The 57,671-nt window shown below is 74.6% G+C and carries 20 protein-coding genes and 1 pseudogene (1 of these 21 running past the window's edge); 2 read left to right on the top strand and 19 right to left on the bottom strand.

The features are described from left to right. Positions 1 to 74: 74 nt before the first annotated feature. Together ACFC1T_RS32430 and ACFC1T_RS32435 are read right to left on the bottom strand one after the other, a co-directional pair. On the bottom strand, positions 75 to 1,544 hold the full coding sequence (locus ACFC1T_RS32430; RefSeq protein ID WP_375894619.1) for a hypothetical protein: 1,470 nt from the start codon (positions 1,542 to 1,544) through the stop codon (positions 75 to 77). Between the two features lie 11 nt (positions 1,545 to 1,555). After that, positions 1,556 to 3,064, bottom strand: coding sequence for a peptidoglycan DD-metalloendopeptidase family protein (locus ACFC1T_RS32435; protein WP_375894621.1), 1,509 nt, complete (start codon positions 3,062 to 3,064; stop codon positions 1,556 to 1,558). 437 nt (positions 3,065 to 3,501) lie between these two features. Between ACFC1T_RS32435 and ACFC1T_RS32440 the strand changes: the two genes are divergently transcribed. Then, positions 3,502 to 3,858 carry a beta/gamma crystallin domain-containing protein gene (locus ACFC1T_RS32440; RefSeq protein ID WP_375894624.1) on the top strand — a complete coding sequence of 119 codons (357 nt, stop codon included), beginning with the start codon at positions 3,502 to 3,504 and terminating at the stop codon, positions 3,856 to 3,858. A gap of 200 nt (positions 3,859 to 4,058) precedes the next feature. Here the strand turns inward: ACFC1T_RS32440 and ACFC1T_RS32445 are convergent, their stop codons facing one another. The 7 genes from ACFC1T_RS32445 to ACFC1T_RS32475 are packed head-to-tail and all read right to left on the bottom strand — an operon-like array spanning position 4,059 to position 20,169. Continuing rightward, positions 4,059 to 5,687, bottom strand: coding sequence for a hypothetical protein (locus tag ACFC1T_RS32445; RefSeq protein WP_375894626.1), 1,629 nt, complete (start codon positions 5,685 to 5,687; stop codon positions 4,059 to 4,061). Positions 5,688 to 5,709: 22 nt separating this feature from the next. After that, positions 5,710 to 6,636: a hypothetical protein gene (locus ACFC1T_RS32450; protein WP_375894629.1), complete on the bottom strand. Its 927-nt coding sequence runs from the start codon at positions 6,634 to 6,636 to the stop codon at positions 5,710 to 5,712. Positions 6,637 to 6,644: 8 nt separating this feature from the next. Next, the gene (locus ACFC1T_RS32455; protein ID WP_375894632.1) at positions 6,645 to 7,136 is read right to left on the bottom strand and encodes a hypothetical protein; all 492 of its coding nucleotides are present in this window, start codon (positions 7,134 to 7,136) and stop codon (positions 6,645 to 6,647) included. Positions 7,137 to 7,181: 45 nt separating this feature from the next. Beyond that, positions 7,182 to 11,612 carry a discoidin domain-containing protein gene (locus ACFC1T_RS32460; RefSeq protein ID WP_375894633.1) on the bottom strand — a complete coding sequence of 1,477 codons (4,431 nt, stop codon included), beginning with the start codon at positions 11,610 to 11,612 and terminating at the stop codon, positions 7,182 to 7,184. Then, a complete protein-coding gene (locus ACFC1T_RS32465; protein ID WP_375894636.1) occupies positions 11,609 to 14,314 on the bottom strand; it encodes a DNRLRE domain-containing protein in 2,706 nt (901 codons plus the stop codon). Before ACFC1T_RS32465 ends, ACFC1T_RS32460 begins: the two co-directional genes overlap by 4 nt. 5 nt (positions 14,315 to 14,319) lie before the next feature. Further along, complete coding sequence (locus tag ACFC1T_RS32470) at positions 14,320 to 18,849, bottom strand: DUF6603 domain-containing protein (RefSeq protein ID WP_375894638.1); 4,530 nt, start codon at positions 18,847 to 18,849, stop codon at positions 14,320 to 14,322. 12 nt (positions 18,850 to 18,861) lie between these two features. Next, positions 18,862 to 20,169 (bottom strand): ComEC/Rec2 family competence protein, encoded by a 1,308-nt coding sequence (locus ACFC1T_RS32475; protein ID WP_375894640.1) that lies wholly within the window; start codon positions 20,167 to 20,169, stop codon positions 18,862 to 18,864. A 230-nt stretch (positions 20,170 to 20,399) separates the two neighbouring features. Here ACFC1T_RS32475 and ACFC1T_RS32480 point away from each other — a divergent pair, with 230 nt between their 5' ends. Beyond that, positions 20,400 to 22,103: a hypothetical protein gene (locus ACFC1T_RS32480; RefSeq protein ID WP_375894643.1), complete on the top strand. Its 1,704-nt coding sequence runs from the start codon at positions 20,400 to 20,402 to the stop codon at positions 22,101 to 22,103. Between the two features lie 94 nt (positions 22,104 to 22,197). On the opposite strand, the gene ACFC1T_RS32485 is transcribed toward ACFC1T_RS32480, so the two are convergent. The 10 genes and pseudogenes from ACFC1T_RS32485 to ACFC1T_RS32530 all read right to left on the bottom strand — a co-directional run. Further along, positions 22,198 to 23,967: an FAD-dependent monooxygenase gene (locus ACFC1T_RS32485; protein WP_375894646.1), complete on the bottom strand. Its 1,770-nt coding sequence runs from the start codon at positions 23,965 to 23,967 to the stop codon at positions 22,198 to 22,200. After that, positions 23,964 to 24,737, bottom strand: coding sequence for a bifunctional 2-polyprenyl-6-hydroxyphenol methylase/3-demethylubiquinol 3-O-methyltransferase UbiG (ubiG, locus tag ACFC1T_RS32490; protein ID WP_375894649.1), 774 nt, complete (start codon positions 24,735 to 24,737; stop codon positions 23,964 to 23,966). Before ubiG ends, ACFC1T_RS32485 begins: the two co-directional genes overlap by 4 nt. Before the next feature lie 11 nt (positions 24,738 to 24,748). Beyond that, positions 24,749 to 26,590: an asparagine synthase (glutamine-hydrolyzing) gene (asnB, locus tag ACFC1T_RS32495; RefSeq protein ID WP_375894651.1), complete on the bottom strand. Its 1,842-nt coding sequence runs from the start codon at positions 26,588 to 26,590 to the stop codon at positions 24,749 to 24,751. Between the two features lie 43 nt (positions 26,591 to 26,633). After that, positions 26,634 to 27,146, bottom strand: a complete 513-nt coding sequence (locus ACFC1T_RS32500) for an SRPBCC family protein (RefSeq protein ID WP_375894654.1) — start codon at positions 27,144 to 27,146, stop codon at positions 26,634 to 26,636. Between the two features lie 72 nt (positions 27,147 to 27,218). Continuing rightward, positions 27,219 to 27,905 (bottom strand): class I SAM-dependent methyltransferase, encoded by a 687-nt coding sequence (locus ACFC1T_RS32505; protein WP_375894657.1) that lies wholly within the window; start codon positions 27,903 to 27,905, stop codon positions 27,219 to 27,221. A gap of 66 nt (positions 27,906 to 27,971) precedes the next feature. Continuing rightward, positions 27,972 to 35,048: a type I polyketide synthase gene (locus ACFC1T_RS32510; protein WP_375894658.1), complete on the bottom strand. Its 7,077-nt coding sequence runs from the start codon at positions 35,046 to 35,048 to the stop codon at positions 27,972 to 27,974. Positions 35,049 to 35,116: 68 nt separating this feature from the next. Next, on the bottom strand, positions 35,117 to 40,804 hold the full coding sequence (locus tag ACFC1T_RS32515; RefSeq protein WP_375894667.1) for an SDR family NAD(P)-dependent oxidoreductase: 5,688 nt from the start codon (positions 40,802 to 40,804) through the stop codon (positions 35,117 to 35,119). Positions 40,805 to 40,867: 63 nt separating this feature from the next. Then, a pseudogene (locus tag ACFC1T_RS32520) lies at positions 40,868 to 47,326 on the bottom strand (type I polyketide synthase); the annotation flags it as partial. Positions 47,327 to 47,424: 98 nt separating this feature from the next. After that, positions 47,425 to 52,641, bottom strand: coding sequence for a type I polyketide synthase (locus ACFC1T_RS32525; RefSeq protein WP_375894660.1), 5,217 nt, complete (start codon positions 52,639 to 52,641; stop codon positions 47,425 to 47,427). A 77-nt stretch (positions 52,642 to 52,718) separates the two neighbouring features. Next, a protein-coding gene (locus ACFC1T_RS32530; protein WP_375894663.1) for a type I polyketide synthase crosses the window boundary here: on the bottom strand, positions 52,719 to 57,671 show its end. The gene runs 5,268 nt beyond the window's last position; 4,953 of the gene's 10,221 nt are visible here — the last part of the coding sequence; its start codon lies off the right edge, out of view; it ends in the stop codon at positions 52,719 to 52,721.

A 57,671-nucleotide genomic window follows, 5' to 3' on the forward strand; every position in this document is an offset into this window, starting at 1 on the left:
CGGCCCCGGTGGGGCGGGGCCCGGGCGGCGTGGCCGGCCCCGCCCCCCCCGGCCGCCGGGGACTGCCGGGGGTGTCAGCCCACGGCGGGGCCGGCGGTGGTGTTGAGCCAGGCCCAGTCGGACCAGGTGGAGAAGCCGGTCTGCCACTTGTGGTAGACGCCGGCGCTGCTGGCGCCGAAGACCTCGATCCGGCCGTCGGCGTTCGCGGCGGCGAAGATCTCGGTGCCGCCGCCGCCGAAGCCGTCCCACTGGCCGTAGGGCGCGTTCACGCCGGTCTGCCAGATGTGCTGCGCGGTGGTGCCGTTGATGGCGAAGGCCTCCACCCGGCCGTCCGGGGAGCGCTCACTGGTGATCCGGGAGTCGGCCGGTCCGCCCGTGGGCTCCCAGTCGGACCAGGTGGTGGGGTTGGTCTGGTACTTGTGGAAGACGCCGGTGGGGCCGGAGGCGAGGACTTCGAGGCGGCCGTCCTCGTTGTGGTCGACGGTGAGGGCGCGTCCGCCGCCGCCGAAGGTCTCCCAGGGGGACCAGCCGCCGCTGGGGGCGGTCTGCCACTGGTGCTGGAAGGTGGTGCTGTTGAGCGCGAAGACCTCCAGTCGGCCGTCGGGGGCCTTGCCGAGGCGGACCTCGCTGTCGGCCGGTCCGCCGCCGGCCGATTCCCAGTCGGACCAGCCGCTGTTGGGTGCGGTCTGGTACTTGTGGAAGAGGCCCGCCGGGCCTGAGGCGAAGACCTCCAGGCGTCCGTCCTGGTTGGCACCCACCGCGAGGCCGTGGCCGCCTCCGCCGAAGGTCTCCCAACCCGACCAGGCGCCGGACGGAGCGAGCTGGTAACGGTGTTGGAGGGTGCTGCCGTTGAGGGCGAACATCTCCAGGCGTCCGTCCGCGTTCGGGCCGATGGCCAACTCGGCGCCGCCCGGGCCGCCGAGGGACTCCCAGTCCGACCAGGCGCCGTTCACCGCCGTCTGCCAGGCGTGCGAGACACCGTTGGCCCCGGCCGCGAAGACCTCCAGGCGGCCGTCCGCGCCGCGCGCCGACACCACCTTCCCGGACTTCGCCGGGTAGACCAACGGTGCCGGGCCCGGGTCGTGGTGGCCGAGCCGGTCCACCGCGGCCTGCGCCGCACCGAGGTAGCGCTCGTGCGCGCGCTGGTTGTAGGTCGACCAGGGCTGCCAGTTGGTGCCGCCGTTGGAGATGCGGTACGCCGCGTTGGCGTTGCACTGGGCGTCGAAGGCGCAGGCGTCGCTGACCTCGGGGTGCCAGTAGTCGTTGATCTCCCACAGGCCGCGGTCGCGGGACGGCGGGGTGTTGTTCTGGACGTTGGACGCCGAGGGGTTGCAGCTGGACTCGGCCATGCCGACGGCGATCGCGGTGACCAGGGCGTCGCCCCGGAAGCCCGCGTTGTAGCCGACCTCGGCGCACAGGTCGATGCCGGTGGCGGCCGGCGCGGGCGTGGCGCCCGCCGTCAGGCCCGCCGCCACGCCCAGCGCGGTGAGCGCGGACAGCAGGACGCGGCGGGGCGCCCGACGGGCGCGTGGTGTGCTGGTCACGTGAGCTCTCCTCAGTTGACGGCGGGGCCGGCGGTGGTGTTGAGCCAGGCCCAGTCGGACCAGGTGGAGAAGCCGGTCTGCCACTTGTGGTAGACGCCGGCGCTGCTGGTCCCGAAGACCTCGATCCGGCCGTCGGCGTTGGTCGCGGCGGTGATCCCGGTGCCGCCGCCTCCGAAGGTGTCCCACTGGCCGTACGGGGCGTTCAGTCCGGTCTGCCAGATGTGCTGCGCTGCGCTGCCGTTGATGCCGAAGACCTCGACGCGGCCGTCCGCCGTCGGCTGGCTGGTCAGCCGGGAGTCGGCCGGTCCGCCCGTGGGCTCCCAGTCGGACCAGGTGGTGGGGTTGGTCTGGTACTTGTGGAAGACGCCGGTGGGGCCGGAGGCGAGGACTTCGAGGCGGCCGTCCTCGTTGTGGTCGACGGTGAGGGCGCGTCCGCCGCCGCCGAAGGTCTCCCAGGCGGACCAGCCGCCGCTGGGGGCGGTCTGCCACTGGTGCTGGAAGGTGGTGCTGTTGAGCGCGAAGACTTCGAGTCGGCCGTCGGGTGCCTTGCCGAGGCGGACTTCGCTGTCGGCGGGGCCGCCGCCGGCCGATTCCCAGTCGGACCAGCCGCTGTTGGGTGCCGTCTGGTACTTGTGGAAGAGGCCCGCGGGGCCGGAGGCGAAGACCTCCAGGCGTCCGTCCTGGTTGGCGCCCACGGCGAGGCCGTGCCCACCGCCGCCGAAGGTCTCCCAGTTCGACCAGGCGCCGGAGGGTGCGAGCTGGTAGCGGTGCTGGAGGGTGCTGCCGTTGAGGGCGAACATCTCCAGGCGTCCGTCCGCGTCCGGTCCGATGGCCAACTCGGCGCCGCCCGGGCCGCCGAGGGACTCCCAGTCCGACCAGGCGCCGTTCGCCACCGTCTGCCAGGCGTGCGAGACGCCGTTCGTGCCGGCCGCGAAGACCTCCAGGCGGCCGTCCGCGCCGCGCGCCGACACCACCTTCCCGGACTGCGCCGGATACACCAGCGGTGCCGGACGCGGACCGGTCCCCGGTCGGCAGGGCATGGTGATGCCGCGGTCCGCGAGGTAGGGGACGGGGTCGGTGCGCACGGTCGCGTTGGCGTCGGCCCAGACCCGCAGGTGCAGGTGCGGTCCGCTGGCCTGGCCCTCGCTGCCCATCAGCGCGATCTGCTGACCGGCCGTCACGTGCTCGCCGACGGCCACGTCCCGCTCGCGCATGTGCCCGTACTCGGTGATGGTCCCGTCCGGGTGCAGGATGCGGATCCACTGGCCGTAGCCCTGTGCCGGGCCGGAGGCCGTCACCTCGCCGTCGCCCACCGCGTAGATCGGGGTGCCGTAGTCGTTGGCGATGTCGATGCCGTTGTGCTCCTGGCTGTAGCCCTGGGAGATCTGGCCGCGGGCCGGGCAGGACGCCGCGAACCCGGCCACCGCCGTCGGCGCGGCCCCGGCGGGCGCGGCCGGTACGGCCACCGGCAGCAGCAGCGCGGCCGCCACCAGCGCCAGCCGGGGAAGGGAGCCCGGCACCGCTCGGCCCCTCACGCCGTACACCGGCGGCGAGCCCTACGACCGGGGTGGTGCGCGGTCATCCTGACCTCCTGAAGACGCGTGGCAGCGGCCCCTCCGGACCACCCGGGGCACGCTAACCACCCGCTACCCACCCCGGAACCCGGAACCATCCGGACTGACACCACCGCCCCGCCCCACCGACACTGCCCCCGGGCGGGAGGACGCCGCCCCGTCTCCTCCCGGCAGGCCGCGACACGTCATCGGGTGAACCCACCGGAACGACACGCCCCACGCCTTGCCGAAATTCCGGAGGGAAATGACCGAGAACGCCGTGCGCCAAGGTCTGTTCGATTGACCCTCATAAAGGCGTTCCGGATACTGATCGAGCACGACGCAACGGAAACTCGTTGTGGAGCGGACTCCGATTATTCATGTGATCCGACTGGGGAGAATCCATGTTCTCGAATGTCAAGAAGGTCGTGGGCTCGATGGCCATGGCCTTCGCCGCGGCGGCCACCCTCACGGTGGCGGTGCCGTCCGGCAGCGCCTTCGCCATCGACCACATCCCGTGCGACGGGAGCCGTAATGACTTCCTGAAGATCTGGTCGCACCTGGACGGCCGCGACAGCGTGGACTGCTACGCGAACGGCGGGGAGATCGGCTTCGGCGGGTGGTGGGTCGACCGGATCTCCACCGGGAACAACGACCTGGTCTACTCCGACGCCAACGGCGACTCGGTGCGGGTCAACCGCTGGACGGACATCTCGTACCCGAACCACCCGCCGAAGGTGAACTCCATCAAGATCCTCTGACGAACCGGCGGAGCGGGCCCCCGAACGGCAATTCTCCGACCGTAGTACCGCCACTCCCGGAAGGACCCGGGACTTGGGTCGCCGTCGAACTCTCCGTAACGTGAATTCGCTTCCCCCGGCTCACCGGTGCCGGCCACGCCCTCCGGGCGCGGCCGGCACCGGCCTGTGCTGCCGTGCTCTTCCGGGGCCGGTGGCTGCTCCTACGTCAGCGCGTGGCTGCCGCCGAGCGGGGTCCAGGTGAGCGCCAACCACGCGCCCGTGCTCCCCTTCTGCGCGGTGACCCGGATCGTCTGCCCCTTCTTGACGGGGACGACCACGCTGTCGCCCGGGAACGTGCCGTTGTCCTTCCACCCCGACTGGGCGGTCGAGGACTGGTAGTCCACGCCGCCGACGTTGACGGTGATGCGGTGGTGGGCGTGCAACTGCCAGGCGCTGGACGACGTGTCCGTCCGCAGGCTCTGGAGCCGGACGTGGACGAATCCGTCGCCGCCCGCGGCCGTGTAGGTGCGGTCGGCGAAGCCTGACAGGTAGTTCGAGAACAGTGTCTGGGCGGCGCCGATGGCCGTCACGGCCTGTTCCACGGCCAGCTTGCTCTTGACGGTGACGGTGCTGGTCGTGGCGCCGTCGGCGGCGTAGATCTTCGCCGCCTTGAGGGAGTAGCCGGAGTCGATGGTGACGTCCCGGTTCGCGGTGACCGTGTTGCTGGCGGTGACGGGCTGCTTGAAGTCGACCTTGCTCTGGAGGTTGACGGTGCCGGTCGCGCTCTTGCCGGAGGACCAGATGGTGTCGGTCCGCAGGGCGTACGCGGACTCGATGACCACATCGGCCTTCGCGGTGACGGTGCCGTTGGCGTTGAGGGCGCCGCTGGTCGTGAGGGTGGTGGCGTTGACGCCGCCGTTGGCGTTGATCTGCCCGGCGACGGTCAGGGTGTTGCCGGTGGTGACGGTGACGTTGCCGTCGAAGGTGGTGGCGCCGATCGTGGTCTTCTTCCCGGCCTTGTTGTCGGCGGTGAAGGTCTCCGTCACCGTCACCTTGTCGCTCGCCGTCACCGTCCTGGCGACGATGTCCGGGTCCTTCACCGTGACCGTCGTGGACAGGTAGTGGTGGACGTCCTGGCCGTCGGCGCCCTTGGTGCGGGCGTCCAGGACGAACGTGGTGGTGTCGGTGAGTTCGTGGCTCTGGTGGCTGAGGCCGGTGACCTTCACCGGTGCGCCCTCGTCCCAGGACAGCCAGTACTCGGTGCCCGCCTCGCTGCCCTCCCACCGCAGCGTCGCCTTGCCCTTGTTCGCCACCCGCGGCTGCACGCTGGAGAAGGCGCGGAAGAAGAACGCGGAGGCGTCCTCACGGTGTTTCCCGACCTCGGGCGTGTCCACGGGGCGGTCCTCCCAGTCGTTGTCGGTGGCGGTGTGGGCGGTGACGGTGAGCCGGACGTCGCCGGGGGTGCGGGCGACGGGGATGGCGGAGACCTTGAGCGTGAAGCGGCGGGTCGCGTCGAAGGTGACCTGGTTGCCGGGGGCCTCGGGGGTGCAGACGAAGGTGAGGGAGCTCTCCTTCGAGGGGCGTTGGACGATCAGCCAGGTGCCCTGCCCGCCGTCCTGGTTGCCGTCAATCGGCACGGGGTTGTCCGTGAGGTCGGTCGGCGCCGTCCCGATGGGCAGGGACACGGTGATGGAGCGGCACTTGACGTCGGGGCTGCCGTCGGGCTTGGAGAAGGTCAGGCGCAGGACGCCGTTCTTGGTCTTGCTCGGCGTCGAGACCGGAAGGGGGTTCGGGCTGGGCACGCACTCGGCCTGGAGGCGGCCGTCGGGCGCGAGCGGACTGGTTGCCATGGGATGGGGGCGCCTCGGGTCGTCAGCTGATGGTCACGTCGCCGGTGAAGTCCGTCGTACGGGCCCACGTCCTGCGGGCGTCGGTCCGGTCGGCGGTGAAGGTGTCGTGGACGGCGAGCTTGTCGGCGGCGGTGAGGGTCCTGGCCAGGACGTCCGGGTCCTTCACGGTGACGGTGGTCGAACGGTAGTGGTGCACCGTCTGGTTGGCGGCGTTCCGCGTCTGCGCGTCGAGCACGAAGGTCGTCGTCCGGGTGAGCGCGTGGGTGGTGTAGGTGAGCGGGCCGGTGGAGGGGAGCCGCTTCGCGGGCTCGTCGTCCCAGTAGAGGTAGTACTCGCTGTTCTGCGGGGTGCCCTCCCACTCCAGGACGGCGGCCTGCCCGTGGGCGACCCGGCCGACCCGGCTGGAGAAGTTCCGCACGTAGAACTCGTTCGCGAGCTTCTCGACCACCGGCACCCCGGTCGGCCGGTCTGCCCAGTCGGTGCTCCCCGAGCCGGGCCGCGTCGTCTCCGTCACGGTCAGCCGGGCGGCCCCGACCGTGCGGTTGACCGGGATGTTCGACAGCAGCAGCGTGAACTCCCGCCCGGCGCCGAAGGTGGTCTCGCCGGTCGGCGGGGTGCAGGTGAAGGTGATCGAGGTGACCTGCCCCGGTGCCGTCGGCTCGGGCGGCACGGTGGTGCGCTCGATGTCCCACTCCGGCCCGCCGCTGTCGCGCGGGTAGTCGTCGATGTCGTCGGCGTGGGCCGCGTCGGTGTTGAGGGACAGGTCGCCGGCCGCGGTGCCCACCGGAACGGTGACCCTGAGCGCGCGGCACTTGACGTCTGCGCTCCCGGCCGGCCTGCGGAAGGTCAGGAAGACCGTCGCCCGCTTGGTCTCGGTGGCGGTGGAGACGGTGACCGGGTCGGGGTTGGTGTCGCAGACCAGGTCGAGCAGGGCCCCCGTGGCGGCCATGACCTCGATCACTCGCACACCACCGCCACCGGCAGCACGGTGCTGCGCCGCGCGTAGGCGCCGGAGCCGGTCGCCGTCTCGTCGCTGATGCGCAGCTGGACAGTGCCGGGCGGGCCGGTGAGCGGGATGCGTTCCAGGACGAGGGTGAAGTCCTCCCGGTCGTCGAACCCGGCCTTGCCGCGCGGGCCTTCGGGGGTGCAGGTGAACACCGTGCGGCCGGGCTCCGGGGTGGTCGCGCGGATGTGCCAGCTGCGGCCGTGCGGGGCCCGGTAGGCGGTGTCGATGCGCTCGGCACGGGCGGTGAGGGCGTCGGCCCCGTCCCCGGTCGGCACCTCGACGGTGATGCTGCGGCAGTCGGGGACGCCGTCCGCGGCCGGGTTGCGGGTGACGGCGATCTCCAGCCGGGCCTGCCGGGGGTGGCCCGCGGTGGCCCGGACGAGGTCGGGCGGGGAGGTGGTGAGGGTGTAGCGGAGCAGGTCGGTCGTGGCGGTCACGGCCATGCGGCGCGGTCCTTCCGGTGGTGGGTGGCGGGCGGGGTCGGCGGGTCAGCGGGCCGGGGGGTTCGGCGCGGCCGGGTGGAGCTGGAGGTAGCCGGCCCGGGCGGTGGGCGCCGGGTCGTCCGGGTGGCTGAGGTGGTCGGCGGGGAACAGCGGCCGCTCGTCCCAGTCCAGGTCGTCCGTGGCGGTCGCCTGCGGCTGGGCCCAGCTCCAGGTGCCGTAGCGGGCGGACAGCGGCGGCAGGAGGAGAGCGGCGTCGTCCGGGTCGCAGGTGACGGCGAAGCGCCGCATGCCGAAGACGCCGTCGGCGCCGGTGGTGAGCCGCAGGCGGACGTACCGCGCGGGGACGGCCTCGTCGAGGGTGTGCTCGTTCACCGCCTGCTCGGCGTCGTAGGGCAGGTGCCGCCAGCCGTTCGGCTCGCCGCGCTCCGAGTACTCCAGCACCGGGTTCCCCGGCCGGTGGGAGCCGTCGGCCGTGCCGGTGAGCAGGGAGTACCCGGCGAGCCGCTGGACCGACCCGAGGTCGAGCACGACGGTGCTCCCGGCGGCCGGTGCGCCGAGGCTGCGGAACTCGGCCGCCGCCGGGGCGCGTCCGGCGATGTTGCCGAGCGGGTGCGCCGGGTCGACGGCCATGGTGGTGTCGAGGCGGCGCAGGTCGCGCGTGGTGGCGAGCAGCGGGTTGAGCCGGAACGAGGCCCGGATGGCGCCGAGCGCGCGGTGCACCTGCTCGGCGTCCAGCCGCAGGGCGTGCACGGGCAGGATGTCGGTGGTGGCGTGCACCGGCAGGTGCGGGTGGGCGATCATGGTGACGCGCCGGAAGCGGCGCCGGACGGGCGGGCGCGCGGGCAGCGCGAGGTCGCCGCCGTCGGTGACCGGGTCCAGGTAGTCGCTGTCGGCGGCCGGGTCGAGCGCGCGCAGCAGGCCGTAGTCTACCCGCTCGCCGGCGGCTCCGGCGAAGTAGCCGATCAGGCCGTCGTCGAGGCGCTCCGGATCGCCGAGCCGGATGTTCCAGTCCTCGTCCTCGTGGGCGCCGGTGACCGGTTCGAGGACGGTGTCCCAGGACGGATCGGTCGGCAACTGGTGGTGGAGTTCGAGGTCGAGGGTGGCGTGGACCAGGGCGACCGGCCGCCCGATCAGCCGGGCGGGCAGCGGCCCGGACTCGGGCGCGGTGTCGACGATGCCCGCGACGCTGCGGTCGACGGTGGCGACGAGCGCGCGGAACGCCCCGGCAGAGTCCGGCCGGTCGATCAACCCGGCCAGGAAACCGCCGAGTTCGGGATGGTCGGCGAGGAGCCGGGGGTCGGTGTGCCCGGTGTACGGGGAGTGCGGCAGCGGGACGCACCTGGCGGCCTCGCCGGAGTCCGGGGTGAGCACGATCCGTACGTCCCCCACGGCGGCGCCGTCCGGTGCGTACACGCCGAGGGCCTGGTCGAGGTGGTTGACCAGCAGCCAGCCGGCCAGTCCGTCGCTGCGCCCGGACGGCTCCTGGGTGAAGGCCAGCCGGGCGTCCTGGAGCAGCCGGGGCGGCAGCTGGACGAACCGCTCGGGGTTTTCCATCCTGGGCTCGGTGTAGAGCGGGTGGCTCGGGGTGACGGAGGCGGTGAGCACCGGGTACTGGCCGTACCAGTTGCCCTCGTCGCCCGAGGTGACCAGGTCGACGCAGCGGCCGAAGCGGTCGAGCAGGCGCAGGTCGGTGAGGAACAACTGCCCTGCGCGGATGGGCTGGTGGCGGCCGGTGAACGCGCCGGTCGCCGGGTCGGGGACATGGTTCTGCGGCCCGGCGAGCCTGGCGACCGCGCCCTCGACGGGCACCTGCGCGCCGCCGTCGAGCTGCAGCAGCCAGTCGTTGAACCCGTCGAGCGTCTGCGACAGCACGTCCAGCGGCTCCAGCTCCCGGCGCAGTCCGGCCAGCGCGGCGCGGTCGGCGCCCGGGTGGGTGGCCCGGTAGCGGGCGAGCTGTTCGCGCAGCACGTACACCGTGGTGGGCGCGAGGTAGGCGCGGGAGCGGAAGAGGCGGTTGAGGACGTCGCCCTCGCTCTCGAAGTCCGCCGCCAGGGTGCCGGTGCCGTCCCAGGTGTAGTGGTGGGCGTCGATGCCGTCATCGGGCGGGCTGAACGTCCAGTGCGTGGTGCCGTCGCTGCGGTAGGGGGTGGGGAACCAGCTGAGCTTCCACATCAGCGTCATCGGCAGCCAGGGCTGCTGCCAGGGCGCGGTGTACTCGGCGAGCGGACCGCGCGCGCGGGTGGCCGGGCTCTCCACGACGGCGTGCAGCGCGGTGCGGGCGCCGTCGGCGGTGCGGGCGGCGCGCTCCAGGAGGGCGAACTCCTTGAGCAGTGCCGCGCAGGCGGCGGGCAGGCCGGTGAGGCCGGGGTCGGGCGGACTCGCCTCGACCGGGCTCCAGGAGGAGCCGATCATCACCTCGCGCAGCAGGTCGGTGCCGAGTCGGCAGGGCAGCGGGTTGTCGCGGTCGCGGGTGAGCGGGACGGTGCCGCCGCCGCTGCCGTTGATCAGCAGGACCGGGTCGGCGGGCTTGTAGAAGGCGTCACCGGGCTGCCGCCGGAGCTGCAGGCCCGGGTCGAGGCCCCGCTCGGCGGCCCAGGTGTCGGCGACGTCCTGGAGGTCCTGGCCGGGCTCGGGCCACGGGATCAGGCCGCGGAGTTCCTCGATGCGTCGCAGGGCGTCGTCGGCGTCCTTGGCCGGGCCCTCGTTGGCGGGCTCCAGCAGCCGGTCGCACTCGTCGTCGAACCCCTCGGGCAGCTGCGAGGGCCGCTCGCCCTCCGGCAGGTGGCGCAGCCAGTGCAGGGCCCACACCCGCCACTGGTGCTCGGTCAGTTCACGCAGCCGGGTGTCGTGTTCGGCCTGGTCCGCGTTGAGCCGGGCCAGCCACTCCGGCGCGACGGCCGGCGCCCGGCGACTCCCGGCCCCGGGGTCCTGATCGGGACGGGCGAGGATCTGCCAGCGGTGACCGCCCTCGCTGCCGGAGAACCAGCTGCGCCGGGTGGTCTCGGCGAGGTCGCGGTCGCCGTCCGGGCCGTCGAAGGTGTCCAGGGTGCCGTGGTAGAGCGCGTTCAGCAGCTGCGCGGTGCCCGGCGAGTCGTGCTGCGGGTCGCTCTGCCGGTCGAACAGCTCGGCCGCGGCCTCGCCGGTGCTGTGGCCGAACGCGACGTCGGTGCGGTTGGGGTCGGGCCGACTGTCCTCGGGGGCGTCGCCGTCGTGCCGCCACTCCAGGCCGAGCGCGGTGCCGTGGTAGACGCTGCGCCCGAGGGCCGGTGCGGCGGTCACCTCGAAGGTCCGGACGGCGACCGGCTCCGGTCCGGCCTCCAGCAGCCACAGTTGGACGTACCGGGCCCGGACGGGCGCGGCGGGGGAGTACTCGAGGACGGGCGTGCCGGCGTCGTAGTCCTGGTGGTGCGCGGCGGGCCAGTCGGTGCCGTCCACCGAGGTCTGGATCCGGACGGCGGGCAGCAGGTGGGCGTCGTCGGGGTCGCCGGCCAGGACGCGCAGCGAGCTCACGTCCTGGACGGTGCCCAGGTCGACGGTGATCCGGTCCGAGCGCACGGGGGCGTTCGCGCTCAGGTAGTAGGTGTCGTCCTGGTGGTCGAGGAGGTGCTCGACGCCGTGCCCGGCCGCCGTACCCAGGCCCCCGGCGACGGCGGCGCCGCGCCCGGCCAGGGTCCAGCCCAGCGCCGCGACGACCTCGGCGGCGGAGTCGGGGGAGGCGTCCGGCGGCAGCAGCCCGGGGATGGCGGCCGCCGCCCGGAGGAAGTCGTGGTCGGTGTTGCTGTACCACCCGGCGACCAGGTAGGAGAGTTCGGCGTCCGGCGGGTAACTGTCGCCGTGTGCCGGGTCCCTGAGGTCCTGGAGGTCGTCGTGGAGGGCGAACACGTTCTCGTGGTACGGCTCGAAGGCGGCGAAGTTGGGCAGTCCGGCGCCGGCGGCGTTCAGGAACAGCGACCGCTTGGCCTCCGGCTCCCGCCAGGGGGTGCCGGGCGTCAGCACGTGGCGGCGGCCGAGCCAGTCGACCTCCGGCTCCTCGCGGCGCGGGTCGACGAAGCTGTTGATCGCCTCCTTGTCGTCCCAGGAGGCGCCCTCGTCGTCCGAGTACAGGTAGTCGCTGTGCACCACCCAGCCGCGGACCTTGCGCGCGCCGCGCACCCACGCGTAGCGCACCACCAGCCAGCGGTTGGGCACCAGCGGGAAGTGGGTGTCCTGGCCGTCGTCCGGTACGAAGCCGTCGGTGAGCGCCTCGGGCAGCTGCCACTGGAGGTGCACGCCCTCGAAGCCCGCGTCCCCGCCGACCTCCTTGCCTCCGGTGAAGGCCTCGGGTTCGGCGGCGCCCCGGCCCTTGGTCTTCGGCTGGGTGCCGAGCATCCGGTCGAAGCTCGGCTGGGGGCGGTGGAAGGGGTGCAGGGTGCGCACCTTCCGGTTGACCAGCAGGGCGTGCACCTGGACGGGCACGATCAGGTCGGTGTCGCTCATCGGTCGGAGTCCCCCGCGGTCGAGGTCGGCGTGGTGGTGACGATCAGGGCGGGGCGGTGCGAGGTGCCCTCGCGGGAGGTGATCACCGCGAGCTCCCGGGCGGCCTGGGCCTTGGTGAGCGCCACCGAGACCCGGCCGCCGGTGCGGGCGCGGACGTGGTCGGTGACGTCGAACTCCAGCCAGGTCCAGGCGTCGACGGCGCCCAGGCGGGCCCGGGCGAGCGGCTGCGCGGAGAGTTCGGGGCGGTCGGCCCAGGCGAGCGTGGTCTCCGCCCAGTCGTTGCCGGTGCCGTGCAGCAGCAGGTCGAAGCCGCCCGCGTCCCTGGCCGCCGCGTGCACCCGGACGACGGCCCGGGCGATCCGGTCGGCGGGCGGCAGCGCGGTGGCGTCGAAGCGCAGGTAGGCGATCCGGGTGACGGAGCTGGCCGGCCCCTCGTTCTTGACCATCAGCTCGTGGCGGGTGCCGTCGACCGGGCCCTGGCCGTACTGGACGAAGGTGTCCGCCTCGCACGGCAGGTCGGTCCGGGGAGCGGGCAGCAGCAGCTGTTCCAGCGGCGCGTTGACGAGTTGCAGGGCGAAGCGCCCCGGTGACAGGTCGCTCCCGCAGGCGGCGGCGAGGGCCGGCAGCAGCCCGCCGTCGCCGTGCAGGGTGAGCACGTCCGGCAGGCGCCCGCCCTGGCCCGGGCGCAGGTGGTCGAAGACGGTACGGCCGCTCGCCGGGTCGGGGAACTCGGTGCCGGTCGGGTAGCCGACGGCGCTGCCGGTCAGGTGGCGCAGGCTGATCCGGGCCTCGGAGTTGATGCCGAAGTGGATGCCCTGGCCCGGCTCGCGGATGCTCACCGAGTCCGGGACGGCGTCCCACAGCACCAGCAGGAGGTCGGGGGCGAGGTGGTCCCGGCGCAGTTCCTCGACGGGTTCGCCGGCCCGGGTGGCGATCAGGTCGAACACCGGCCAGGCGCGCACGAGTTCGGAGTGCATCAGCAGCCCGGCGGCGGGCAGGCGGGTGCCGTCGCGGAACCGGCGTTCGCGCAGCAGGGGCGCCAGCGCGTGGTCCGTCGAGGTGTGGGCGCCGACGTCGGCGGCGCCCGCGACCAGCGCCTCGATCCAGCCCTCGTCGATCCGGAACGCCCGCAGGCTCTCCGGCGGCAGGAGACGCGGATCGGGCACCAGGTGCGGGAAGGGCACCCCGCGCAGCAGGGCCAGGCGTTCCAGCCAGTCCGGCGCGGTCGGGGTCACGGCCTCGGCGACCGCGGCCAGCGAGGCGCGGGCGCGCGGGTCGGCGAGCAGGGCGGCGGGCCGGACGCGGGCGGGTCGGACGCGGGCGGTCCGGGCGGCGGGGGCCGGGGCCGGTGCGCGGCGCGGCTCGCCACCGAGGGCCTGGACCAGCCGGGCACCGAGGCCGGCCGCGGCGAGTGCGCCGAGGGCGGTGTCGCCGGGCAGGGCGTCCGGGTCCTGCCGGGCCCGGACCGGGTCGGCGCCGAGCGCGGCCAGGGTGGCGGCGCGGTTGGCCAGGGCCCGCCGGGCTTCGACGATCTCGGTGCTGTACTCGGGGTCGGCGAGCGCGATGGTGCGGCCGAGCGTCCAGGCGGCGGCGTAGCTGACGTCGAAGACGCCGTACGCCGGGTCGTAGACCAGCGCGTGGTCGGCCGTGCTGTGCGGGCCCTCGACGGCCTCGCGCGGCAGTTCGGGGGCGGTGAGCGGGGTGAACGGGCCCCGGTACCAGGCGTACGTGGACTCCCCGGCGAGGGTGCGCTGGGGGAGGGCGGTGTAGCCGTGGTGCAGCCGGGTGCGGATGTGGCGCTCGGCGGCGGTGTCGCCCCCGCCGGCGGGCGGGGTGTGCCGCAGGGCGAGCCGCTCCGGGTCCGCGGTGCCGGGCGCGACCAGGTCGCGCAGCAGGGTGCCGGGGTCGAGGGTGCCGGCGGGGGCGTTGGTGAAGGACCAGGACCACAGGCTGCAGAGCCGGATGTGCCCGGCGTCCGCGAGCGTGCCGGGTTCGAGCCGGTCGAGGTGGCCCTCCAGCGAGACCAGGTGGACGGCATAGCTCCCGGGCGTGCGCGGGAAGCGGTTGGCGGCCAGGACGGCGTACGCGCCCTCGGTGAGCACTTCGCCGTCGTCCCGGCGCTGCGGGGCGAGTTCGACGTCGCGGACGTGGGTGAGGTCGAGCAGTTCGGCCTTGCGCGGGGCGATCGCGTGGAACACCCCGATCGGCAGGTCGATCGTCCGGCAGGGCAGGGTGTCGTCGATGTCCCCGCCCAACTCCGGCCCGACGGTGCCGGGTTCGGTGGGGCGCCGGAGTTCGCCGACCGGCCGGTCGGTGAACTCGCCGGCGGCGGCGGGGTCGTCCAGCGCCTCCCCCTCGGCGAGCAGCAGCAGTGCCAGCCAGGGGGCCGGTACGGACCGCTTCGCCAGGGTCCGTTCCCAGGGCAGGACCGCGCGGGTGAGCGTGACGTGCGGCAGCACGTGGGTGTACCGACCGGCGGCGCCGGCGGCCGGGTAGAGGGCGTGCACCGAGCTCGGGTCGAGGTGGAAGCGCGCCGCGCGGATCTCGTACCGGCCCTCGGCCGTGGGGAGCTCGGCGGCGGTGTCCAGGGGCCGGCCGTCCTTGCTGAGCCGGTGCTCGACGGTGACGGTGTAGACGCCGGCGGTGGCCTTGGGGACGAGGTGGTCGTAGAAGCTGACGTCCAGGTCGGGGCGGGTGGGCACGGCGGTCACCTCTGGGCTTCGGTCAGCATCGGGGCGTCGGTCAGGGAGTGGCCGAGGAGCTCGGCGGTGCGGTCCAGCGGGCCGTCGCTCCCCGGGGCGAGGCCGAGGGCGGCCAGCGCGTCGTGCACGGCGGTGCGTTCGGCGGCCGCCCCGGTGAGGGTGCGGGTGATCACACCGACACCGTCCTCCTCGAAGACCGGGGCGGGCCCGGCCACGGACCCGTCGCGCAGCGGCATCCGGCCGGGCGGCAGCCCCTCGACGTCGAGGGCGGCGGAGGGCACCGGGCCGACGCCGAGCTGCCGGGTCGGGCCGGGGACGTCGATGGTCAGCCCGGTGAGGCAGCCGTCGACCAGGCCGTCCTGGTCGAGCGCCTGGTTCGGGTTCGCCAGCGGCCGGCCCCAGAGCGCCTGCGGCAGGCCCTCGCGGGAGGCGGTGATCTCCCAGCCGGCCTCCTGCCAGCCGTAGCGCCGGCCCTGCTCGTCGAGGATCTCGACGATCTGCTCGCAGACCACGCCGGTGAGCTTCATCGGCCGGATGTCGATCCGGGCGGTGTCGCTGCCCGCGAACAGGTCGCCGTTGAGGGTGATCCTGGACGCGGGCAGGGCGGACTCGACGGCCGTGGTGAAGCCGTCGATCCGGACCAGCTCCGGGGCGGCCGCCGCCTGCCGGGCCGCCGTCTCCGCCTCGGTGACGTCGGGAAGTTCGCCGCCCTGTTTCAGCGCGGCGCGCGAGGGTGCGGGCAGTTGGAGCTGGAACTCCTCCCAGTCGGCGGCCGGCGCGCCCTTGCGGTCGGCGCCGAAGCCGAGGGTGAAGGAGATGAACCAGACCTTGACCTTGGCCCGGCCGCCGATCGGCGGCAGCCACAGCTGGAGGTCGACGCCGACCTCCAGCGAGACCCGGATCCGGACGAAGAGCACCTTGACGGTGGCGGCGACGCCGATGCGCAGGCCGAGCGCGAGGTCGGCGTAGAACGGCTTCCACTGCACCAGGGCGTGCACGTAGGCGGTGAACCAGGCGCGCAGGTTGATGCCGTGCCCGTTGTCGTAGACGGCGGCCAGCTCGCCGCCGATCATGAAGGCGCCGTCGGTCAGCGCGGCGTAGGCCTCGGCCCGGATCGACACCGGGCCGCGCTCCCACAGCCAGCCGATCCGCGGCGGCTTCGGGTAGTGCGCGGGGACGCGGAAGCGCGGGTGGTAGCCGCCCGCGGTGAGCACGAAGCCCTTCGGGACGCCGGGCAGGCTCTTGCCCCACACGTAGAGGGAGATGCCGCCGGTGAGCCTGGCCTGCGGGTCCAGCAGGTAGGAGCCCTCGGCGATGACGGTGTCCATGGAGAAGCGGCCGAGCGCGGAGTCGTAGGCGAAGACGAAGTCGACGACGACCTGGCCGAGCGGCTTGCCGAAGAGGAGCGGTGCGGCCCCGTCGTGCGGGGAGACCTCGCCCCGCCGCGCCGCCGTGCTCCCGGCGCCACGGGTGGGCGGCAGCGCGAGCGAGGTGCTGCCCGCCAGGACGGCCTTCCAGCCGGCCGGGCCCCACTCGACCAGGGCCACCGCGCGGGCCTGGATGAACCGGTAGACGGTGAACTCCATGCCGCCGGCCACCCAGTACTGGCCCTGCGCCGGGGTCACCCAGCCGCCCTGCCCGACCAGTCGGTCCAGTGCCTCGGTCGGGGACAGCTTCTCGACCTCGCCGCCCGGCTCGCCGGGCGCGGCGCCGAGCCGCTTGACGAAGGGGAACTCGCTCACCTCGTGGGTGGCGGGCAGCCGGACGGTGCTGTTGACGCCGAAGCCGAGCACGACGCCGGTGAAGGTCACCGGGCCGACCGTGAAGAGCCCGTTGATCCGGTTGCGGCCGGCGACCAGTTCGGCGTAGCCGAAGACCGAGTCCCAGCCGGCCTTGTTGCGCGCCCAACTCCCGGCCAGCTGCAGGACGATGAGGTCCTGGATCTCGATCCGTCCGGCGGCGGCGAAGGCCGGCTCGAACTCCGGGCCCGCGTCGATCCGGGTGAAGGCCCCGGCGATGACCACCCGGGGCGGGCCGGTCCGCTCCAGCGCCAGGCTCGCGCCGCGCAGGGTCGGGGTCAGGGACCAGTCCGTGTCCAGGCCGAAGCCGAGCCCGAGCAGGTCGACGGTGAGCGGGCCGACCGCCATGGTGGCGTCCAGCCCGATCACCAGCCGTCCGTCGACGACGGCGACGCCCAGCCGGTGCAGCCGCACCGGGCCGAGGACGACGCCGAGTTCGCGGGCGGAGCCGTCCTCCTGGGCACGGGCGGCGATGGCACGGGCGGCGATCGGGCCGCGCGCGGTGAGCGCCCGCCCGGGCGGGGAGGTGACCGGCAGGACGAGCGGGTCCTGCGGCTCGCCGCCGATGCTCAGTTCGATCTGGACCGCGACCCCCGGCCGGGCCGCCTCGCCGACGGCGAAGCGGGGCAGGCGGCGTTCGGCGGCGCCGTCCAGCCCGTCCAGCAGGGTGTTGAGGGCGCGGGCCTGCTGGTCGTTCCACCCCTCGGGGGCGGAGGTGACGGCGAGCCCGGGCAGCGCCAGGTCCGAGCCGGGCGGGACGGCGTCGCCGACCAGGGGCAGCCCGGAGGCGCGGGCGTCCAGCCGCACCCGGGCCGCGGCGGTGGTGCGGCGCGGCTTGCCCTGGCCGGAGCCGGGGCGGGTGGCGTACACCCAGCCGGTGTGCTCGGTGGTGGCGGTGAGCAGCACCTGGCCGGTGGCGGAGTCGTAGCGGACGGCCAGGGCGGTGAGCGCCGGCTCCAGGGCCTCGGGCAGTCGGGGCAGGTCGATGCCGAGCGCGGCCACCAGATCGGTCGGGCGGACCCCTTCGGGGGAGGACCAGGTGCCGGTGACGGTGGTGCCGGCGGCGTCCTCGCGGTAGTCGACGGCGAAGACCAGGGTGCGCGGCCCGGCCGTCCGTACACCGGCCGGAGCGTCCTCCTGGCGCAGGTCCTCCCCGAGCAGCTCCTCCCCGCCGTCCGGCTCCTCGGTGCCCGCACCCGGGACGACCACGGCGAGCAGGCCGGTCACCTGCTTCTCGTAGCCGCCACCGGAGGGGCGCCGGGTGAGCACCGTGGTGAGGGTGAGCACGGCGTCGGCCTCGCCGATCGGGAACGCCAGGGCACCGCCCAGCGCGATCTCCTCGCCCGAGCCGTCGAACTCCACCGACAGCGAGAGCAGTTCGAGTTCGCCGAAGAGTGCCGGGACGTCGGCCTCGAACACGCCGAAGAGGTCGGCCGGGGTGAGGCCCGTCGCCTGGCCGAGGAAGCGCCAGACGCCGTCCTGGTACTCGGCCGACACGCCGACCTGGCCGCCGCCCAGCTGCCAGGCCGTCTCCAGCTCGCCGGTCCAGCCGTCACCGTCGACGGTCAGGGCGAGGTCGAGGTCGGTCAGCGCGACCCGGCCGGGCAGGACCTCCCAGGGGCCCTCCACGGAGAGGTCCAGGCCGAACGCGGGTGCGCCCTTGCCGGCGGTCCCCTCGAAGCGCAGCTCGGAGACGGTGAGTTCGGGCAGGCCGAGGCCCGGGAGGTAGGCGGCGGCCAGCGGGGCGAGCGGCACCGGGGCGAGCAGCCGGGCGACCGCCCGGAAGTCGGGCAACCGGACCTCGGCGTGCGCCTCGGTGTCGCCGGCGAGCGTGAGGGTGCCGCCGAAGAGGCTGCGCACCCGGGGGCGGCCCACGTGGGTCACGGTGAACTCGGCGAACAGACCGGACACGCCGAGCGCGCCGGGGAACAGGTCGAAGGTGGTGTCGAGCTCGATCCGCACGCCCGCGGAGACGATCGCCGCGGTGATGCCCCGGGCCTGGTCGGAGGGGTGGAAGGTGACGGACAGGCCGCTCATCGCCAGCGGGCCGATCCGGCCGAACTCCTCCGGGATCGCGAAGTCGCCGGCCCCCAGACCGGGCCCCAGCACCGCCAGGTCGGCCAGGTCGCGCAGCGGGACGTCCGCGAAGTCGCCCGCCAGGCTCCAGGCGCACCCGGCCTGCTCCGGGCAGAACCCGACGGCGTAGCCGCGCTGTTGCGGCCCCGCGCCGGGCAGGGGGAACTCGGCGCCGATGCCGTTGCGCGGGCGGGCGTGGTCGTCGGCCCGGTCGTCGGTCCGGTCGTCGTCGATGGCGGCGGTGGCGTCGAGCAGCAGGTGGAGGGTGTCGAAGCCCACCGTGCGCAGCACCGCCGGATCCAGCTCGCGGTCCAGGTGGCCGGCGGGCACGGTGAAGTCGGGCAGCGAGACGTCGATCTGCAGGCCGGTGACCAGGGCCTCGTCGTCGTCACCGGCCGCCGGGTCGTCAGGGTCCCGGTCGGTGGCGAACCACACCAGGGCGGGCAGCGGTGTGGCGGCGCCGGAGAGCAGCAGCTCGCCCGCGACGCTCAACTCCTCGGTGAGCGCGACGGACCGGGCGAGGTTCAGCGTTCCGGCGCCCAGGTGCCGCTGGAACAGTTCGCCCGCGGTCGGCAGGTCGAGGTCGGCGGCTCCGAGGGTGAAGGCGCCCCCGTCGGACGCCTCGATCCTCGCGCGCAGTGCCGCAACGGACAGCCCCATGGTCAACTCTCCTTACTTGTAGGTGAGCCGGTAGGTGCCCGGGGTGCCGTCCGGGTCGATGGTCAGGTGCCAGTCCCAGCCGCGGGGGTCGGGCTTCTTGCCGGTTGCGGCGTCCTTGACGTTGTTGAGCGTGGTGCACACGCCCGCGACGCCGACCTGGTCCCGGTAGTGGTACGGCCCGGTGCCCTTGATGACGTCGCCGGACTGCCCGTAGTAGGCCACGCGCGGGAGTTCGCCGTCCGCCGGGTTCGGGGTGACGGTGGGCGCGGGCTTGTGCCGGTCGTCGGCGATCTGCTGGAGGTGGCCGAACCGGGGAATCCCGGTGCCGCCGAACTCCCGGGTGCCCGAGCTGACCAACAGGCCGTCGGGGTCGATCAGTCGGACCCAGGGCGCCGTCGAGGAGTTGGCGCTCCCGTGGTGACCGACCTTCAGCCAGGAGCCGGCCTCGCGCTTGAGGTCGGGGTCGTCCTTGTACCTGGCCACCAGGTAGTCCTCGGTCTCCTCGCCGGCGTCGGCGGTGAGGATGACCTTCTGCCGCTTCCCGTCCTTGTCGGGGGCGCCCTGGAGCATCAGCACGATGCAGTCGGTGTTCGCCTGGCTCTCCGCGGTCGGCGCGTCCGCCTTGCGCTTGCTGCCTCCCAGCGGCCAGAAGCCGTGCGGGAGGGCCTCCAGGCGGGCCAGGGTGCTGCCGGTGGTCCTGCGCTTCTTGGCGGCGACGCTGGCGGTGGTGCGGGTCTTGGAGACGCTCGCGGAGATCACGTAGAGCTTCGGGGTGGTCGGGCCGTCCGGGAGGCCGTCGAGCGGCAGCAGGAGCGGGGTGGCGGGCATGTCCTGTTCGACCGGCTCGGTGGCGATGGTGTGGGACGAGCCGTCGCGACCGTAGGTGGTCCAGTTCTTGAGCATCAGGTTGAGGCCCTTGCCGTGCCCCAGGATGTCCTTGGTGTAGTCGCCGGGCTTCCCGGTGTACCGGATGTTCCGGATCGTGTAGCGCAGTCGGCGCTTCTTCGTGGCCGTGTCGACCGGCGCGACGAGGTCCTGGACGTAGCGGTAGTGGTCGCGGTCGGGGTGACTGAGGATCAGGTAGTCGATGGTGTTCGGGGTTTTCAGGTTCTTCAGGTAGCCGTCGATCTTCTCGATGACCCGCTCCGACATGGACCCGGCCGTCGCCAGGGGGCCGCCGCCCTTGTGCCCCTGGCGCTTGATGCTCCCGCAGTCGATCAGGACCGAAGCCACGCCCTGGGTGTCCTTGCCGTCGGCGTAGAAGATCAACAGGGTGCAGTCGCCCTGCCCCACATTGAAGAAGACGGCTTCCACGGGCATGGCGAACTCCCTCAGTCCGTACGGCTGATGATCACTGGTCGAGGAGCAGCGCCCATGGTCGCACGTATACATCTTGGCGGAGCCATGACTTCCCGGACTGATCGAAACTCTCCGAGAATTTCGGTGATCCGATCGAAAGCATTCTCTTTCTGACACGGCGCCGACATCCAACCTCGGGCACACCAGCGGGAGTTGTTGACGAAATCAGGTCCCCACCCGAGTATCCGAGAGTGCTGCCGAACACCTCCCCCTCCGATCCCTTCGACGCGGCCGCAGGACCGCCCGGCCTGCTGCGGGTCGAGTGCGTGCCCAGCCCGGACCCGCTTCCCGTCTCGACACCCAGCAAGACCAAGAACGGCGTCCTCAGCCTCACCTTCTCCAAGCCCGACGGCGCCCCGGACGTCAGATGCCGGTCCATCACCGTCTCCCTCCCGGTGGGGACGACCGCCGCCGACCTCACCAGCAGCCCCGCCCCCCTCGACGGCAACCAGGACGGGGGCCAGGGGAGTTGGCTGATCGTGCCGCAGCGCGGTGACAAGGCCGTGGTGTTCACGTGCACCCCGGAGGGGCCGGGGAACCAGGTGACCTTCGACGCCACCCGCCGCTTCACCCTCAAGGTCTCGGCGATCCCCGTCGTCCGCACCCCCGGCCAGGCCGCCCTCACCATCACCGAACACACGACCCCCGCCACCAGCGACGATTGGGCCGACCGCACCGTGAGCACCGACCCCGTGGAGAAGCACCTCGAAAGCCCGTCGGCCTTCCACTTCCGCGGTTTCGCCGCCGAGAGGCCCCAGATCGTCAACGACGGGAAGGCGACGGTCGTCCTGCGCTGGGAGGGCAGCGAGGCCGGCACCGGCTACTGGCTGGCCTGGGACGACCGCCCCCCGATCGAGGTCTCCGGCGGAAGCCACCCGGTCGGCCCCCTCACCGACACCACCACCTTCGTCCTCGACGCCCGCACCAAGGACGCCCAGGGCAAGGACGTCCACCACTACCTGTCCACCACCGTCACGGTGAAGAACCCCGACATCGCCGCCAAGACCCTCTCCGCCACCGACAAGGTCACCGTGACGGACACCTTCTGGGCGGACAACAAGAACGCCAGGAAGACCTGGGCCCGCAACACCGCCTTCGAGGGGGACGTCACCATGTCCGGCAAGCTGACCGTCGGCGGCGAACTGCAGGCGGACGGGAACGTCACCGTGAAGTCCGACAAGGAGCTGAAAGCCGGCAAGGTGACGGCGGGCGGAGTGATCACGGCGAACGACGGCCTGACCGTCAAGTCGGACAAGACGCTCAAGGCCGCCGCCCTGGCACACCCCACCGCGGGCACCGCGATCAAGGTCAACGACACGCTGCTCTTCCAGGGCACCGCGGGCCTGAGCATCCCCCAGAACGGCGGAGCGATCACCGTCTACGGCGCGCTCACCGCCGTGGCCGGCGCCCAGGCCGGGGCGGGCGAACTCACCGCCAACGGACCGCTCACCGCCAACAAGACCGTCAAGGTCACCGGCACCCTCACCGCCAACGGCAGCGTCTCCTTCGCCACCGCACTCTTCGGCAGCCCGACGCGGAAGAACTACCCGACGTCGTCCGTCAAGCCGCGCTCGACCAGCAAGTGGACCATGACCGCCGACCGGAACGGCTTCCTGGTGGTCGAGGCCGCCAGCTACGAGTGGTTCAGCGACGACGAGAAGCACGGCCGCAAGCACCGGGTCTACGTCGAAGCCCCCGGGATGACCTACTACTTCGACCTCGTCGCCCACGGCAAGAAGACCCGGCAGAACACCCAGGGAGTCTGGGACAACATGACCGTCCCGCTCGCCCGCAACGCCACCGCCAAGGTCTGGATCGAGGACATCGACGACGTCGCGAACGCGAACGGCAACGTCCAGATGAACATCTGCTGGTACCCCATGGGCGCCGTCTGACCGTCCCCTCCCCACCCGGAGAGGCCGGCCGGTCCGACGCACTGTCGGACCGACCGGCCTCGGCGTCCCCCCGAAGGGGCCGCCCGGCGGCGGCTCAGACCTCGGGGCCGGCCGGCGCGTGCAGGACGGCGGCCAGCACCTTGGGCAGCTCGCCGGCGGAGTCGGCGGTCCGGGCGCGCCAGGCGACGTGTCCGTCCGGGCGGACCAGGACGCCGCCGTCGGCGTCGACCTCGCGCAGCCGGTCCCAGGCCCCGTACGGGTCGCGCAGGCCCTCGGCGGAGCCGATCGTCCGGACCGTCACGGGCACCCCGGTGAGTCGGGCGGCCTCGCGGGCGGCATCGTGCCAGCGGTCGCCGCCGCGGCCGGTGAGCAGGACGAAGCGGCCCCGCCCGACCACGTCCAGGGTGGAGCGGCGGCGGCCGCCGTCCTCCAGCCAGGCGTGCGGCAGGCGTGCGCCGGGCCAGGTGGTGGGCTGGTAGTACAGCTCGGGGTCCCGGTCGCCGACCGGCTCGGGCGTGCCGTCGTCGACCCGGGCACCGCTGCGGTAGCGGTAGCCGATCTCGACGCCGTGCGCGTTGACCTGGTAGTTGATCCGGTCGGTCGCGGCGGCCAGGGCGGCCCGCCGGGCGGCGGCCTCCTCCGTGTCGTTGGCGAGGCCGCGCAGCAGCTCCCACTGCTCGGCGGCGTCCTGCCCGGCGGTGAAGCCCAGCGCGGCCGGGATGCCGAGGAAGTCCAGCATGCTGCGCACCGCACGGTCGACGATCTGTCCGCCCACCGGCAGCCGCTCGGCCTGGTAGGTGTCCAGCAGCGCGGGCGAGGCCGAGCCGTCGAGCACCAGCTTCAGCTTCCAGCAGAGGTTGAAGGAGTCCGCGACCGCCGAGTTCAGTCCGAGGCCGTTGGTCGGCGGCATCTGGTGCACCGCGTCGCCGACGCAGAACACCCGGCCGTTCGCGTAGCGGGGGGCGACGACCGCGTTGACCTCCCACGGGGAGACGTTCTTGATCCGGACCTCGACGGTCGGGTCGCCGATGCTCTCCCGGATGTGCGCGAGGATCTCCTCGTGGTCGTCGCGGTCGAACTCCGCGCCGTGGTCGAGGAAGCGCAGGTAGACCCATTCGTTCCAGGGACGGATGCTGACGAACACCCGGCCGTCCTCCGGCGGGTTGCCGGGCACGGCGCCCATGTAGAGGATGGCCGGACGGTCCTCGCAGTACTGCGAGAGGTCCGCCTCGAACCAGACCGAGGCGACCTTGGCCAGCCCGGTGGCACCCTCCACGGTGAGTCCGGCCTGCTCCATCACCCGGCTCTTCGCGCCGTCGGCGCCGATCACGTAGTCGGCGCGCACGGTGTACTCCAGGCCGGACTGCCGGTCGGCGACCACGGCCGTGACCCCGTCCTCGTCCTGCTCCATGCGCAGGAACTCGTGACCGAAGCGGAGCTCGCCGACCGCGGCCTGCCGGACCCGCTCGACCAGCAGCGGCTCCAGCCGGTGCTGCGCGAGGTTGCACATCGTGCTCGGACTGGCCGCCAGGTAGTCGCCGATGCGGTCCGGGCCGTTGCCGTAGGCGTCCAGCCGGCTCACCTCGGGTCCGGCGAACGTCGACATGAAGACGTGGTTGGCCAGCAGCGGGCTCGGGGTCGCCTCGGCCATCACCTGGTCCTCGGCGCCGAGATCGCGCAGGATCTCCCCGGTGCGCTGGTTCAGCAGGTGCGCGCGGGGGGTGTGGGCCGTGCCCGGGTACTTGCCGACCACCAGGTGCGCGACGCCGTAGCGCGAGAGCGCCAGCGAGGCGGTCAGGCCGGCCGGTCCGGCGCCGACGATCAGTACCGGGACCCGGACGTCGGGGGCGGTGGTGAGGGTCACTGGGCAGCCTTCCGTGCGTAGCCGGCGTAGATCACCGACGTGTCCTTGTGCACGCCGAGCTGGAACTGCCGCCCCAGCTCGCCGTACGTGATCTCGCCCCGGGCCCGGCGGCGCATCGCCTTCAGCAGCTCGAACTGCGGCCGGGTGGAGGCGAATCCGACGAGGTCCTGATTGGTCAGGTCGTGCGCGCGGAACACCGCGTGGAGCTCGGCCGGCTTGATGAAGCTCTTCCAGTCGTGCAGGTCCTTGGGCGCGAAGCTGACGGACTTCCAGTCCTGCGCCATCTTGATCATCGCCAGCTTGGACCGGAACGTCCGGTTGATGGTGTCGTAGAGGTAGTGGCCGCCGGGCTTGAGCACCCGTACGGCCTCGCCCACCGCCCGGTCCACCGAGGTGACGTGCTCCAGGGTGTCGCAGCAGTACACCAGGTCGAACGTACCGTCGGCGAAGGGGAGTTCCTCGGCGAAGCCCTGCTGGTAGGTGATCTCCAGCCCGGACTGCCGGGCGTGCTCGCCGGCGGCCTCCAGGGACGGGCCGGACGGGTCCACGCCGGTGACCCGGCACCCGGCGCCGGCGAAGAGCTCGGCCAGCAGACCGCCGCCGCAGCCCACGTCGAGGACCTTGAGGCCCTTGAGGTCCAGCCTCAGCCGCTGGGTGAGGACCTCCTGGAAGTAGGCGAACCGGGCCGGGGTGAAGGCCTCCAGCGTCGCGAACGGCTGGTCGTCGTGCCACCAGGAGTGGGTGTTGTAGACGTCGTTGTCGACGGGCATGGTGCGACTCCTCAGGAGAGCTTGATGGTCGGGCGGTAGAGGTCGAGCCAGACGGCCAGGTCGAGGACCCGTTCGAACGCCTCGCGCTCGTCCCGGTCGACGGCCTCGGGCCGGGCGCCCGCGGCCGCCGCGAGCGCGGCCCGGTCGAAGAACTCGACCGCCTCGTGGCCGCCCGACAGCAGCTCGCCGACCTGCTGCTGCAACTGCCCCACGTAGGCGAGCTGCTGGGTGTGCGGGTAGAGGGCCTTCACCCGCTCCACCACCGACGTGGGGAGCACGTCCCGCACCGCCGCGCGCAGCAGGCTCTTCTCCCGCCCGTCGAAGGTCTTCATCGCCCACGGGGTGTTGTAGACGTACTCCACCAGGCGGTGGTCGCAGAACGGCACGCGCACCTCCAGGCCGACCGCCATGCTCATCCGGTCCTTGCGGTCCAGGAGCAGGCCCAGCAGGCTGGTCAGGTGCACGTGGCAGAACTCGCGCATCCGCCGCTCGTGCGCGTCCTCGCCCTCCAGCACCGGGATGGCGGCGACCGAGTCGCTCCAGCGCTGCGCCCAGTAGCCGGGGACGTCGAGGGTCCCCAGCAGCAGCCCGGCGTCGATCAGCTTGGTGGGGTGCTTCCGCGGACCGAGGCCGGAGGCGGTCACCCACGGGAACATCGCGGTCTGCTGGACCGCCGGCAGGTGGAACCACGGGTAGCCGCCGAAGATCTCGTCGGCCGACTCCCCGGAGAGGGCGACCGTCGAGTGCCGGCGGATCGCCTTGAACAGCAGGTAGAGCGAGTTGTCCGCCTCGCCGAAGCCGAACGGCAGGTCGCGGGCGGTCACGGTGGCCCGGCGCACCTCGGGATCGGCCAGTTCGAGGTGGTCGAGCCGGATGTCGTGGTGCTGCGCGCCGACGTGCTCGACCACCGCGCGGGCGAACGGCGCGTCCGCCGAGCCGCGCAGGTCGTCGGGGCGGAATTCGTCCGGCTGCTCGAAGTCGACGGTGAAGGTCCGCACCCGCTCGCCCCCGTCCGCCAGGCGGCGGGCGGCCAGGGCGGTGAGGGCGCTGGAGTCGAGGCCGCCGGAGAGCAGCACGCACTGCGGCACGTCGGCGACCAGCTGCCGGGCCACGCTGTCCTCCAGCAGCTCCCGGACGCGCCGGACGGTGGCCTCGGTGTCGTCCCGGTGCTCGGTGACCTCCAGCCGCCAGTACACGTGCTCGCGCAGGCCCGAGCGGTCGACGGTCACCATGGCGCCCGGCTTGACCTCGTGCATGCCCGTCCAGACCGCGCGGCCGGGGGCCTTGACGAACCCGAACAGCTCGCGGAAGCCGTCGGCGTCCACCACCGGCTCCACCGCCGGGTGGGCGAGCAGGGCCTTCGCCTCGGACCCGAACAGCACGCCGTCGGCGGTCGGGTAGTAGTAGAGCGGCTTGATGCCCAGGCGGTCGCGCAGCAGCACCAGCTTCTCCACGCGGCCGTCCCAGATGCCCAGCGCGTACATGCCGTTGAGCCGGTCGGCGATCCCCTGCCCCCACTCCAGGTAGCCGCGCAGCACGACCTCGGTGTCACTGGAGGTGCGGAACTCGTGCCCCCGGCGGCGGAGTTCGTCCCGGAGCTCGGTGAAGTTGTACGCCTCGCCGCTGTACGTCATGGCGACCGGACCGTCCGGCGTCTCGACGACCATCGGCTGCGCGCCGCCGGTCAGGTCGATGACGGCGAGCCGGCGGTGGCCCAGCGCGGCGTGCCGGGACAGCCAGGTGCCGGCGGCGTCCGGACCGCGGCAGGCCATGGTGTCGGTCATGGCGGTCAGGGCGGGGAGTTCACGTTCGAGGTCGTGCTGGAAGGAGATCCAGCCGGCGATCCCGCACATTCGGTTCTTCTTTCGTTCGGGGGCGGGGGTTGGGGCCGGGTGCTCAGCGGTGCGCGGCGCCGTGCCGGGAGGCCATGTAGGCGGGCAGGCCGTCGATGTGCGAGCGGCCGGTGGGGGCGAAGAAGAACCGGTCCAGCGGGCCCTGGAGGAACGACCACGGGCGGTTCAGCTCGGCCGCCCAGCGCCAGCCGAACCGGGCGCCGTTCTCGGTGGGTTCGACCACGTAGTCCTCCACCAGGTGACGGAAGATCGGGCGGGTCGCCTCGGTCGCGCTGAAGGTCTTGCGGGTGCCCTCCTCCCAGCGGAAGAAGCGCTCGCGGAGGGTGAAGTCACCGTCCATCTCGATCTCGCGGGTGGTGCCGACGCCGAACGGCCGGGGCGAGGTCCAGGTGAGCCGCCGCATGCCCTTCGTCCAGCTGGACACGCCGTCGCCGGTCAGGGCCGCCCAGGTCTCCTCCGCGGAGAACGGCACCTCGACCGAACGGGCGTGGTAGAGCGGGGCCGTGGCGAACAGCGAGTCGTCGGCCTCCTCGATCGGGTACCAGCGTGTCGACATGGTGTCGGGTCCTTCCGGGAACGGGGCGGTGGAGCGGGGAGGAGCGGTGAGGACGGGGCCGGGGCTCACGCCTCAGGCCTTGCGGGCCCGGAACAGGCCGACGGAGCCGCGCACGACGAGGTCGAAGTCGTCGAAGGACTGCTTGAGCTGGTCGCGCAGGTCCTCCAGGTCGTCCTGGTCGTTGTGGAAGACGCCCTTCGCGTTGAGGTTGTTCATCAGCCAGCGGCCGGCCCCGGTGACCGGGACCCCCGACGACAGCACGGTGCTGCCGAAGACCGTGCCGCCGGGCTTCACGGCCGCAGCCGCATGGCGGATGGCCACGCCCTTCTCGCGCAGGCTGCCGGGGATGCAGTGCAGCAGGAAGCTCAGGGCGGCCGAGTCCTGGCTCTCGGCGGGCACCGGCAGCGGCTCCAGGGCGTTGGCGACCACCTTGGTGGTCCGGTAGTGCGCGAGCCGCTCGGCGGTGAAGTCGAGCGTGCTGGGGTTGAGGTCGGCCAGCGTGATGTGCGGGTTCGACACCGGGAACCGGGAGTGCGCCAGCAGGTACCCGGTGCCGACGCCGATCTCCAGGTGCTTCGCACCGAGGCAGGTGTCGTACATCTGCTGGAAGTTCCGCGGCGAGCACCGCCAGAACAGCGGCGCGCTGCCGCGGAAGACGACCAGGTCGTAGAAGGTCAGCGCGCGGCGGTGGTAGGGGGCCTGGCCGTCGTGGACCGCCTGGTCCAGGGAGGTGGGCCGGTTGCCGTTGTCAGTGCTCATGTTCTGCTCACCCTCGTCAGGAGTCGGACATCGTGGTGGTCGGGCCGGCCGTGCCGGTCGTGGTGGTCAGGCCACCGGCTCGGCGAGCCGGTCGAGGACCGCGCGCACGGTGGTGGGGCTGTGCTCGCCGGTCATCGTGAAGTGGTCGCCCGGAACCTCTGCCCCGGTGTGCGGGACCGGCCAGGAGGCCTGCCAGTCGGCGGCCGGGAAGCCGGGCAGCGGCCGGGCGGCGCGCAGGTGGAGCGTGGGCGTGGCCAGGGGCTGGGGCCGCCAGGCCTCGAAGAGCTGGGCGTAGCCGCCCATCGCGGTGAGGCAGACGTCGTCCAGCAGGGCGTCGGCGGGAATCCGACCGTCCGTCAACTGGGCGGCGATCTCCGCCTGGACGAGGGGAAGTATGGCACTGCCGGGCCGGTAGCTGTCCAGCAGGACGACCGACACCGGGAGGGCGCCGAGGTCCTCCAGGCGCTCCGCCACGGCGTGCGCGATCCAGCCGCCGGCGGAGTGGCCGAGCAGCGCGAACTGCTGCCCGGCGGCGAGCCGTTCGACGTCCTCGGCGTGCAGGCGCACCAGCGCGTCGAGATCGGCCGGGAGCCGCTCGCCCGCGGCGAAGCCGGGGGCCGGCAGCGCCCACAGCTCGTGCCGGCCGCCCACGGCGGCGGCGAGCCGCGCGTACTGGTGGGCGCCGGACCTGCTCGCGAACGACGGGAAGCAGAACAGGCGGGGGGCCGCCGGACCCTGGGTGAGGCGAACGGGAGCCGGCCGGCCGGACGGGTCGGGCGGGGAGTCGAAGGTGTCGCGGAACCGCGCGGCGGCGGACAGGAGTGCGTTGAACTCCGCGAACCGGCCCAGCTCCGCCGCCCGTGGCGCGAGCGAGGCCAGCAGCCCGCCGGGCGGACCGGCCGACGGCACCGGGGCGGCGTCCAACCGGTCCAGCAGGTGGGCGGCGAGGGCGTCGAGCGTGGAGTGCTCGAACACCGCCGTGGCGGACAGGTCCAGGCCGGTGGCCGCCTGGAGGGCGGCGCTCAGCTCGGTCGCGGCGAGGGAGTCGAGTCCCAGCTCGGGCAGGCTCAGCGCGGTCTCCACGTCCTCGGTCGAGCTGTGCCCGAGCGCGGCGGCCACCTCGGCGGCCACCAACTCCCTGAGGAACGGGCCGCGTTCGGCCGGGTCGAGGGAGGACAGTCGTTCGGGCGACCGGGGGCCGGCGTTCTCCTCGGGCGTTCGGGGGTCACCCGGCGCGGTGGCCGGTGGTTCGGTGGCGGGCGTCCCGGTGGCGGGCCCGGCCGTCCGGGAGGCCGGTGCGACGCCCTCCGGCCAGAACCGGCGCCGCTGGAACGCGTACGTGGGCAGGGCGACCCGGTCGTCTCCACCGGAGTCGGCGAGAACGGCCTCCCAGGCCACCGGGACGCCACGGACGTGGACACCGGCCAGCGCGGTCAGCGCGCTGTCCGCCTCCGGCCGGCCGCTCCGCAGCAGCGGCACCGCCGCCGGGGCCGGGCTCCGGTCGGCCAGCGCGTCCCGCACCAGGGCGGACAGCACGCCGCCGGGGCCGAGTTCGAGGAAGGTGGTCACGCCGTCCGCGGCCATCCGGCGCACGCCGTCGTGGAAGCGCACCGCCTCCCGGATGTGCCGGACCCAGTACTCCGGTGCGCACACCTGCTCGGCTGTCGCCTGCTCGCCGGTCAGGTTCGACAGCAGCCGGATCCGCGGTGGCCGGTACGCGAGCCCGCTCGCCGCCTCGTGGAACCGGTCCAGCACGCCGTCCATCAGCGGCGAGTGGAACGCCCGGGTGACCCGGAGGCGCTTCGTCCGGCGACCACGCGCGGCGAGGACGGCCGCGACCTCCTCGACCGCCTCGGCCAGGCCGGAGAGCACGACGGCGCGCGGCCCGTTGACGGCCGCGATGCCGACCCGGCCCTCCCCGCCCGCCAGCAGCGGCAGCACCTCGTCCTCCGACGCCTCGACGGCCACCATCGCGCCGCCCTCCGGCGAGTCCTGCATCAGCCTGCCGCGCGCGGCGACCAGGCGGCAGGCGTCCTCCTGCGTCAGCACGCCGGCCGCGCAGGCCGCCGCCAGTTCGCCGACGGAGTGGCCGCCGACGTAGTCGGGCGTCACACCCCAGGACCGCAGCAGGCGGAACGCCGCCAGGCCGACGGCGAAGAGCCCGGCCTGGGTGAACACGGTCTCGTCGAGCAGGGCGGCCTCGGCGCTGCCCTCCGGGGCGAACAGGACGTCGCGCAGCGCGGGACGCCCGGGCGCGGCCAGGTGCCGGTCCAGTTCCTCGCACACCTCGTCCAGTGCCCGCGCGAAGACCGGATGGGCCTGGTGGAGGCCCTGGCCCATGCTGGGTCGCTGGCTGCCCTGGCCCGGGAACAGGAAGCCGACCCGGCCGGGCACCGCGGTGCCCCGGAGCAGTCCGGGGGCGGTGTCGCCCGCGGCCAGCGTGGCCAGCCCGGCCCGCAGCTCGCCGAGGTCGCGGCCGAGCACGACCGCCCGGTGCGGCAGGGCGGCCCTGGACAGCGCCAGTGAGCGCCCGACGGCGGCGGGGGAGGGCCCGTCGGCGAGGTGGTCCCGGAGGCGCTCCGCCTGGCCGCGCAGGGCGGCCGCGCTGCGGGCCGAGACCGGCCAGGCGACGAGCGGCGCAGACGCGGGAGGTGCGGGTTCGGCCGGCGCCCCGTGCTCCGTCGGGGCCTGCGGCGCGTCGCCCCCGGACGCGTCGGCCGGGCGCGGCTGTCCGGGCACCGCCGGGGCCTGTTCGAGGACCACGTGGGCGTTGGTGCCGCTGATGCCGAAGGCGGACACGCCCGCGCGCCGGGGACGGCCCCCCTCCGGCCAGACCACCGGCTCGGTGAGCAGGGCGACCGCTCCGGAGGACCAGTCCACGTGCGGGGTGGGGGCGTCGGTGTGCAGCGTGGGCGGCAGGACGCCGTGCTCCATCGCCTTCACCATCTTGATCACACCCGCCATGCCGGCGGCCGCCGCGGTGTGCCCGATGTTGGACTTCACCGAGCCCAGCCACAGCGGCCGTTCCGCCGACCGGTCCCGCCCGTACGTCGCGAGCAGGGCCTCGGCCTCGATCGGGTCCCCGAGCGGAGTGCCCGTCCCGTGCGCCTCGACCGCGTCCACCTCGTCCGGTGCCAGCCCGGCGCTGGCCAGGGCCTGCCGGATCACCCGCTGCTGGGAGGGGCCGTTGGGCGCGGACAGGCCGTTGCTCGCACCGTCCTGGTTGGTCGCCGAGCCGCGGATCACGGCCAGCACCGGATGCCCGTTGCGGCGGGCATCGGACAGCCGTTCCAGCAGCAGCACACCCGCACCCTCGCCCCAGGCGGTGCCGTCGGCCGCGGCGGCGAACGGCTTGCACCGGCCGTCCGGGGCCAACCCGCGCTGCCGGCTGAAACCGATGAACGCCTGCGGAGTGGACAGCACCGTGACGGCCCCCGCGAGCGCGAGCGTGCTCTCGCCGGCGCGCAGCGAGCGGCAGGCCAGGTGCAGGGCGACCAGGGAGGAGGAGCACGCGGTGTCCACCGTCAGGGCCGGACCCTCCAGCCCGTAGGTGTAGGCGAGCCGACCGGAGATGACGCTCGCCGCGTTGCCGGTCAGCAGGTAGCCCTCCAGGCCGTCCGCGGACTCCTGGGCCAGCAGGTGGTAGTCCTGGCCGCTACTGCCGGCGAAGACGCCGGTCCGGCTGCCGCGCAGGGACTCCGGGTCGATCCCGGCGCGCTCGAAGGCCTCCCAGGAGGTCTCCAGCAGCAGCCGCTGCTGCGGGTCCATGGCGAGGGCCTCGCGCGGGCCGATGCCGAAGAAGGCGGCGTCGAAGCGGTCGGCGTCATGGAGGAAGCCGCCCTCGCGGGTGTAGGTGCGGCCGGGGCGGTCCGGGTCCGGGTCGTAGAGGTTGTCGAGGTCCCAGCCCCGGTTGCCCGGGAACGGCGTGATCGCGTCGCGGCCGTCCGCGACCAGCCGCCACAGGTCCTCGGGGCTGCGCACCTCGCCCGGGTAGCGACAGGCCATGGCGACGATCGCGATGGGCTCCTCGTCGTCACCGGCCCTCGTGGGAACGGGCGGCGCCTCGTCGGCCGGGGCCTCGGTGCCCGCGAGCCGGCCGAGCAGGTGGCGGCCCAGGGCCTCGGGCGTCGGATGGTCGAAGGCGACGGCCGCCGGGAGCCGGAGACCGGTGACGGCGATCAGCCGGTTGCGCAGCTCGACCGCGGTGAGCGAGACGAACCCCAGCTCGTGGAACGAGCGCCCCGGCGGGATCGGACCGGTGAGGCCGAGGACAGCGGTCGCGTGGGACTCCACCAGGTCCAACAGCAGGCGCTCGCGGTCGGGTTCGGCCAGTTCGGTGAGGCGACGGCGCAGCTGCGCCCCGGCCGAACCCGCGGTGCCTTCGTCCGGCTCGGCGGTCGGCGCGGCCGTCCCGACGGTGTCCACCCAGTAACGGCTGCGTTGGAAGGGGTAGGTGGGGAGGTCGGGGTGGGTGCCGGGGGCGAGGTAGGGGGTCCAGTCGACGGGGTGGCCGTGGGTCTGGAGGTGGGCGGCGGAGGTGAGGAGGCGGGTCCAGGTTCCTTCGTTGCGGCGGAGGGTGCCGGTGATGAGGGTGGGGGTTGTGGTGTCGAGGGTCTCCTCGATGGCGGGGGTGAGGACGGGGTGGGGGCTGATTTCGAGGTAGGTGGTGTGGCCGTCGGTGAGGGCGGAGCGCAGCGCGTCGGTGAGGAGGACGGGTTGGCGGAGGTTGGTGTACCAGTAGTGCGCGTCGAGGCGGGTGGTGTCGATTCGTTCGCCGGTGACGGTGGAGTAGAGGGGGATGTCGGCGGGCTTGGGGGTGACGCCGGCGAGTTCGGTGGCGAGGTGTTGGCGGATGGTTTCGACGTGGTGGGTGTGGGAGGCGTAGTCGACGTCGATGCGGCGGGCGCGGATGCCGGTTTCGTCGCAGTGGGTGAGGAGTTGGTCGAGGGCGTCGTGGTCGCCGGCGATGACGGTGGTGGTGGGGCCGTTGTGGGCGGCGATGCTGAGCCGTCCGTCCCAGGCCTTCAACAGTTCGACGGTGTCGTGGTGGCCGAGGGGGATGGAGGCCATGCCGCCGTGTCCGCTGATGGCGAGGATGGCGCGGCTGCGCAGGGCGGCGATCCGGGCGCCGTCGTCGAGGGTGAGGGCTCCGGCGATGGTGGCGGCGGCGATCTCGCCCTGGGAGTGGCCGATCACGGCGGCGGGGTGGATGCCGAGGGACTGCCAGAGCTCGGCGAGGGCGACCATGACGGCGAACAACGTGGGCTGGACGACGTCGACCCGCCCGAGGTCGAGGGTGCCGCGCAGGGCATCCGTCAGCGACCAGTCGATGTGCGGCGCGAGCGCCTCCTGGCAACGGGCTATGGATCCCGCGAACACCGTTGAGGTGTCGAGGAGTTCGGCTCCCATGCCGATCCACTGCGAGCCCTGCCCGGGGAACACGAACACCGGGCGCTCGTAGCTGCCGCTGCCGATGGGAGCGGTGCCGTCGGCGATGGCAGCGAGGCCGCTCAGTAGTTCGGCGTGGTTCTGTCCGATGGCGACGGCCCGGTGGTCCAGGTGGGCCCGTCCGGTGAGGAGGGTGTGGCCGACGGCCCGCAGGTCGGTGTCGGGGTGGTCCTGGAGGAACGCGGCCAACTGCCCTGCCTGGGCCCGCAATGCCTGCTCGTCGCGGGCGGAGAGCACCCACGGCACCACGGGGAACGGCGAGTCGGTGGCGGGGTCCTCCGGCGAGGCGGCGGGCGAAGCAGCCGGCGCCTCTTCGAGGATCACGTGCGCGTTCGTCCCGCTCGCTCCGAACGCCGACACACCCGCCCGTCGCGGACGCCCGTCCTCCTCGGGCCACTCCCTCGGCTCGGTCAGCAGCGACACCGCTCCCGAGGCCCAATCGACGTGTGGGGTCGGCTCGTTGACGTGCAGCGTCTGCGGCAGTACGCCGTTCCGCATCGCCATCACCATCTTGATGACGCCCGCCGCGCCCGCCGCGGCCTGGGTGTGCCCGATGTTGGACTTCACCGAGCCCAGCCACAGGGGGCGTGCGGCCGGGCGGTCCTTGCCGTAGGTGGCGAGCAGGGCCTGCGCTTCGATCGGGTCGCCGAGCGTAGTGCCCGTGCCGTGGGCCTCGACCGCGTCGACGTCGGCGGTGGTGAGCCGGGCGTTGTCGAGGGCCTGCCGGATGACCCGTTGCTGCGACGGCCCGTTGGGTGCGGTGAGTCCGTTGGAGGCGCCGTCCTGGTTGACGGCGGAGCCGCGGATGACGGCGAGGACTTGGTGCCCGTTGCGCTGGGCGTCGGAGAGCCGTTCCAGTAGGAGGACGCCGACGCCCTCGCCCCAGCCGGTGCCGTCGGCGGTGGCCGCGAAGGCCTTGCAGCGCCCGTCGGGGGCGAGGCCGCGCTGGCGGCTGAACTCGACGAACATGCCGGGGGCGGCCATGACCGCCGCGCCGCCGGCGAGGGCGGTCGAGCACTCGCCCCTGCGTAGCGACTGGCAGGCCAGGTGGAGCGCGACCAGCGACGAGGAGCACGCGGTGTCCACCGTGATCGCCGGGCCCTCCAGGCCGAACACGTACGACAGCCGGCCCGAGATGACGCTTGCCGCGCCGCCCGAGAGCAGGTACCCCTCCAGGCTCTCCGTGGCCCGCTGGGCGAGTGCCGCGTAGTCGACCTGTCCCGCGCCCATGAAGACGCCGGTCCGGCTGCCGCGCAGGGACTCGGGGGCGATGCCGGCCCGCTCGAAGGCCTCCCAGGAGGTCTCCAGCAGCAGCCGCTGCTGCGGGTCCATCGCCAGCGCCTCGCGCGGGCCGATGCCGAAGAACCCGGCGTCGAACCGGTCGGCACCGTCCACGAAGCCGCCCTCGCGGGCGTAGGTGTGGCCGGCCCGGTCGGGGTCCGGGTCGTACAGCGACTCCACGTCCCAGCCGCGGTCGGCGGGGAACGGGGTGACGGCGTCCCGGCCGTCCGCGACCAGCTGCCACAGCCGTTCGGCGGAGTCGGCGCCGCCGGGGTAGCGGCAGGCCATGCCGACGATCGCGATCGGTTCGGCCGCGACGGTCTCCGTCTCCTGGAGCCGGCGGCGCGTCTCCTGGAGGTCGGCGGTCACCCGCTTGAGGAAGTAACGGAGCTTGTCCTCGGTCTCGCTGGCCACAGTGGCGCTACCCCTTCGGATGGAACAGGAACAGGACGGCTGGTCGGCGGTGGCGCCGGCGGGAGGAGTCAGGAGATGCCGAGCTCGTTGGTGATGAAGTCGAAGACCTCGTCGTCGTCGGCGGACTCCAACTCCAGTCCGGTGCCGGCGGACGGGTCGTCCGCCGGCCCGGACCGCGGGCTCCAGCGGTCGGTCACGGCCCGCAGCCGTTCGGCGATCCGGGCCCGCTCGGGGTGGTCGGCGCCGACCCCGGCGAGCACGGCTTCGAGGCGGTCCAGCTCTGCGAGGACCGGTGCGGCCGAGGGCGCGTCCTCGCGCGGGAGTTCCGCGTCCAGGTAGCGGGCGAGTTCCGCCGCCGTCGGGTAGTCGAAGACGAGCGTGGCCGGCAGGCGCAGCCCCGAGGCGGTGGTGAGGCGGTTGCGCAGTTCGACCGCGGTCAGCGAGTCGAAGCCGAGGTCGCCGAACGCCCGGTCCGCGCCCACCGCCGCCGGGGCCGAGTGGCCCAGCACCACGGCCACCTGAGCGCGCACCAGGTCCAGCAGGGCGCGTTCGCGCTCCGCGTCGGACAGCCCGGCGAGCCGCTGCCGCAGGCCGTCGGCCGCCGCGGCGTCCGGTCGGTGGGCGGGGGCGGCGGACGGGCCGGCCAGCCCGCGCAGCAGCGGCGGGAGGTCGGGGCCGGCCTGGCGCAGCGCGGCGGGGTCCAATCGGACCGGCAGCGAGGTCGGGTCGGGTGCGGCGAGCGCCGCGTCGAACAGGGCCAGGCCGTCCTGCGGGCCGAGCGGGAGGACGCCCGAGCGCCGCATCCGGCCGAGCGTGGCCTCGTCGAGCGTGCCCGCCATGCCCCGGTCCTGCTGCCACGGGCCCCAGGCCAGCGACCGGGCGGGCAAGCCCCGCGCGGCGCGGTGCTGGGCGAGGGCGTCGAGGAAGGCGTTCGCCGCCGCGTAGCCGCCCTGGCCGGCACCGCCGAGGGTGGCCGTGGCGGAGGAGAACAACACGAACGCGGCGAGGCCGGCGTCCCGGGTGAGTTCGTGCAGGTGCCAGGCGGCGTCCGTCTTCGGGCGGAGCACGGCCTCGAAGCGTTCCTCGGTGAGGGAGGCCAGTGCCCCGTCCGCGACCACGCCGGCGGCGTGCACGACGGCGGTGAGCGGGTGGTCGGCGGGTACGGCGGCCAGGGCTCGGGCGAGGTCTTCGCGGTCGGCGGTGTCGCAGGCGGTGACGGTCACCCGGGCGCCCAGGTCGGTGAGTTCGGCGGTGAGTTCGGCCGCTCCGGGGGCCTCGGGGCCGCGGCGGCCGAGCAGCAGCAGGTGCCGCACGCCGTACGCGGTGACCAGGTGCCGGGCGAGCAGCGAGCCGAGCGCGCCGGTGCCGCCGGTGATCAGCACGGTGCCGTCCGGGTCGAGCGCGGCGGCCGTGTCGGCTGCTTCGGTCGTCGCCGGGCGGGCGGGTACCAGGCGCGGGGCCAGGACGGTGCCGGCGCGCAGGGCGAGCTGCGGTTCGCCGCCGACGGCCGCCCGGTCCAGTGCCGCGGTGGTGTCCGCGCCGCCGTCCGGGTCGAGGCCGTCACGGTTGTCGAGGCCGTCACGGTTGAGGTCGGCGGGGTGGTCGAGGTCGAGCAGGACGAAGCGGTCGGGCTGCTCGGCCTGGGCGGCCCGGACGAGACCCCACAGCGGCGCGTGGGCGAGGTTCGGGACGTCCGCGGCCGCGGCCCGGCCGGTGGCGGGGTCGCCCGCCTCCGTCCGGTCGGCGGCCACCGCGCCGTGCGTCACCAGGACCAGCCGTGAGGCCGCGAACCGGTCGTCCGCCGCCCACGTGGTCAGCGTGGACCACGTCCGGCGCAGGGCCGCGCGCACCGCCGCGGGGAGGTCGCCCGTGGTGTCCGGCAGGGGCAGGACGACCGCGTCCGGCACCGGCAGTCCCGCGGTGACGGCCTCGCCGAGGGCCGTGAGGTCGGGGTGGCGGTCGAGACCGGGGAACCCGGCACCGTCCCCGAGCACGGCCCATCGGCCGCGCTCCCGTTCGACGCCGTCCGCGGCCGGGAGGGGAGCCCACTCGACCCGGAACAGCGCGTCGCCCAGCCCGGCCCGGGCCGCCGCGCGGAGTTGGTCGAGCGAGACCGGACGGGCCCGCAGGGCGCCGACCGAGGCGACCGGCGCGCCGGTCCCGTCGGCCACGTCCAGGGACATCGCGTCCGGTCCGGCCGGGGCCAGCCGCAGCCGCAGGGCGACCGCGCCGGGCCGGTGCACCCGCACGTTGTTCCAGGCGAAGGGCAGCAGGACCTGCTCGCCGGTGTTCCCGACCAGGCCCGCGTGCAGGGCGGCGTCGAGCAGGGCGGGGTGGACCCCGTACCCGTCCGCCCGGTTCCGTTCCGACTCGGGCAGGGCGACCTCGCCGTACACGTCCTCGCCCGCGCGCCACATCGCCCGCAGGCCCCGGAACGACGGGCCGTAGTCGAAACCGTCACGGGCGACGGCGGAGTAGAAGCCGTCGAGGTCCACCGGCTCGGCGCCCTCGGGCGGCCAGACGCCGGTCGGCCGCCAGCCCGCGCCGCCGTCCCCGGCGGCCAGCGTGCCGGCCGCGTGCCGGGTCCAGTCCGCGGTGTCGTCCGGCCGCGCGTACACGCCGATCGGCCGTCGGCCCGACCCGTCGGCCGCGCCGACCGTCACCTGCACCTGGGCCGTCCCGGCGCCGGCGAGGATCAGCGGCGCCTCCTGGTCGAGTTCCTCGACCGTCGTGCAGCCGGCCAGCCGGGCCGCGTGCAGCGCCAGTTCCAGGTACGCGGTGCCGGGCACCACTGTGCTGCCCAGCACCACGTGGTCGGCGAGCCAGCGGTGGGTGTGGGTCGACAGCCGGCCGGTGAGGAGCAGCCCGCCGCCCTCGGCCGGGGCGACGACGGCGCCGAGCAGCGGATGCCCGGCGCTCGCCACGCCCAGTTCGGCGGCCTCGGCGGGTGTTCCGTCGGCGGGGGCCAGCCAGTACCGCTCGCCCTGGAACGCGTACGTCGGCAGGTCCGGCCGGTGGCCGGCGGGGCCGACCAGTTCGGTGAGCAGTGCCGGCCAGTCCACCCGGGTGCCGCGCGCGTGGGCCCGGGCGACCGCGCCGAGCACGGTGTCCGACTCCGGGCGGCCGCGGCGCAGCAGCGGCGCCGCGGCGACGTCCCCGGTCCCGTCCCCGGCACTCTGCCGGACCATGGCGGACAGCACGCCGTCGGGGCCGAGTTCCAGGAAGGTCGTCACGCCCTGGTCGAGCAGGTGCCGGACGCCGTCGTGGAAGCGCACGCCCTCGCGCACGTGCCGGACCCAGTACTCCGACGTGCGGATCCGCTCGGCGGCGGCCGGCCGGCCGGTGAGGTTGGAGACGACCGGGATCGTCGGCTCGTGCAGCGTGAGGCCGTCGAGCACCTCGCGGAACGGGGCGAGCATGCCCTCCATGCGGGCGGAGTGGAAGGCGTGGCTGACGGTCAGCCGCTTCGTCCGGCGGCCCTGCGCGCTCAGCTGCTCGACGATCGTTACGACCGCGTCCTCCTCGCCGGAGAGCACGACGGAGCGGGGCCCGTTGACGGCGGCGATGCCGGCCGCGCCGGCCGGCAGGTCGGTCAGCAGGTCGGTCAGCAGGGCGGTCACCTCCTGCTCCGTCGCCTCCACCGCCACCATCGCGCCGCCGGCGGGGAGCCGCTGCATCAGGCGGCCGCGGGCGGCCACCGCCGTGACCGCGTCCTCCAGCGAGAACACCCCGGCGACGTGGGCCGCCGCGAGTTCCCCGATCGAGTGCCCGAGGACGAAGTCCGGCCGCAGGCCCCAGGATTCGAGCAGCCGGAACAGCGCCACCTCCAGCGCGAACAGGGCGGACTGGGTGAAGGCCGTCTCGTCCAGCCGGTCCGCCCCCGGCGCCCCCTCCTCGGCGAGCAGCACCTCGCGAACCGGCAGGCCGCTCCGCTTCGTCAGCAGGTCGCACACCCGGTCCAGTTCGGCGGCGAACACCGGGAAACGCCGGTACAGTTCGCGGCCGGCGCCGGCGCGCTGGGCACCCTGGCCGGTGAACAGGAACGCCAGCTTGCCGGTGCGGGTGGCCGAGCCCTGGACGAGGTCGGGCGCGTCGTCGCCCCGGCGCAGCGCGTCGAGGCCGGCGAGCAGCTCCTCGCGGCCGGTCCCGAGCACCACCGCGCGGTGGTCGAGGCCGGCCCGGGCGGTGGCCAGTGTCCACGCGACGTCCGCGGCCGCCCACTCCGGGGCGGCGGCCGCGGCGTCGGCCAGCCGACCGGCCTGGGCGCGCAGGGCCTCCGGGCTCCGGGCCGACAGCAGCCACGGGGTCGCGGTGGGTGCGGTGCGGCCGCCGGGGGCGGGCGGTTCCCCGACGGGCCGCTCCTCCACGGGCCGCTCCTCCACGGGCTGGTCCTCGACGTGCTGTTCCAGGATCACGTGGGCGTTGGTGCCGCTGATGCCGAACGAGGAGACGGCGGCCCGCCGAGGGCGGTCGACGGCAGGCCAGTCGCGCCGCTCGGTGAGCAGTTCGACCGCGCCGCGGGACCAGTCGACCTGCGGAGTGGGCTCGTCGACGTGCAGGGTGGCGGGCAGGACGCCGTGGCGCATCGCCATCACCGTCTTGATGACGCCGGCGACGCCCGCGGCGAGCTGGGTGTGGCCGATGTTGGACTTCACCGAGCCGAGCCAGAGCGGCCGTTCGGCGGGCCGGTCCTGGCCGTAGGTGGCGAGCAGGGCCTGCGCTTCGATCGGGTCGCCGAGCCGGGTGCCGGTGCCGTGGGCCTCCACGGCGTCCACGTCGGCGGCGCTGAGCCGGGCGTCCGCGAGCGCGGCCCGGATCACCCGCTGCTGGGCCGGTCCGCTCGGCGCGGTCAGGCCGTTGGAGGCGCCGTCCTGGTTGACGGCGGAGCCGCGGACCACGGCGAGCACCGGGTGCCCGTTGCGGCGGGCGTCGGAGAGCCGCTCGACCAGCAGCACGCCGACGCCCTCGCCCCAGGCGGTGCCGTCGGCCGCGCCCGCGAAGGCCTTGCAGCGCCCGTCGGGGGCGAGGCCGCGCTGACGGCTGAACTCGATGAACATGTGGGGTGCCGCCATCACCGCCGCGCCGCCGACCAGTGCCATCGAGCACTCGCCGTCGCGCAGCGCCCGGCCGGCCAGGTGCAGGGCCACGAGCGAGGAGGAGCACGCGGTGTCCACCGTCACCGCCGGGCCCTCCAGCCCGAAGGTGTAGGCGAGCCGGCCGGAGGCGACGCTGACGGTGGTCCCGGTCAGCAGGTAGCCCTCGGAGCCCTCCGCGCCGCGCGGGTCGGAGGCGTAGCCGAGCGGGGAGGCGCCGACGAACACGCCGGTCGCGGTGCCGCGCACGGACTCCGGGTCGATGCCGGCGCGTTCGAAGACCTCCCAGGAGGTCTCCAGCAGGAGGCGCTGCTGCGGGTCCATGGCGAGCGCCTCGCGCGGGCTGATCCCGAAGAAGGCGGCGTCGAACCGTTCCGCGCCGCGGACGAAGCAGCCCGTCCGGACGTAGCTGCGGCCGGCCCGGTCGGGGTCCGGGTCGTACAACTCCTCGGCGTCCCAGCCGCGTTCCGTCGGGAAGCCGGACAGGGCGTCGCGGCCGTCGGACACCAGGCGCCACAGCTCCTCGGGGCTGTCGACGTCACCGGGGAAGCGGCACGCCATGCCGACGATCGCGATCGGCTCGTGCCGGGCCTCGGTCAGCCGGTGGTTCTGCTGCTGGAGCCGCTTGTTCTCCTTGAGGGAGAGCCGGAGCGCCTCCAGCACCCTGTTCTCCTGGGATCCAGCCTGTGATGCAGCCATCGTTGGTTCTCCGCAGTCCGAGCGCGATCAGAGGTCAGTGGTGCCGAAAGCCAGGCCGATCAGGTCGTCGGCGTCCATGGCGTCGATCTCGTCGAGGTCCCCGTCCGGTTCGGCCGGCGGCTCCTCCGGTCCGGCGCCGGCCAGTGCCAGCAGGGCGTCGAGCAGGCCGGCGGCGCGCAGCCGGGCGGGCGGGACGGTCGCCAGGAGCCGGCTGATCTCGCCGTCGGAGGCCGGCCGACCGGCGGCGGGCTCGGCCGGGGCCAGCTCGGTCCGGAGGAAGGCGGCCAGGGCGTCCGGCGTCGGATGGTCGAAGACCAGGGTGGCGGGCAGCCGGAGTCCGGTGGCGAGGTTGAGCCGGTTGCGCAGCTCGACGGCGGTGAGCGAGTCGAAGCCGAGCTGCTTGAACGCCCGGTCCGGCTGGACGGCCCCGCCCGTGGCGTGGCCGAGTACCACCGCCGCGTTGGTGAGCACCAGTTCCAGCAGCGCGCGGGTGCGTTCAGCCTCGGGCAGGGCGGCCAGCCGCAGGGCCGGGGCCGGCCCGTCGTCCGTTCCGGTGGCCGCCGCCGTGCGCCTGGTGCCGGCGCCGACCAGCCGGCGCAGCAACGGCGGCACCGAGCCGGACTGGAAGGCGGTACGGGCGGTCGCGACGTCGAGCTTCATCGCCACCAGCTGGTCCCGGTCGGAGGGCAGTGCCGCGCTGAACATCGACACGCCGTCGCCGTCGGACAGCGGGCTCACCCCCGAGCGCCGCAGCCTGGCCAGGTCGGTGCTGCCGAGGTGGCCGGTCATGCCGCTGGCCCGCTCCCACAGGCCCCAGGCGATCGACAGGCCCGGCAGCCCCTCGGCGCGGCGGCGCCGGGCGAGCGCGTCGAGGAAGGCGTTGGCGGCGGCGTAGTTGCCCTGGCCGGGGCCGCCCAGGACGGCCGCCGAGGAGGAGAACAGGACGAAGGCGCCGAGGTCCGCGTCGCGGGTCAGCTCGTGCAGGTGCCAGGCGGCGTCCGCCTTGGGGCGCATCACGGCCGAGACCTGGGCCGGCGTCAGCGAGGCGACCACCGCGTCGTCCAGCACGCCGGCGGCGTGGACGACGGCGGTGAGCGGGTGGTCGGCGGGGACGGCGGCGAGGGCCCGGGCGAGGTCTTCGCGGTCGGCGGTGTCGCAGGCGGTGACGGTCACCCGGGCGCCCAGGTCGGTGAGTTCGGCGGTGAGTTCGGCGGCGCCCGGGGCCTCGGGGCCGCGGCGGCCGAGCAGCAGCAGGTGCCGCACGCCGTGCTCGGTGACCAGCTGCCGGGCCACCAGTGCGCCGAGCGCGCCGGTGCCGCCGGTGATCAGCACGGTGCCGTCCGGGTCCGGGACCGCCGGCATGGTGAGCACCACCTTGCCGACGTGCCGGGCCTGGCCCATGAAACGGAACGCGTCCAGCGCCCGCCGCACGTCCCAGGTGCGGGCGGGGATCGGACGGAGCACCCCGCGTTCGAACAGCGGCATGAGCTCGGCCATCATCCGGCCGATCCGGTCGTAGCCGGCCTCGATCAGGTCGAACCAGAGGTAGGAGGTGCCGGGGTGGGCGGCGGTGACCTCGGCCGCGTCGCGGATGTCGGTCTTGCCCATCTCCACGAACCGCCCGCCGTCGGCGAGCAGCCGCAAGGAGGCGTCGACGAACTCGTGGGCGAGGGAGTTGAGCACCACGTCCACGCCCCGGTCCCCGGCGGCGGCGCGGACCCGCTGCTCGAAGTCGAGACTGCGCGAGGGGGCGATCCGCTCGGGCGGGATGCCGAGCGCGCGCAGGGTGCCCCACTTGGCCGGGCTGGCCGTGGCGAACACCTCGGCGCCCAGGTGGCGGGCCAGTTGGATCGCCGCCAGGCCGACGCCGCCGGTCGCCGAGTGGATCAGCACCGACTCGCCGGCGCCCAGCCCGGCGAGGTCGACCAGGCCGTAGTAGGCGGTCAGGAAGGCGATCGGCACCGAGGCCCCCTCGGTGAACGTCCAGCGTGCGGGGAGCGGGACGAGCAGCCGCTGGTCGACCACGGCGACCGGCCCGAACGAGCCGGGCACCATCCCCATCACGCGGTCGCCCGGGGCGAACGCGGTGACGCCGGGGCCGGTCTCCAGCACGACGCCGGCGGCTTCCCCGCCCATGACGTCCTGGTCGACCATGCCCAGGCCGAGCAGCACGTCGCGGAAGTTCATGCCGGCAGCCCGTACGGCCAGCCGGACCTGGCCGGGGCCGAGCGGTGCGGAGGCCGCCGGGTGGGGGAGGAGGGCGAGGTTCTCCAGCGTGCCCTTCGCGGTGGTGTCCAGGCGCCAGCCGGGCGTGTCCGCCGGGGGCTCCAGCAGCCGGCCGGTGCTCGCCCGGACGAGCCGCGGGGCGAGCAGGACGCCCTGGCGGAGCGCGAGTTGGGGCTCGGCGGTGGCGAGCGCGGCGGCCAGGGTGAGCGGCAGCCCGTCAGGGTGCCCGTCCAGGTCGAGGAGGACGAAGCGGCCCGGATGCTCGGTCTGGGCGGAGCGCACCAGGCCCCACACCGCGGCGTGGGCGAGGTCCGGCACGCTTTCGCCGTCGGTGGCCGCCACCGCGCCCCTGGTCAGCACGACGAGCCGGGAGGCGGCGAACTGCTCGTTCGTCAGCCAGTCCTGAATGACCGTCAGGATTCGGCCGACGGCCTCGCGCGCGGCGGCGGGGGCGTCGTCCGGCGACTCAGGGCCCGCGCAGGTGACCAGGACGGCGTCCGGGACCGTCGCACCGGCCGCCACGGTCCCGGCGAGGGCGGTGAGGTCGGGATGCGTGCCGAGCCGCAGGTCGTCGGGCAGCCCGAGGCGGTCGGTGCCGAGCAGGACCCAGCGTCCGGCCGGTGCCCCGGGCGGGGGCGGCACTTCGGTCCAGTCCACACCCAGCAGCGGGTCCGCGCCGTCGTCGGCCGCGGATCGCAGCTGCTCGCGGTCCACCGGGCGGCTCGCCAGCGACGCCGCCCGGGCGACCGGCGCGCCGCTTCCGTCGGCCACCGCGAGGGTGACCGCGTCGCCCCCGGCCGGTGACAGCCGTACCCGGAGGGCGGTCGCGCCGGTGGCGTACAGGGAGACGCCGCTCCAGGAGAACGGCAGTCGCACCTCGCCCGGGGCCGCGGCTGCGACCGCGTGCAGGGCCGCGTCCAGCAGGGCGGGGTGCAGGCCGAACTCGGCGGCCGCGTCGTGCTGTTCGCGCGGCAGCCGCACCTCGGCGAACAGCTCCTCGCCCTGGCGCCAGAGCGCGTGCAGGCCCTGGAACGCCGGACCGTAGCCGAGGCCGTCGGCGGCCAGGCGCGGGTAGAGGTCCGTGAGGTCCACCGGCAGCGCGCCGGCCGGTGGCCAGGCGGTGAGATCCCAGGCCGGCTGCTCGGCGTCGGTGGCCAGGACGCCGGTCGCGTGCCGGGTCCAGGGGGCGTCGGGGCGGTCCGGGCGGGAGTGGACGGAGACGGGGCGCCGTCCGTCCTCGGCTGCGGGGCCGACCCGGAGCTGGAGCTGGACCGATCCGTCCTCCGGGAGCAACAGGGGTGCCTGGAGGGTGAGTTCGTCGAGGACGTCGCAGCCGGTGCGGTCGCCCGCGTGGAGGGCGAGTTCGACGAGGGCGGTGCCGGGGAGGAGCGCGGTGCCGAAGACGGCGTGGTCGGCGAGCCAGGGGTGGGTGGTGGCGGAGAGCAGGCCGGTGAGGACGTGCTCGTCGTCGTCGGCGAGGGGGAGCAGGGCACTGAGGAGGGGGTGGTCGGCGGCGGTGAGGCCGGCGGCGCGGACGTCTCCGGCGGCTGCGGGGGCGTCGAGCCAGAAGCGTTCGCGCTGGAAGGGGTAGGTGGGGAGGTCGAGGTGGTGGGGGCCGTCGGTGGGGAGGAGGGCCGTCCAGTCGACGGGGAGGCCGTGGGTGTGGATCTCGGCGGCCGAGGTGAGCAGTCGGCGGAGGCCGCCTTCGTTGCGGCGGAGGGTGCCGGTGGTGACGGCGGGCTGGTCGGCGGCTTCGGCGGTGTCCTGGACGGTGGTGGTGAGGACGGGGTGGGGGCTGGCCTCGATGAAGGTGTGGTGGCCGTCGGTGAGGGCGGAGCGCAGCGCGTCGGTGAGGAGGACGGGTTGGCGGAGGTTGGTGTACCAGTAGTCCGCGTTGAGTTGGGTGGTGTCGATTCGTTCGCCGGTGACGGTGGAGTAGAAGGGGATGGTGGCTTCCGTCGGGGTGATGCCGGCGAGTTGTTCGGCGAGGTGTTGGCGGATGGTTTCGACGTGGTGGGTGTGGGAGGCGTAGTCGACGTCGATGCGGCGGGCGCGGATGCCGGTTTCGTCGCAGTGGGTGAGGAGTTGGTCGAGGGCGTCGTGGTCGCCGGCGATGACGGTGGTGGTGGGGCCGTTGTGGGCGGCGATGCTGAGTCGTCCGTCCCAGGCGGTCAGCAGTTCGACGGTGTCGTGGTGGTTGAGGGGGAGGGAGGCCATGCCGCCGTGTCCGCTGATGGTGAGGATGGCGCGGCTGCGCAGGGCGGCGATGCGGGCGCCGTCTTCGAGGGTGAGGGCGCCGGCGATGGTGGCGGCGGCTATCTCGCCTTGGGAGTGGCCGATGACGGCGGCGGGGTGGATGCCGAGGGACTGCCAGAGTTCGGCGAGGGCGACCATGACGGCGAAGAGGGTGGGTTGGACGATGTCGACGCGTGCGAGGTCGAGGGTGCCGCGTAGGGCGTCCGTCAGCGACCAGTCGATGTGCGGCGCGAGGGCGTCCTGGCAACGGGCGATGGAGGCGGCGAACACGGGTGAGGTGTCGAGGAGTTCGGCGCCCATGCCGATCCACTGCGAGCCCTGTCCGGGGAACACGAACACCGGACGGTCGAAGCTGCCGCCGCCCACCACGACCCCCGGCGCGGCGGTGCCGTCGGCGACGGCGGTGAGGCCGCTCAGCAGCTCCGCGCGGTCCTCGCCGATCACCACCGCCCGCTGCTCGAACGCCGACCGGCCCGACACCAGGGCCGCGGCCACTGCGGCCGGCTCCCACTCCGGGTGAGCCTCGACCGCCGCCCGCAGCCGCTCGGCCTGGGCGCGCAGGGCCCGCTCGTCCCGGGCGGACAGCACCCACGGCAGCGCGGCGCCGCCGACCGCGGCCGGAGCAACCGCCGGCTGCTCGCTCGGCTGCTCGGCCGGTTCTTCCGCCGGTGCCTCCTCCAGGATCACGTGTGCGTTCGTCCCGCTGACCCCGAACGAGGACACGGCCGACCGCCGGGGCCGCCCCGTCCGCGGCCATTCCCGTGCCTCGGTGAGCAGTTCGACGGCGCCGGAGGACCAGTCGACGTGCGGGGTGGGCTCGTCGACGTGCAGCGTGCGCGGCAGCACGCCGTGCCGCATCGCCAGCACCATCTTGATCACGCCGCCGACCCCGGCCGCGGCCTGGGTGTGGCCGATGTTGGACTTCAACGAGCCCAGCAGCAGCGGCCGTTCGGCCGGCCGGTCCTTGCCGTAGGTGGCGAGCAGGGCCTGCGCCTCGATCGGGTCGCCCAACCGGGTGCCCGTGCCGTGCGCCTCCACCGCGTCGATCAGGTCCGGTGACAGGTCGGCCTCGGCGAGGGCGGCCCGGATCACCCGCTGCTGCGAGGGGCCGTTGGGCGCGGAGAGGCTGCTGCTGGCACCGTCCTGGTTCACCGAGGAGCCGCGCAGTACGGCGAGCACCGGGTGCCCGTTGCGGCGGGCGTCGGAGAGCCGCTCGACCAGCAGCATGCCGGCGCCCTCGCCCCAGGCGGTGCCGTCGGCGGCGGCCGCGAAGGACTTGCAGCGCCCGTCCCGGGCGAGGCCGCCCTGCCGGCTGAACTCGACGAAGGTGTCGGGCGTGGCCATCACCGTGACGCCGCCGGCCAGCGCCATCGTGCAGTCGCCGCGTCGGACGGCCTGGGCGGCGAGGTGGAGGGCCACCAGGGAGGAGGAGCAGGCCGTGTCCACGGTCACCGCCGGCCCCTCCAGCCCGAGCGCGTAGGCGATCCGTCCGGACGCGACGCTGCCCGCGGTGCCGCTGCCCAGGAAGCCCGCGACCGACTCGTCCACCGAGGTCAGCCGGGTGCCGTAGTCGTGGTACATCAGGCCGGTGAACACCCCGACCCGGGTGCCGCGCACCGTCGCGGGGGGAATGTCCGCGCGCTCGAACGCCTCCCACGCGGTCTCCAGCAGCAGCCGCTGCTGGGGGTCCATCGCCAGCGCCTCGCGCGGGCTGATGTCGAAGAACCCGGGGTCGAACCGGTCGGCGTCGTCGAGGAAGCCGCCCTCGCAGACGTAGGAGGTGCCGGGGCGCAGGCCGTCGGGGTCGTAGAAGTCCTCGGTGCGCCAGCCGCGTTCGGCGGGTGGCGCACCGACGGCGTCCCGTCCGGCGGCCGCCAGCTCCCACAGCTCCTCCGGGGTCCGGACCCCGCCCGGGTAGCGGCAGCTCATTCCGACGATCGCGATCGGCTCGCGGTCGGCGGCCTCCAGCTCGGCCACCCGGCGGCGTGTCTCGCCGAGTTCGGCGGCAGCCCACCGGAGGTGCTCGCGAAGCTTGTCTTCATGTGCCACTTGAGCCTGCTCCTAAAGCCGGTGCGGGGGTCGATCCGTGCGGGGTTCGGCCCTCAGCGGGCGCGCAACTGGTCGAGTACGTCGAAGAGTTCGTCGTCGGTCGCCGAGGCGAGGTCGGTTCGGTCGGCGCCGTCCCGGCCGTCGTCGTCCCAGCGGGAGAGGAGGTCCCTCAGCCGGTGGGTGATCGCCGCCCGGGCTTGGTCGTCGTCGGTGAAGGGCGCCAGGAACGCCTCCAGCCGGTCGAGTTCCGCGAGCGCGGGGCCCACCTCCGTCATCTCCTCGGCGCCGAACCGGGCGCTGAGGTGATCGGCCAGAGCCGTCGCGGTGGGGTGGTCGAAGACCAGGGTGCTGGGCAGTTGGAGGCCGGTGGCCTCCTGGAGCCGGTCCTGGAGTTCGAGGTTGGCGAGCGAGTCGAAGCCCAGGTCGACGAAGCCCTGACCGGGGTCGATGTCCTCGGGGCCGGACTCGGCCAGCACGACCGCCGCGTGGGTGCGGACGAGGTCGAGCAGGGCCCTCCGGCGTTCGGACTCCGGCATCGCCCGCAGGCGCTGCGCGAAGCCGGCCGCCGGGTCCGCCGCCGGAACCGCTGACGCCGGAACCGCTGCCGCAGCCGCGGCGGGAGTCGGCTCCGCGACCGGTTCCCGCAGCAGCGACGGGACCTGTCCCCGTTCGGCCCGGCCCCGCACCGCCGCGGGGTCCAGCCGGACCGGGACCAGCACCGGCTCAGTGATCATCATACGGGCGGTGTCGAAGAGATCAAGTGCCTGTTCCGCGGAGAGGGCGCCGAACCCGCTCCGCTCCAACTTGGCTGTCTGCTGGGTGTTCAGACGCTCGGTCAGGGCGCTGCGCTCGGCCCACATTCCCCACGCGAGGGACAGGCCCGGCAGGCCCTCGGCCTGGCGCTGCCGGGCGAGCGCGTCCAGGAAGGCGTTCGCCGCGGCGTAGTTGGCCTGGCCGGCGGTACCGAGGACGCCGGAGGCGGAGGAGAACAGGACGAAAGCGTCCAGTCCCAGCGAGCGGGTCAGTTCGTGCAGGTGCCAGGCCGCGTCCACCTTCGGCCGCAGGACGGCATCGAGCCGCTCGGGGGTGAGCGCGGTCAGCAGGCCGTCGTCGGTCACGCCGGCCGCGTGCACCACGGCCGTCAACGGGTGCTCCCCGGGGATCGAACCCAGCAGGCCGGCCAGGGCCGCACGGTCGGAGACGTCGCAGGCGGCCACCGTGACGTCGGCCCCCAGCGCGGTCAGCTCCGCGACCAGTTCGGCCGCGCCCGGCGCCCGCTCCCCCCGCCGCCCGGCCAGCAGGAGGTGCCGGGCACCGCGGACGACCAGGTGCCGGGCGAGCAGCGAGCCGAGCGTGCCCGTGCCGCCGGTGACCAGGACGGTGCCGTTCGGGTCGAAGGAGGGGGCGGGGGAGGGGCTGTCGCCGCCGGGCCGTTCCGCCTCCACCAGCCGTGGTGCCAGGAGGTCGGACCGGCGCAGCGCCAGTTGCGGTTCGTCCCGGGCCAGGACCAGCGCCCGGGTCAGGTCGGCCTCGGCGGGATCGGCGGGATCCGCCGCGTCGAGGTCCAGGAGGCCGAAACGCCGGGGGTGCTCGGACAGGGCCGACCGCAGCAGTCCCCAGACCGCCGCCGAGGCCAGGTCGGGTGACGCGGTGTCGGCCCCCGCGGCCTGCGCGCCCCGGGTGGCCACGACCAGTCGCGCGGCGGCGAACCGCGGCTCGGCGAGCCAGGCGCGCACCAGCGACAGCGCGTCGGCGGTGGCGGAGTGGACGGCGGCCGGCAGCTCGCCGCCGGCCGGCAGGAGGGGTGCGAGCACCACGTCCGGTACCGGTGTCCCGGCCGCGGCCAGGGCCGTGAGGTCCGGGTAGCGGAGCGCGGAGGCCGTCGGCAGCCCGGCGCCCACCACCGCCGTCCGCACGGCGGACGGCTGCGGGGGTGCCGGCACCGGCGCCCATCGGACCCGCCACAGCAGGGGGGAGCCGGTGGCGTCACCGTGCAGTGTCCGGGACCGCAGGCTCGCGACCGACGCCACCGGGACACCCGCCGGGTCGGCCGCCTCGACGGTCATCGCGTCGGGTCCGGCGGGCGCGAGCCGCACCCGCAGCGCGGTCGGGCCCGCCCCCCGGATCGAGACGCCGTGCCAGGCGAACGGGACCGGGACCGGCCCCGCGGTCGGCGCGGCGGCGGCACCGGCCTGCAGCGCGGCGTCCAGCAGGGCCGGGTGGAGGCCGTACCGCGCGGCGTCGGCCCGGTCCGCCTCGGCCAGGGCCACCTCGGCGAACACCTCCTCGCCGCGGCGCCAGAGCGCGCGCAGCCCGCGGAAGGCGGGACCGTAGTCGATGCCGAGGCCGGCGAAGCGGCGGTAGCACCCGTCGAGCTCGACCGGCTCGGCGCCGGCCGGCGGCCAGGAGACCAGGTCCGACGACGGGGCCGGCTCCTCGGCGGACACCGTGGCGGTGGCGTGCCGGCTCCAGGGGGCGTCCTCGGGCCCGGCCGGGCGGGAGGACAGCTCCACCGGGCGGCGGCCGGCTCCGTCCGGGACGCCGACGGCCAGCCTGATCCGGACGCCGCCCTCCGGGGCGGTCTCCCGGCCGGGGAGCTCCAGCGGGGCGTGCAGGGTCAGCTCCTCGATGTGCGCGCAGCCCGTCCGGGCGCCCGCCCAGCGGACCAGCTCGACCACCGCGGTGCCGGGGAGCAGCACCCGCCCGTGCACGGTGTGGTCGGCGAGCCAGGGCAGCTCGCCGGGTGACAGCCGTCCGGTGAACAGCAGCCCTCCGTCGGCGGGGAGTTCCACCGCGGCCCGGAGCAGCGGGTGGTCCGCCGGGGCGAGCCCGGCCGCGGCCACGTCGGGGTCGGCCGGTCCGTCCTCCAGCCAGTAGCGGCGGCGCTGGAACGGGTAGGTCGGCAGGTCGACCGGGCGCAGCCCGGCGGCGGGGAACGCCGCCGACCAGTCGGCCGGCCCGCCGTGGACGTACAGCTCGGCCAGGGCCGCGAGGAGCCGGTCCTGGGCGGCGAGGGCCTCGTCGGGGTCGCCGAAGGGGCCCTCGGGGCCGCCGACCACCCGGACCCTCCCGTCCGCGGCGCCCGCGATCCGGGCGGCCTGCTCGGGTCCGAGGGCGACGAACCGGGTGTGGCCGCGCTCCAGCAGGTCGCGCACCGCGTCGTCCGGATCGCCCGGCAGCAGCGGAACCCGGGCACCGGACGGGTCGACCGGCCCGCCGGACACCGCCGCGCGCGCCCCCTCCGCCAGGGAGAGGGCCTGCGCGACGCAGGCTCCCGCAGCCGCACCGGCGCCGTCGCCCGGTGCGACCACGGCGGCCGGGTCCACCCCGTGCCCCCGCCACCACCCGGCGAGGGCGACCAGCACGGCCCATCCCACCGCGCGGTCGACCTCCGGGCGGGCCGGGTCGGGCGCGCCCTCGGCCCCGCGCAGCACCTGCGTGGCGGACCAGCCGGCGACCTCCACGAGCGCCGCGTCGCAGGCGGCCAGCCGCTCCGCGAACAGCGGCGAGGCGTCCAGCAGGCGCAGCACGCCGTCGGTGCGCTCCGCCGGCCGCTCCGGCAGCACGAACACCACCCGGGCGTCCCCCCGGGCGACGCCCCGGACCAGGCCGGGCCCCGGTTCGCCGGCCGCCAGCGCGGCCAGGCCTGCCCGGAACCCGGCCGGGTCCGTCCCCAGGAGGACGGCCCGGTGGTCGAAGGTCGCACGGGTGCGCGCCAGCGCCGCCCCCACCTCGGCGGCGGACCGGCCGGGGTGCCCGTCCAGGTGCTCCGACAGCCGTGCGGCCTGCGCGCGCAGCGCGGCCTCGGTCCGGCCGGAGAGCACCCACGGCAGCGTCGCCCCGCGGGCCGGGCCGGGGTCGGCCGGCCCCGGCTGTCCGGTCTGCTCCGGCTCGGCCTCCTCCAGGACGAGGTGCGCATTGGTGCCGCTCACCCCGAAGGACGACACTCCGGCCCGGCGCGGCCGCCCGCTCACCGGCCACGGCCGGGCGGCGGTCAGCGGGGACACCGCGCCGGCCTCCCAGTCGACGTGCGGATTCGCCCCGTCGAGGTGCAGGGTGCGCGGCAGCACGCCGTTGCGCATCGCCATCACCGTCTTGATGACGCCGGCCACCCCCGCCGCCGCCTGGGCGTGCCCGATGTTGGACTTCACCGAGCCGAGCCACAGCGGCTCCGCCCCGGCCCGCTCCTGGCCGTAGGTGGCCAGCAGCGCCTGGGCCTCGATCGGGTCGCCGAGCGTGGTCCCGGTGCCGTGCGCCTCCACCGCGTCCACGTCCCGCGCCGACAGCCCGGCGTTCTCCAGCGCCTGCCGGATCACCCGCTGCTGGGCGGGCCCGCTCGGGGCCGTCAGACCGCTGCTCGCGCCGTCCTGGTTGACCGCGCTGCCCCGGATCACGGCGAGGATGTGCCGGCCGTTCCGCCGGGCGTCGGAGAGGCGTTCCAGCAGCAGCATCCCGACCCCCTCGCCCAGGCCGGTCCCGTCGGCCCGGGCCGAGAACGCCTTGCAGCGCGCGTCGGGCGCCAGGCCCCGCTGCCGGCTGAACTCGACCAGCGCCATCGGCGAGGCCATCACGGTCACACCGCCGGCGAGGGCGAGCGAGCACTCGCCGCTCCGCAGCGCCTGCGCCGCCTGGTGCAGCGCCACCAGGGACGACGAGCACGCGGTGTCGAGGGTGACGGCCGGACCCTCCAGGCCGAAGGTGTACGCGACCCGGCCGGAGGCGACGCTGCCGGTACTGCCGTTGCCGACGTAGCCCTCGAACTCACCCGGCACCCGGCGCAGCCGCGAGGCGTAGTCCTGGTAGATCACCCCGGCGAAGACGCCGGTCCGGCTGCCGCGCAGGGTCTCCGGGGCGATCCCCGCCCGCTCGAAGGCCTCCCAGGAGGTCTCCAGCAGCAGCCGCTGCTGCGGGTCGGTGGCCAGCGCCTCGCGGGAGCTCATGCCGAAGAACGCCGGGTCGAACTCGGCCGCGTCGTGCAGGAAGCCGCCCTCGCGGACGTACACCGTGCCGTGTCGGGCCGGGTCGGGGTCGTGCAGGCCGCCGTCCCAGCCGCGGTCCGTCGGGAAGGGCGAGATCGCGTCCCGCTCCTCGGCCACCACGCGCCACAGGTCCTCCGGGGAGGCGACCCCGCCGGGGTAGCGGCACGCCATGCCGACGATCGCGATCGGCTCACGGGCCCCCTCCTCGACCTCCTGGAGCCGCCGGCGGGTCCGGCGCAGGTCGACGGTCAGCCGCTTGAGCGCGTCGACGACCTTCTCGCTACTCGTCATTCCGCTGTGCGCCTCTCTGTTCAACGACGGGTCCGAGTTCAAGGACGGGTCCGACGGTGGGCCCGGGGTGGGCATGGTCACGGGTTCCGCAGTTCGCTGTCGACGATGTCGAGGATCTCGTCGAGCGTGATGTCCGCGAACTCCTCCTCATCGGAGGGGAGTTCGGGCGCCGCCTCGGCCTGCGGCGCGTGCAGCTGCGCCGCCAGCCCGCGCAGCCGCTCGGCGAGCCGCTCACGCGCGGCCCGGTCCGCGGGGGCCAGGTCGCGCAGACCCGCCTCCAGGGCGTCGAGGTCGAGCGGGGCCGGTGCGGCGGCCCTCCGGTCGCGCTGCCGGAGCAGCTCGCCGAGGTGCTCGGCGACGGCGGCCGGCGTCGGGTGGTCGAAGACCAGCGTCGCGGGCAGGCGCAGGCCGGTGGCCGTGGCCAGGCGGTTGCGCAGCTCCACTCCGCGCAGCGAGTCGAACCCGGACTCCAGGAAGCCGCGCCCGGTGCCGACCGCCTCCGGCGAGGCGTGGCCGAGCACCGCGGCCACCTGGACCCGTACCAACTCGACGAGGGTGTGCGACCGTTCGGCGGCGGACAGGCCGTCGAGCGACAGCCCGGCGCCGGTTGCGGCCGGCGCCTCGGAGCGGGCCGCGCGCCGCGGTGCCGTGCCGAGCAGGGCCCGCAGCAGCGGCAGGTCCCGCGTCGAGCCGCCCTCGCGGAGCGCGCGCAGGTCCAGTCGGACCGGGAGCACCAACGGCCGGTCCTGGGCGAGCGCGGTGTCGAACAGCGCCAGGCCCGCCGCCGTGGACATCGGCAGCACGCCCGAGCGCCGCATCCGCGACCGGTCCGCCTCGCTCAGACCGCGGGTCATGGCGCTGGCCGCCGACCACAGCCCCCACGCCATCGACACCCCGGGCAGGCCCAGCGCGCGGCGGTGGGCGGCCAGGCCGTCCAGGTAGGCGTTGGCGGCGGCGTAGTTGGCCTGCCCGGCATTGCCGAGCAGCCCGCCCGCGGCCGAGAACAGCACGAACATCGCCGGCTTGGCGTTCAGGGTCAGCTCGTGCAGGTTCCAGGCGGCGTCCGCCTTCGGGCGCAGCACGGCCCTGGCCCGCTCCGGGGTGAGCGAGGCGAGGGTGCCGTCGTCCAGCACCCCGGCCGCGTGCACCACCCCGGTCAGCGGGTGGCGCGCCGGGACGGCCGCGAGCACCGAGGCCAGCGACTCCCGGTCGGCCGCGTCGCACGGGGCGAAGGTCACCTCGGCGCCCGACCCGGCCAGGGACAGGGCCAGTTCGGCGGCGCCGGGCGCCTGCCGGCCCTGCCGGCTGACCAGCAGCAGGTGCCGGACGCCGTACGTGTCGACCAGGTGCCGGGCGACGAGGGCGCCCAGCGTGCCGGTACCCCCGGTGATCAGCACGGTGCCCTCCGGGTCCAGGGCGGTGGCGGCGACATCGTCGGCCGGGTGCAGCCGTGCCAGCCGGGGCACCAGCACCCGCCCGGCCCGGACCGCGTACTGCGGCTCGGCACCGTCCAGTACGGCCGGCAGCACGGCCGGCAGCACGGCCGGCAGTACGGCGGACAGCGCGGCCGACGGCGCGGTCCGGTCGTCGGCCGCGGGGCCGTCGAGGTCCACCAGGACGAACCTGCCCGGGTGCTCGGCCTGCGCCGACCGCACCGCACCCCAGACGGCGGCCGCCGCCAGGTCGGGGGACACGGCCCGGAGCGAGGTGTCGACGGCGCCGGCGGTCACCACCACCAGGCGGGCGGCGCCGAACCGGTCGTCGGCCACCCAGGACTGGAGCAGGGACAGCGCCCGTTCCACCGCCCGCCCGGCCGCGTCCGCGGACAGGGTGTCCCCGCCGGGCTCCGACGTCCAGGGGAGCACGACAGCCTCGGGCACGGGTGCGCCGGCGCCGATCGCGTCGGCGAGGGCCGCGAGATCCGGATAGCCGTCTCCGCCGAACGCGTCGGAACCGAGTACCGCGTGGCGGACCGTGCCCGCGTTCGTACGGCTGGGCAGCTCGTGCCACGCCAGCTGGAACAGCGAGTCGGCGCCGGAGCGACGGGAGGCGGAGCCGAGCTGCGCCCGGGAGACCGGCCGGACGGCGAGCGAGTCGATCGTGGCGACCGGCAGACCGGTCTCGTCGGCCACCGCCAGCGACAGCTCGTCCGGACCGGTCGGAGTCAGCCGCACCCGGAGCGCGGTCGCGCCGGCGGCGTGCAGGGTGACACCGGTCCACGAGAACGGCAGCCTCACCTGCTCCGCGCCGTCGATCAGCGTGGTGTGCAGGGCCGCGTCCAGCAGGGCGGGGTGCAGGCCGAACTCGGCGGCCGCGTCGTGCTGTTCGCGCGGCAGCCGCACCTCGGCGTACACCTCCTCGCCGAGCCGCCAGGCGGCGCGCAGCCCTCGGAACGCGGGACCGTACCCGAGGCCGTCGACGGCGAGCCGCTCGTAGAGGCCGTCGAGTTCGACCGGCTCGGCCCCGGCCGGCGGCCAGACGCGGCCGGACGCCCAGCCGGCGGTCGGCTCGGACGGCTCGGTCGGCGAGGCGGTGCCGGTCGCGTGGCAGGTCCAGGCGCCGCCGGCCTCCGAACCGTCGACCGCGGAGTGGACGGTGAGAGCGCGACGCCCGGTGGCGTCCGCCGCGCCGACGCGGACCTGGACGCGGACGCCGTCCTGGCCGGGCAGGACGAGCGGCGCCTGGAGAGTGAGCTCCTCGATGTGGTGGCAGCCGAGTCGGCGGCCGGCGTGGAGGGCGAGTTCGACGAGGGCCGTGCCGGGGGCGAGAACGGTCCCCCAGACGGCGTGGTCGGCGAGCCAGGGGTGGGTGGCGGCGGAGAGCAGGCCGGTGAGGAGCATGCCCTCGTCGTCCGGCAGCGGGACGGCGGCGGCGAGCAGCGGGTGCTCAGCGGAGTCGAGTCCGGCGGTGCGGGGGTTCGTCGCCGTGGGCGCGGTCAGCCAGAAGCGTTCGCGTTGGAAGGGGTAGGTGGGGAGGTCGGGGTGGGTGCCGGGGGTGAGGAAGGGGGTCCAGTCGACGGGGTGGCCATGGGCGTGGATCGCGGCGGCTGAGGTGAGCAGTCGATGGAGGCCGCCCTCGTTCCGGCGGAGGGTGCCGGTGATGAGGGTGGGGGTTGTGGTGTCGAGGGTCTCCTCGATGGCCGGGGTGAGGACGGGGTGGGGGCTGATTTCGAGGTAGGTGGTGTGGCCGTCGGCGAGGGCGGAGCGCAGCGCGTCGGTGAGGAGGACGGGCTGGCGGAGGTTGGTGTACCAGTAGTCCGCGTTGAGTTGGGTGGTGTCGATCCGCTCGCCGGTGACGGTGGAGTAGAACGGGATGGTGGCTTCCGTCGGGGTGATGCCGGCGAGTTCGGTGGCGAGGTGTTGGCGGATGGTTTCGACGTGGTGGGTGTGGGAGGCGTAGTCGACGTCGATGCGGCGGGCGCGGATGCCGGTTTCGTCGCAGTGGGTGAGGAGTTGGTCGAGGGCGTCGTGGTCGCCGGCGATGACGGTGGTGGTGGGGCCGTTGTGGGCGGCGATGCTGAGTCGTCCGTCCCAGGCCTTCAACAGCTCGACGGTGTCGTGGTGGTTGAGGGGGATGGAGGCCATGCCGCCGTGGCCGCTGATGGTGAGGATGGCGCGGCTGCGCAGGGCGGCGATGCGGGCGCCGTCTTCGAGGGTGAGGGCTCCGGCGATGGTGGCGGCGGCGATCTCGCCCTGGGAGTGGCCGATCACGGCGGCGGGGTGGATGCCGAGGGACTGCCAGAGTTCGGCGAGGGCGACCATGACGGCGAACAGCGTGGGCTGGACGACGTCGACCCGCCCGAGGTCGAGGGTGCCGCGCAGGGCGTCCGTCAACGACCAGTCGATGTGCGGCGCGAGCGCCTCCTGGCAGCGGGCGATCGAGGCGGCGAACACGGGTGAGGTGTCGAGGAGTTCGGCGCCCATGCCGATCCACTGCGAGCCCTGCCCGGGGAACACGAACACCGGGCGCTCGAAGCTGCCGCTGCCGGTGGGAGCGGTGCCGTCGGCGATGGCGGCGAGAGCGCTGAGCAGTTCGGCGTGGTTCTCGCCGATGGCGACGGCCCGGTGGTCCAGGTGGGCCCGTCCGGTGAGGAGGGTGTGGCCGACGGCCCGAAGGTCGGTGTCGGGGCGCTCCTGGAGGAACGCGGCCAACTGTCCAGCCTGGGCGCGCAGCGCCTGCTCGTCGCGGGCGGAGAGGATCCACGGCACCACGGGGAACGGCGAGTCGGTGGCGGTGTCCTCCGCCGAGGCGGCGGGCGAAGCAGCCGGCGCCTCTTCGAGGATGACGTGCGCGTTCGTCCCGCTGATCCCGAAGGCGGAGACGCCCGCCCGTCGCGGACGCCCGTCCTCCTGCGGCCATTCCCGTGCCTCGGTGAGCAGTTCGACGGCACCGGCGGACCAGTCGACGTGGGAGGTGGGCTCGCTGACGTGGAGGGTGCGCGGAAGCACCTCGTTGTGCAGGGCGAGCACCATCTTGATCACACCGGCGATCCCGGCCGCGGCCTGGGTGTGGCCGATGTTGGACTTCAACGAGCCCAGCAGCAGCGGCCGTTCGGCGGGCCGGTCCTTGCCGTAGGTGGCGAGCAGGGCCTGCGCCTCGATCGGGTCACCCAGCCGGGTGCCGGTACCGTGCGCCTCGACCGCGTCGACGTCGGCGGTGGTGAGCCGGGCGTCCGCGAGGGCGGCCCGGATCACCCGCTGCTGCGACGGGCCGTTGGGGGCGGCCAGCCCGTTGGAGGCGCCGTCCTGGTTGACGGCCGAGCCGCGGATCACGGCGAGGATCGGGTGCCCGTTGCGGCGGGCGTCGGCGAGCCGTTCGACCAGCACCACGCCGACCCCCTCGGAGAGGCCGAACCCGTCGGCATCGTCGGAGAACGCCTTGCAGCGGCCGGTCTCGGACAGCGCGCCCATGCGGCTGAACCCGATGAACGAGTCCGGGGTCGGCATCACCACCGCACCGCCCGCGATGGCCATCGAGCACTCGCCGGCCCGCAGGGCCCGGGCGGCCAGGTGCAGGGCGACCAGGGAGGA

Origin of the sequence: Kitasatospora sp. NPDC056076, from assembly GCF_042266305.1 — a bacterium.
Classification (GTDB): Bacteria; Actinomycetota; Actinomycetes; order Streptomycetales; family Streptomycetaceae; genus Kitasatospora.

Excerpts from the sequence above, each read along its gene's own strand:
- ACFC1T_RS32440 (WP_375894624.1), top strand. The coding sequence starts at position 3,502 with ATGTTCTCGAATGTCAAGAAGGTCGTGGGCTCGATGGCCATGGCCTTC.
- ACFC1T_RS32445 (WP_375894626.1), bottom strand. The coding sequence starts at position 5,687 with ATGGCAACCAGTCCGCTCGCGCCCGACGGCCGCCTCCAGGCCGAGTGC.
- ACFC1T_RS32450 (WP_375894629.1), bottom strand. The coding sequence starts at position 6,636 with ATGGCCGCCACGGGGGCCCTGCTCGACCTGGTCTGCGACACCAACCCC.
- ACFC1T_RS32455 (WP_375894632.1), bottom strand. The coding sequence starts at position 7,136 with ATGGCCGTGACCGCCACGACCGACCTGCTCCGCTACACCCTCACCACC.
- ACFC1T_RS32460 (WP_375894633.1), bottom strand. The coding sequence starts at position 11,612 with ATGAGCGACACCGACCTGATCGTGCCCGTCCAGGTGCACGCCCTGCTG.
- ACFC1T_RS32470 (WP_375894638.1), bottom strand. The coding sequence starts at position 18,849 with ATGGGGCTGTCCGTTGCGGCACTGCGCGCGAGGATCGAGGCGTCCGAC.
- ACFC1T_RS32475 (WP_375894640.1), bottom strand. The coding sequence starts at position 20,169 with ATGCCCGTGGAAGCCGTCTTCTTCAATGTGGGGCAGGGCGACTGCACC.
- ubiG (WP_375894649.1), bottom strand. The coding sequence starts at position 24,737 with ATGCCCGTCGACAACGACGTCTACAACACCCACTCCTGGTGGCACGAC.
- asnB (WP_375894651.1), bottom strand. The coding sequence starts at position 26,590 with ATGTGCGGGATCGCCGGCTGGATCTCCTTCCAGCACGACCTCGAACGT.
- ACFC1T_RS32500 (WP_375894654.1), bottom strand. The coding sequence starts at position 27,146 with ATGTCGACACGCTGGTACCCGATCGAGGAGGCCGACGACTCGCTGTTC.
- ACFC1T_RS32505 (WP_375894657.1), bottom strand. The coding sequence starts at position 27,905 with ATGAGCACTGACAACGGCAACCGGCCCACCTCCCTGGACCAGGCGGTC.
- ACFC1T_RS32525 (WP_375894660.1), bottom strand. The coding sequence starts at position 52,641 with ATGACGAGTAGCGAGAAGGTCGTCGACGCGCTCAAGCGGCTGACCGTC.